General features: G+C 65.5%; 57 protein-coding genes (2 of these 57 running past the window's edge). 23 read left to right on the top strand and 34 right to left on the bottom strand.

What is annotated here, in order from left to right:
• The 7 genes from glmM to ILT43_RS07960 form a co-directional block, all read left to right on the top strand.
• On the top strand, positions 1-39 hold the end of the coding sequence (gene glmM / locus ILT43_RS07930; protein WP_204197821.1) for a phosphoglucosamine mutase. It extends 1,299 nt beyond the left edge of the window; only the last 39 of its 1,338 coding nucleotides appear in the window; its start codon lies beyond the left edge, outside the window; it ends in the stop codon at positions 37-39.
• 13 nt (positions 40-52) lie between these two features.
• On the top strand, positions 53-277 hold the full coding sequence (locus tag ILT43_RS07935) for a DUF1272 domain-containing protein (RefSeq protein WP_204197836.1): 225 nt from the start codon (positions 53-55) through the stop codon (positions 275-277).
• 355 nt (positions 278-632) lie between these two features.
• Positions 633-1,466, top strand: coding sequence for a bifunctional hydroxymethylpyrimidine kinase/phosphomethylpyrimidine kinase (gene thiD, locus ILT43_RS07940; RefSeq protein ID WP_204197840.1), 834 nt, complete (start codon positions 633-635; stop codon positions 1,464-1,466).
• Positions 1,454-2,080, top strand: coding sequence for a ribonuclease HII (locus tag ILT43_RS07945; RefSeq protein ID WP_204197856.1), 627 nt, complete (start codon positions 1,454-1,456; stop codon positions 2,078-2,080). Before thiD ends, ILT43_RS07945 begins: the two co-directional genes overlap by 13 nt.
• Before the next feature lie 209 nt (positions 2,081-2,289).
• Positions 2,290-3,429 (top strand): site-specific DNA-methyltransferase, encoded by a 1,140-nt coding sequence (locus tag ILT43_RS07950; protein ID WP_204197858.1) that lies wholly within the window; start codon positions 2,290-2,292, stop codon positions 3,427-3,429.
• Positions 3,430-3,475: 46 nt separating this feature from the next.
• Positions 3,476-4,528 (top strand): dihydropteroate synthase, encoded by a 1,053-nt coding sequence (gene folP, locus ILT43_RS07955; RefSeq protein WP_204197867.1) that lies wholly within the window; start codon positions 3,476-3,478, stop codon positions 4,526-4,528.
• A 59-nt stretch (positions 4,529-4,587) separates the two neighbouring features.
• Entirely contained in the window at positions 4,588-5,472 is an 885-nt protein-coding gene (locus ILT43_RS07960; RefSeq protein WP_204197872.1) for a bestrophin family protein, read from the top strand.
• A gap of 284 nt (positions 5,473-5,756) precedes the next feature.
• Here ILT43_RS07960 and ILT43_RS07965 read toward each other — a convergent pair whose 3' ends face one another.
• The 3 genes from ILT43_RS07965 to ILT43_RS07975 form a co-directional block, all read right to left on the bottom strand.
• Positions 5,757-7,856, bottom strand: a complete 2,100-nt coding sequence (locus ILT43_RS07965) for a RelA/SpoT family protein (protein ID WP_204197874.1) — start codon at positions 7,854-7,856, stop codon at positions 5,757-5,759.
• Between the two features lie 52 nt (positions 7,857-7,908).
• Positions 7,909-8,250 carry a DUF2061 domain-containing protein gene (locus tag ILT43_RS07970; protein WP_204197887.1) on the bottom strand — a complete coding sequence of 114 codons (342 nt, stop codon included), beginning with the start codon at positions 8,248-8,250 and terminating at the stop codon, positions 7,909-7,911.
• 78 nt (positions 8,251-8,328) lie between these two features.
• Positions 8,329-10,416, bottom strand: coding sequence for an AsmA family protein (locus ILT43_RS07975; RefSeq protein ID WP_239474384.1), 2,088 nt, complete (start codon positions 10,414-10,416; stop codon positions 8,329-8,331).
• Between the two features lie 241 nt (positions 10,417-10,657).
• Between ILT43_RS07975 and rpmI the strand changes: the two genes are divergently transcribed.
• The 7 genes from rpmI to ILT43_RS08010 all read left to right on the top strand — a co-directional run bounded on the left by rpmI (position 10,658) and on the right by ILT43_RS08010 (position 18,383).
• Complete coding sequence (gene rpmI, locus ILT43_RS07980; RefSeq protein ID WP_055841668.1) at positions 10,658-10,861, top strand: 50S ribosomal protein L35; 204 nt, start codon at positions 10,658-10,660, stop codon at positions 10,859-10,861.
• 17 nt (positions 10,862-10,878) lie between these two features.
• Positions 10,879-11,250: a 50S ribosomal protein L20 gene (rplT, locus tag ILT43_RS07985; RefSeq protein ID WP_204197937.1), complete on the top strand. Its 372-nt coding sequence runs from the start codon at positions 10,879-10,881 to the stop codon at positions 11,248-11,250.
• Positions 11,251-11,499: 249 nt separating this feature from the next.
• Positions 11,500-12,129: a choice-of-anchor C family PEP-CTERM protein gene (locus tag ILT43_RS07990; protein ID WP_204198778.1), complete on the top strand. Its 630-nt coding sequence runs from the start codon at positions 11,500-11,502 to the stop codon at positions 12,127-12,129.
• Positions 12,130-12,312: 183 nt separating this feature from the next.
• The gene (gene pheS / locus ILT43_RS07995) at positions 12,313-13,416 is read left to right on the top strand and encodes a phenylalanine--tRNA ligase subunit alpha (protein ID WP_425530292.1); all 1,104 of its coding nucleotides are present in this window, start codon (positions 12,313-12,315) and stop codon (positions 13,414-13,416) included.
• Complete coding sequence (gene pheT / locus ILT43_RS08000) at positions 13,413-15,761, top strand: phenylalanine--tRNA ligase subunit beta (protein ID WP_204197943.1); 2,349 nt, start codon at positions 13,413-13,415, stop codon at positions 15,759-15,761. The genes pheS and pheT overlap by 4 nt, the downstream gene beginning before the upstream one ends.
• Positions 15,762-15,843: 82 nt before the next feature.
• Positions 15,844-16,710 carry an aldose 1-epimerase family protein gene (locus ILT43_RS08005; RefSeq protein ID WP_204197952.1) on the top strand — a complete coding sequence of 289 codons (867 nt, stop codon included), beginning with the start codon at positions 15,844-15,846 and terminating at the stop codon, positions 16,708-16,710.
• A 146-nt stretch (positions 16,711-16,856) separates the two neighbouring features.
• Positions 16,857-18,383, top strand: a complete 1,527-nt coding sequence (locus ILT43_RS08010; RefSeq protein ID WP_204197956.1) for a peptide chain release factor 3 — start codon at positions 16,857-16,859, stop codon at positions 18,381-18,383.
• 80 nt (positions 18,384-18,463) lie between these two features.
• On the opposite strand, the gene ILT43_RS08015 is transcribed toward ILT43_RS08010, so the two are convergent.
• The 5 genes from ILT43_RS08015 to ILT43_RS08035 all read right to left on the bottom strand — a co-directional run bounded on the left by ILT43_RS08015 (position 18,464) and on the right by ILT43_RS08035 (position 25,152).
• The gene (locus ILT43_RS08015; RefSeq protein ID WP_204197960.1) at positions 18,464-19,978 is read right to left on the bottom strand and encodes a lipopolysaccharide biosynthesis protein; all 1,515 of its coding nucleotides are present in this window, start codon (positions 19,976-19,978) and stop codon (positions 18,464-18,466) included.
• A gap of 25 nt (positions 19,979-20,003) precedes the next feature.
• The gene (polA, locus tag ILT43_RS08020; protein ID WP_204197972.1) at positions 20,004-22,778 is read right to left on the bottom strand and encodes a DNA polymerase I; all 2,775 of its coding nucleotides are present in this window, start codon (positions 22,776-22,778) and stop codon (positions 20,004-20,006) included.
• 50 nt (positions 22,779-22,828) lie between these two features.
• A complete protein-coding gene (locus tag ILT43_RS08025) occupies positions 22,829-23,962 on the bottom strand; it encodes a serine hydrolase (RefSeq protein ID WP_239474226.1) in 1,134 nt (377 codons plus the stop codon).
• 177 nt (positions 23,963-24,139) lie between these two features.
• A complete protein-coding gene (locus tag ILT43_RS08030; protein WP_204197987.1) occupies positions 24,140-24,664 on the bottom strand; it encodes a YceD family protein in 525 nt (174 codons plus the stop codon).
• Positions 24,661-25,152 (bottom strand): ubiquinol-cytochrome C chaperone family protein, encoded by a 492-nt coding sequence (locus tag ILT43_RS08035; RefSeq protein WP_239474386.1) that lies wholly within the window; start codon positions 25,150-25,152, stop codon positions 24,661-24,663. Before ILT43_RS08035 ends, ILT43_RS08030 begins: the two co-directional genes overlap by 4 nt.
• Positions 25,153-25,330: 178 nt before the next feature.
• Here ILT43_RS08035 and ILT43_RS08040 point away from each other — a divergent pair, with 178 nt between their 5' ends.
• Both ILT43_RS08040 and ILT43_RS08045 read left to right on the top strand, forming a co-directional pair.
• The gene (locus ILT43_RS08040) at positions 25,331-25,819 is read left to right on the top strand and encodes an outer membrane protein assembly factor BamE (protein ID WP_204197995.1); all 489 of its coding nucleotides are present in this window, start codon (positions 25,331-25,333) and stop codon (positions 25,817-25,819) included.
• Between the two features lie 192 nt (positions 25,820-26,011).
• The gene (locus ILT43_RS08045) at positions 26,012-26,653 is read left to right on the top strand and encodes a glycosyltransferase (RefSeq protein ID WP_204198006.1); all 642 of its coding nucleotides are present in this window, start codon (positions 26,012-26,014) and stop codon (positions 26,651-26,653) included.
• Between the two features lie 9 nt (positions 26,654-26,662).
• On the opposite strand, the gene ILT43_RS08050 is transcribed toward ILT43_RS08045, so the two are convergent.
• Positions 26,663-27,496 carry a DNA adenine methylase gene (locus ILT43_RS08050; RefSeq protein WP_204198015.1) on the bottom strand — a complete coding sequence of 278 codons (834 nt, stop codon included), beginning with the start codon at positions 27,494-27,496 and terminating at the stop codon, positions 26,663-26,665.
• Positions 27,497-27,729: 233 nt separating this feature from the next.
• Between ILT43_RS08050 and ILT43_RS08055 the strand changes: the two genes are divergently transcribed.
• From ILT43_RS08055 to ILT43_RS08085, 7 genes are all read left to right on the top strand, one after another.
• The gene (locus ILT43_RS08055) at positions 27,730-28,458 is read left to right on the top strand and encodes a hypothetical protein (protein ID WP_204198016.1); all 729 of its coding nucleotides are present in this window, start codon (positions 27,730-27,732) and stop codon (positions 28,456-28,458) included.
• 173 nt (positions 28,459-28,631) lie between these two features.
• Complete coding sequence (locus ILT43_RS08060; protein ID WP_204198017.1) at positions 28,632-29,438, top strand: hypothetical protein; 807 nt, start codon at positions 28,632-28,634, stop codon at positions 29,436-29,438.
• Positions 29,439-29,686: 248 nt separating this feature from the next.
• Entirely contained in the window at positions 29,687-30,805 is a 1,119-nt protein-coding gene (locus tag ILT43_RS08065) for a hypothetical protein (RefSeq protein WP_204198019.1), read from the top strand.
• A gap of 405 nt (positions 30,806-31,210) precedes the next feature.
• On the top strand, positions 31,211-31,360 hold the full coding sequence (locus ILT43_RS08070) for a hypothetical protein (protein WP_204198026.1): 150 nt from the start codon (positions 31,211-31,213) through the stop codon (positions 31,358-31,360).
• Between the two features lie 59 nt (positions 31,361-31,419).
• A complete protein-coding gene (locus ILT43_RS08075) occupies positions 31,420-31,674 on the top strand; it encodes a hypothetical protein (protein WP_204198028.1) in 255 nt (84 codons plus the stop codon).
• The gene (locus tag ILT43_RS08080; protein WP_204198041.1) at positions 31,674-32,303 is read left to right on the top strand and encodes an SOS response-associated peptidase family protein; all 630 of its coding nucleotides are present in this window, start codon (positions 31,674-31,676) and stop codon (positions 32,301-32,303) included. The genes ILT43_RS08075 and ILT43_RS08080 overlap by 1 nt, the downstream gene beginning before the upstream one ends.
• 596 nt (positions 32,304-32,899) lie before the next feature.
• Positions 32,900-33,466: a PEPxxWA-CTERM sorting domain-containing protein gene (locus tag ILT43_RS08085; RefSeq protein WP_204198057.1), complete on the top strand. Its 567-nt coding sequence runs from the start codon at positions 32,900-32,902 to the stop codon at positions 33,464-33,466.
• A 1-nt stretch (position 33,467) separates the two neighbouring features.
• Here the strand turns inward: ILT43_RS08085 and ILT43_RS08090 are convergent, their stop codons facing one another.
• From ILT43_RS08090 to ILT43_RS08210, 25 genes are all read right to left on the bottom strand, one after another.
• Complete coding sequence (locus ILT43_RS08090; protein ID WP_204198058.1) at positions 33,468-35,831, bottom strand: hypothetical protein; 2,364 nt, start codon at positions 35,829-35,831, stop codon at positions 33,468-33,470.
• 64 nt (positions 35,832-35,895) lie between these two features.
• A complete protein-coding gene (locus ILT43_RS08095; RefSeq protein ID WP_204198060.1) occupies positions 35,896-36,225 on the bottom strand; it encodes a hypothetical protein in 330 nt (109 codons plus the stop codon).
• Positions 36,226-36,249: 24 nt separating this feature from the next.
• Positions 36,250-36,762 (bottom strand): TIGR02594 family protein, encoded by a 513-nt coding sequence (locus ILT43_RS08100; protein WP_204198062.1) that lies wholly within the window; start codon positions 36,760-36,762, stop codon positions 36,250-36,252.
• A 212-nt stretch (positions 36,763-36,974) separates the two neighbouring features.
• Positions 36,975-37,388 carry a hypothetical protein gene (locus ILT43_RS08105; RefSeq protein ID WP_204198064.1) on the bottom strand — a complete coding sequence of 138 codons (414 nt, stop codon included), beginning with the start codon at positions 37,386-37,388 and terminating at the stop codon, positions 36,975-36,977.
• Positions 37,385-37,918 carry a hypothetical protein gene (locus ILT43_RS08110; protein WP_204198071.1) on the bottom strand — a complete coding sequence of 178 codons (534 nt, stop codon included), beginning with the start codon at positions 37,916-37,918 and terminating at the stop codon, positions 37,385-37,387. The genes ILT43_RS08105 and ILT43_RS08110 overlap by 4 nt, the downstream gene beginning before the upstream one ends.
• Before the next feature lie 21 nt (positions 37,919-37,939).
• Complete coding sequence (locus ILT43_RS08115) at positions 37,940-38,560, bottom strand: hypothetical protein (RefSeq protein ID WP_204198074.1); 621 nt, start codon at positions 38,558-38,560, stop codon at positions 37,940-37,942.
• A complete protein-coding gene (locus tag ILT43_RS08120; protein ID WP_204198076.1) occupies positions 38,560-42,378 on the bottom strand; it encodes a phage tail protein in 3,819 nt (1,272 codons plus the stop codon). Before ILT43_RS08120 ends, ILT43_RS08115 begins: the two co-directional genes overlap by 1 nt.
• A gap of 3 nt (positions 42,379-42,381) precedes the next feature.
• Positions 42,382-42,804, bottom strand: coding sequence for a DUF6950 family protein (locus ILT43_RS08125; protein WP_204198079.1), 423 nt, complete (start codon positions 42,802-42,804; stop codon positions 42,382-42,384).
• A gap of 10 nt (positions 42,805-42,814) precedes the next feature.
• Positions 42,815-43,402: a hypothetical protein gene (locus ILT43_RS08130; RefSeq protein ID WP_204198093.1), complete on the bottom strand. Its 588-nt coding sequence runs from the start codon at positions 43,400-43,402 to the stop codon at positions 42,815-42,817.
• Positions 43,402-43,992, bottom strand: coding sequence for a hypothetical protein (locus tag ILT43_RS08135; protein ID WP_204198095.1), 591 nt, complete (start codon positions 43,990-43,992; stop codon positions 43,402-43,404). Before ILT43_RS08135 ends, ILT43_RS08130 begins: the two co-directional genes overlap by 1 nt.
• Positions 43,992-47,129 (bottom strand): phage tail length tape measure family protein, encoded by a 3,138-nt coding sequence (locus tag ILT43_RS08140; protein ID WP_204198104.1) that lies wholly within the window; start codon positions 47,127-47,129, stop codon positions 43,992-43,994. The genes ILT43_RS08135 and ILT43_RS08140 overlap by 1 nt, the downstream gene beginning before the upstream one ends.
• Before the next feature lie 2 nt (positions 47,130-47,131).
• Positions 47,132-47,257 (bottom strand): phage tail assembly chaperone, encoded by a 126-nt coding sequence (locus ILT43_RS19860; RefSeq protein WP_204198113.1) that lies wholly within the window; start codon positions 47,255-47,257, stop codon positions 47,132-47,134.
• Positions 47,257-47,679: a GTA-gp10 family protein gene (locus ILT43_RS08150; protein ID WP_204198117.1), complete on the bottom strand. Its 423-nt coding sequence runs from the start codon at positions 47,677-47,679 to the stop codon at positions 47,257-47,259. Before ILT43_RS08150 ends, ILT43_RS19860 begins: the two co-directional genes overlap by 1 nt.
• On the bottom strand, positions 47,679-47,966 hold the full coding sequence (locus ILT43_RS08155; protein ID WP_204198122.1) for a hypothetical protein: 288 nt from the start codon (positions 47,964-47,966) through the stop codon (positions 47,679-47,681). Before ILT43_RS08155 ends, ILT43_RS08150 begins: the two co-directional genes overlap by 1 nt.
• Before the next feature lie 48 nt (positions 47,967-48,014).
• Entirely contained in the window at positions 48,015-48,440 is a 426-nt protein-coding gene (locus tag ILT43_RS08160; protein ID WP_204198126.1) for a hypothetical protein, read from the bottom strand.
• Positions 48,441-48,507: 67 nt separating this feature from the next.
• On the bottom strand, positions 48,508-48,897 hold the full coding sequence (gene gp17 / locus ILT43_RS08165) for a tail completion protein gp17 (protein WP_204198128.1): 390 nt from the start codon (positions 48,895-48,897) through the stop codon (positions 48,508-48,510).
• Positions 48,890-49,372, bottom strand: a complete 483-nt coding sequence (locus ILT43_RS08170; protein WP_204198134.1) for a hypothetical protein — start codon at positions 49,370-49,372, stop codon at positions 48,890-48,892. Before ILT43_RS08170 ends, gp17 begins: the two co-directional genes overlap by 8 nt.
• Entirely contained in the window at positions 49,372-49,725 is a 354-nt protein-coding gene (locus ILT43_RS08175) for a head-tail adaptor protein (RefSeq protein ID WP_204198140.1), read from the bottom strand. The genes ILT43_RS08170 and ILT43_RS08175 overlap by 1 nt, the downstream gene beginning before the upstream one ends.
• On the bottom strand, positions 49,725-50,255 hold the full coding sequence (locus tag ILT43_RS08180) for a hypothetical protein (protein WP_204198149.1): 531 nt from the start codon (positions 50,253-50,255) through the stop codon (positions 49,725-49,727). Before ILT43_RS08180 ends, ILT43_RS08175 begins: the two co-directional genes overlap by 1 nt.
• Positions 50,256-50,283: 28 nt before the next feature.
• Entirely contained in the window at positions 50,284-50,952 is a 669-nt protein-coding gene (locus ILT43_RS08185) for a hypothetical protein (RefSeq protein WP_204198153.1), read from the bottom strand.
• Positions 50,953-50,962: 10 nt separating this feature from the next.
• Positions 50,963-51,412 (bottom strand): hypothetical protein, encoded by a 450-nt coding sequence (locus ILT43_RS08190; protein ID WP_204198164.1) that lies wholly within the window; start codon positions 51,410-51,412, stop codon positions 50,963-50,965.
• A gap of 71 nt (positions 51,413-51,483) precedes the next feature.
• On the bottom strand, positions 51,484-52,800 hold the full coding sequence (locus ILT43_RS08195) for a phage major capsid protein (RefSeq protein ID WP_204198173.1): 1,317 nt from the start codon (positions 52,798-52,800) through the stop codon (positions 51,484-51,486).
• 91 nt (positions 52,801-52,891) lie between these two features.
• Entirely contained in the window at positions 52,892-53,767 is an 876-nt protein-coding gene (locus ILT43_RS08200; RefSeq protein ID WP_204198183.1) for a S49 family peptidase, read from the bottom strand.
• Positions 53,768-53,770: 3 nt separating this feature from the next.
• Positions 53,771-55,036, bottom strand: coding sequence for a phage portal protein (locus ILT43_RS08205; protein WP_204198189.1), 1,266 nt, complete (start codon positions 55,034-55,036; stop codon positions 53,771-53,773).
• On the bottom strand, positions 55,036-56,377 hold the 3' portion of the coding sequence (locus ILT43_RS08210) for a terminase TerL endonuclease subunit (RefSeq protein WP_204198197.1). The gene runs 419 nt beyond the window's last position; 1,342 of the gene's 1,761 nt are visible here — the last part of the coding sequence; its start codon lies off the right edge, out of view; it ends in the stop codon at positions 55,036-55,038. The genes ILT43_RS08205 and ILT43_RS08210 overlap by 1 nt, the downstream gene beginning before the upstream one ends.

A 56,377-nucleotide genomic window follows, 5' to 3' on the forward strand; every position in this document is an offset into this window, starting at 1 on the left:
GTCGACCGCATCTGCGACGCCGTGAAGGCTGCGGCGTGAAGAGGATCGGCTGATGCTCCAGATGCGCCCCGACTGCGAACGCTGCGGCGCGGACCTGCCGGCCGCGGCGCCCGGTGCCTTCATCTGCTCGATGGAGTGCACCTTCTGCGCCGAATGCGCGGAAGAATTAGACGACCGCTGCCCCAATTGCGGCGGCGAATTGCTCGACCGCCCCACGCGGACCGGCAAGGCGTTGAAAGCCAACCCGCCTTCCGCGGAGCGGCGCTTCCAGAGCTGAAGACGGCCGGTCGCGCGACGTTGCGAAGAGGATGGGCTTCCCCCTACGCCCCTCCCCGGCGAAGGCCGGGGCCCAGTTGCCGCCAACCCAGTGAGTCTCACGTCCTTCACCGAAACTGGGCCCGGCCTCTGTAGGGGAAGTGAAGAGGCGGGATTGAACCACCCCGTGCTCCCGTGAAAACGGGAACCCAGTACACCCAGCAGCACTCCCACCAGCCGCCCGGAAGACAACGTACTCCCGCCTTCGCGAGAGAACAGCAGCCGGAAGCCACACCCCGTTCTTCTCCACCTCTCCGCGCGAACAAAACCCTCGAACAAAAATGTCCTACGCGCCCCGAATCCGCTACACCGCCCCCATGCCCGAAGCCCCGCAACCCGAAGCACAATACACCCCGTCCGGCGCCTCCACTTCCTCCACTTCGGTCGCCCGCATCCTCGTCATCGCCGGCTCCGATTCGGGTGGCGGAGCGGGAATCCAGGCCGATATCAAGACGGTGACGATGCTCGGCGGCCACCCCATGACCGCGATCACCGCGATCACCGCCCAGAACACGCTCGGCGTGCAGGCCGTCCACGCCGTCCCCGTCGACACTGTCGTCGCCCAGATGCGCAGCGTCATCGACGACATCGGCGTCGATGCGGTCAAGATCGGCATGATCGGCTCGGCCAGCACCGCCCACGCCGTCGCCGACATGCTGGAATCCCTGGGCGTCCCCATCGTCTTCGACCCCGTCATGATCGCCACCAGCGGCGCGATGCTCGCCGACGCCGACACGATCGCCGCCTTCGACCGGCTGATGCGCCTCGCCGTGGTCGTCACCCCCAACCTCCCCGAACTCGCTGCGCTCGGCGGAGAGTCGGCGGTCCTCGCGACGGGCGCGGCCCTGCTCGCCAAGGGTGGCCACGGGGAGGGCGACACGATCACCGACCGCCTCGTCACCGGCGCGAGCGAGCGAAGCTGGACCCACCCTCGCATCCACACTGCTCATACCCACGGCACCGGCTGCACGCTCGCCAGCGGCATCGCCATCGGCCTCGCACAGGGCATGACGCTGCCCGACGCCTGCGCCCGCGCGATCGCCTTTGTCCAGGCCGCGCTCGCCGCCGCGCCCGGCCTCGGCGGCGGTCACGGCCCGATGGGCCACGCGCTCGGCCGTATTCCGTTCGAGGACGCCACATGCCGGGCCTGAAGCACGAGAAAGCCTGCCTCGCCCCCGTCGCCGGCGTCGACGAAGCGGGCCGCGGTCCGCTCGCCGGCCCAGTCGTCGCCGCCGCCGTCATCCTGCCGGCCAGGGGCACGCCGCGCGGTATCGACGATTCGAAGAAACTCTCCGCCGCCGAACGCGCGCGCCTGTGCGGCCTGATCCAGACCCGCGCCGTCTACGGCATCGGCATCGTTGAACCGGAGGAGATCGATCGCCTCAACATCTACTGGGCGACGATGAAGGCGATGACGCTCGCGGTGGATGCGCTGGTCGCGAAGCTCGGCTGCGCGCCCGGCCACGTGCTGGTCGATGGCAACCGCCTGCCCCGCTGGAGCTACCCCGCCACCGCGATCGTCAGCGGCGACGCGCACAGCCTGTCGATCGCCGCCGCCTCGGTCGTCGCCAAACATACGCGCGACGGAATCATGCTCGAACATGCCGCTACGCATCCGCAGTACAACTGGCATTCCAACAAGGGTTACGGTTGCGCCCGCCACCTCGCGGCGCTGCGCGAACACGGTGCCACCCCGATTCACCGGCGCAGCTTCGCCCCCGTCGCGGCGGTCGTCGGCGGGCCGCAATCGATGCTCGTCCTGTGACCCTCCCGCACCTCGTCGCAAATCCGGACTACGAGTCTTTCGAGTCACACACCCAAGGGGTTGCGCCCGCCGACTCGCGGGGTCGCAACATCTGGGGCGGGACTCATGATGTTCCGCCGACCTCGCCGCCGCGCCGCCGACACGGTTAACCAATGTTCGCTTGACGAGAGTCCGCTGTTTCGCGCGAATGGGGCGGCAAGGGGGACGTGATGGGGGTTATCGAGAAGATCAGGCAGCCGCGGGTCGCGGCGCGCGGAACGGTCGCGACTCCGGAGCCACTGCCGCTCGACAGCATCATCCGCGGCGACTGCATCGCCGCGATGCGCGCGTTGCCCGCGAAGTCGGTCGACATGATCTTCGCCGACCCGCCCTACAATCTCCAGCTCGGCGGCGAGCTGTTCCGGCCGGACGGCACGCATGTCGATGCGGTCACGGACGATTGGGACAAGTTCGACAGCCTGAAGCATTACGACGCCTTCACCCGCGCGTGGCTGGCGGAGGCGCACCGCATCCTGAAGGATGACGGCACGATCTGGGTGATCGGCAGCTATCACAACATCTACCGCGTCGGCGCGGCGGTTCAGGATCTCGGCTACTGGATCCTGAACGACATCGTCTGGCGCAAGGCGAACCCGATGCCGAACTTCCGCGGCACCCGCTTCACCAATGCGCACGAAACGCTGATCTGGGCATCGAAGGGCGAGAAGGCAAAATACACCTTCAACTACCGCTCGATGAAGACGCTGAACGACGAGCTTCAGATGCGCAGCGACTGGGAATTCCCGATCTGCGGCGGGCAGGAGCGGTTGAAGCGCGACGGCGTCAAGGTCCATCCGACCCAGAAGCCGGAGGCGTTGCTGTATCGCATCCTCCTCGCCTGCACGAAGCCCGGCGACGTCGTGCTCGACCCGTTCTTCGGCACCGGTACGACCGGCGCGGTCGCCCGGCGGCTCGGCCGCAGCTGGATCGGGATCGAACGCGAGGAAGACTATATCGCCGCCGCCGAACAGCGCATCGCCGCCGCGCTGCCGCTCGACGAGTCGGCGCTCGCGACGATGCAGAGCCCGCGCGCCGCGCCGAAGGTCGCGTTCGGCGTGCTCGTCGAGAATGCGTATCTGACGCCGGGTGCGGTCCTGACCGACGCGAAGCGCCGCTTTCGCGCAACCATCCGCGCCGACGGCAGCCTGCTCAGCGATTGCGGCGCGATCGGCTCGATCCACAAGCTGGGCGCGACGGTGCAGAATGCCCCGGCCTGCAATGGCTGGAGCTTCTGGCACTACGAATCGGACGGCAAGCTCGCCCCGATCGACGCGCTGCGCCAGACCTACCTGCTGGCGACGCAGCCGTAAGGTCTCTGAATCCTCGCCTTGGCGGGGAGGAACAAGGCTCAACCCCATGACCTACCTCCGCCCCGTCCAGTTCGTCGACACCCCCATTGGCCTCCCCGACGGCAGCGTCGCGCGGCTGGCCGGTGGAATGCAGTGGTTCGCCGCCTACGAACTGGTCGACGGAAGCACCCGCCGCATCGTCCCGGTCGCGGAGGTCGCTTCCGAGAGCGAGCGTATCGTCACGCTCCACGCCCGTGCCACTGCGCTTCGCCGGCCGCTGACGCTGGGAGAGCGCACCCTCCGCCTCGACCAGCCGCTCGTCGCCGGCATCCTCAACGTCACGCCCGACAGCTTCTCGGACGGCGGCGCGCATGTCGACGATCCGGCGGGCGCAGCGGCGGCGGGGATCGACATGGCCGCGGCGGGGGCGGCGCTGATCGACGTCGGCGGGGAGTCCACCCGCCCCGGCGCGACCGCCGTCTGGGAAGGGGACGAGATTGCCCGCGTCGTGCCGGTCATCGAACGTCTCGCCCGCAGCGGCGCGGCGGTGTCGATCGACACGCGCAAGGCGCCGGTGATGGAGGCCGCACTCGCCGCCGGAGCGGGGATCGTCAACGACGTGTCCGCCCTGCTGTGGGACGACCGCGCGCTGGAGGTCGTCGCCCGCACCGCCGCCCCCGTCGTGCTGATGCATTCACCCGACCCGCGCGACGGCGGTCACGGCCGCGTCGCCTACCGAGACGTGGTCGGCGAAGTGTTCGCGTGGCTGGAGGCGCGGATCGATGCCGCGGTCGCCGCCGGTATCGACCGCGGCCGGATACTGGTCGACCCCGGCATCGGCTTCGGCAAGTCGCTGTCCGACAATCTCGCGCTCATCAACGGGCTGGCCGCGTTCCACGGCCTCGGTTGCGCGGTCATGCTGGGCGTCAGTCGCAAACGGATGATCGGCGCGCTCTCCGGAGAAGCCCCCGCGACCGAGCGCCTCCCCGGCAGCCTCGCGCTCGCGCTGCGCGGGGCCGATCTCGGCGTCCAGCTGCTCCGCGTCCACGACGTGGCGGAAACGTTGCAGGCGATCAGGGTCTGGCGCGGGCTGCGCGACCGTGCTTTGGCAGGTGGCTGAAACTCAGTTTCTGAACTGATGTTGCATTGCAGCGTTACACAGGCTGAAAGGAAAACCGCTTGATCGTCGACGCCACCCCCCGCCTGAAACGTATCGTTGCCGAGGTCTGGAAGCCGCTGCTCGGCCTGTTCGTGTGGGACTGCATCGTCACCGTCACGTACTTCCTGTTGCCGTTCAAGGCGCCGTCCCTGCCGCTGACGCTGTTCGGCTCCGCGCTCGCGCTGTTCCTCGGTTTCCGCGACAATTCCGCGTACCAGCGCTGGTGGGAGGGTCGCATCCTGTGGGGAGCGATGATCAACGCATCACGCAATCTCGCCCGTGGTGCGCGCAACTTCCTGCCCGATCCGGAGGCGCACGATCTGAAGCGCACGATCGTGCTCCGCCAGATCGCCTATGTGAACGCGTTGCGCTGCCAGTTGCGCAAGCACCCGCGCGACGAAGTGGTGCTGAAGTTCCTGTCGCAGGGGGAGGCGTCGCCCTCGCTGGCGCGTGTCAACACCGCCAACGGCATCCTCGACGGCACTGGCCGCCGCATCGACGAGGCGCGCCGGCAAGGCTGGATCGACACCATCCAGCAGACCAGCCTCGAAAGCGTGCTGATCGATATCGCCAACGCGCAGGGCGGGATGGAGCGGATCAAGAACACGCCACTGCCGAACCAGTACCGCTTCTTCCCGAACTTCTTCACCAAGCTGTTCTGCGTGCTGCTGCCGATCGGGCTGGTCGAGACGCTGGGCTTCGCGACGCCGATCGGCTCGACGATCGCCGGCCTGATGTTCCTCGCCGTGCTCCAGATCGGCGACGATCTCGTCGACCCGTTCGCCGACACGATCCACGACGTGCCGCTGAACGCGATGTGTCGCACGATCGAGATCGACCTGCTCGAGTCGATCGGCGATACTCCGCCCGAGCCATTGACCCCCGAAAAGGGCGTGCTCTGGTAAGCCGATCCGTCATCCCAGCGAAAGCTGGGATCTCTATCGGAGGCGCACACCGCTAGCCGGAACGGCCCCCTGTTCGGGTTGTTGAAAAACTCTCTTCTGCCACCCCGGCGAAGGCCGGGGTCCAGTCGCTATGTCGGCGGTAATCGACGGAGAGCGCTACTCGACTGGACCGAGGCCTTTGCCGGGGGATCACTGGGTGAAAGGCCGCCCAGCCACTTCGCAATGATCCTCGCTGCGACGCGACGGAGTAGGGCGCTCTCCGAAAGCGCCCCGCGGAAAAATCCCTAGACCCGCTCCACCGCATTCACCGCATCGATCGCGCGTAGCGCCGCCAGCAAGCGCATCAACTGATGCACGTCATGCACCTCCACATCGATGACGTTGGTGTGGAACCGCGTATCGCGCGTGTCGAGGCGCAGGTTGATGATGTTGGCCTTGTGCTGCCCGATCACCGTCGCCAGCACGCCCAGCGCACCCGGCTCGTTGCGCACCGTCACCTGGATGCGCGCGACCGCACCCTCGGTCGCGTCGCCCCACGCCACATCGACCCAGTCCGTCTCCTCGTCGGAGCGGTCGGCCAGCTCCGTCAGCACCGCGCAGTCGATCGCGTGGACCTCGATCCCCGCATCCGGCCGCCGCAACCCCACGATGCGGTCGCCCGGGATCGGGTGGCAGCAATGCGCCAGTTCGTAGGCGACGCCCGGCCGCAACCCCTTGATCGAGATCGCCGTCGCTTGCGGTGCCAGCGCCGCCACGTCCGCGCCCGCCGATCCGGGCATCAGCGCTTCCATGACCGCCGCATCCGACAGCGTCCGCCGCGCGATCGCCACCATCAACGCCGGCTCGTCGGACAGCTTCAGGCGCTTCAACGCATGTTTCAGCGCATCCGCCGCCAGTTGCGCCGGCAGCCGTTCGACGATGTCGTTGTACAACTGTCGGCCGAGGTCGATCTGCTCGCTGCGTTCGGTCTGGCGCAGGTGTCGCCGGATCGCCGCCAGCGCCTTGCCCGTGGTCGCCACGTTCAACCACGCCGCCTGCGGCTGCTGGCCGGCAGAGCGCAGGATCTGCACCTGATCGCCATTCTCGATTACCGTCGACAGCGGCACGACGCGACCGTTGATCTTCGCGCCGACCGCCTGATCGCCCAGATCGGTATGCACCGCATAGGCGAAGTCGATCGGCGTCGATCCCTTGGGCAACTGGATCAGCTCGCCCTTTGGTGTGAAGGCGAAGATGCGATCCTGGTACATCGCCATCTTGGTATGTTCGAGCAGCTCTTCCGGACTGTCCGCCGTGTCGAGGATCTCGACCAGATCGCGGATCCAGCTCACCTGCTTGTCCGGCTTCGACGCCTGTTTGTAGCTCCAGTGCGCGGCAAGCCCGAAGTCCGCCTCGGCATGCATGTCCGGCGTCCGGATCTGGATTTCGACGCGCGTCTGCTCGGCGGTGATGATCGTCGTGTGCAACGACCGATAGCCGTTGCGCTTGGGCGTGGAGATATAATCCTTGAACCGCCCTGGCACCGCCGGCCAGCGCTGGTGGATCACGCCCAGCGCGCGGTAGCAATCCTCCACCGTCGGCACGAGCGCGCGGAACGCCATCACGTCCGACAGCTGCTCGAAACTGATGTGTCGTTCGTTCATCTTGCGGAAGATCGAATAGGGGTGCTTCTCGCGCCCCGACACGTCCGCTTCGATCCCGGCGCGGCTCAGCAGCAGTTTCAGCCCGGATGCGATCCGCGCGATACGGTCGCCGCCGCCGATCTTCAGCTGCTCCAGCCGCCGCGTGATGCTCTCATACGCTTCCGGTTCGAGCTGTTGGAAGGCGAGCGTCTGCATCTCCTTCATGAACTCGTACATGCCCACCCGCTCGGCGAGGGGGGCATAGATATCCATCGTTTCCTTGGCGATCCGCCGCCGCTTCTCCGGTTTGGAGATGTGGTGCAGCGTCCGCATGTTGTGCAGCCGGTCGGCCAGCTTCACCAGCAGCACCCGGATATCGTCCGACATCGCCAGCAAAAACTTGCGCAGGTTTTCGGCGGCACGCTCGTTGTCGGTCTGCGCCTCGATCTTCGACAGCTTCGTCACACCGTCGACCAGCCGCGCGACGTTGGGACCGAACAGCCGCTCGATTTCTTCCGGCGTAGCGACCGTATCCTCGACCGTATCATGCAGGATCGCCGTGGCGATCGTCTCGTCGTCCAGCCGCAGGTCGGTCAGGATACCAGCAACTTCGATCGGGTGGCTGAAATACGGGTCCCCGGACGCCCGCTTCTGCGATCCATGCGCGTGCATGGAGAAGACATAGGCGCGGTTCAGCAACGCCTCGTCGGCGTCGGGATCGTAGTCGAGAACTCGATCGACCAGTTCATATTGGCGCAGCACTGTCCCTAGATGGGCGGTAGCCACGCTGCTTTGCAACAGAAACCGTCATAGGTCAGGTTACAGGTACGGCAGGAGCGCCCTCGCCGGACTCGTCAGGCGCGCGGCGATGGCCCCACCGCACCAGCGACCATGCGCGCTCGTGGAAATAGAACAGCGCGATCTTGGTCACCACTTCCGTTCCGGCGATCGACCCTGCCAGCTTCGCATCGCCGCCGGAGAAGAACAGCCCCAGCAGGAACGTGTCGATCGACCCCACCGTCCGCCAAGACACCGCCTTGACGAACGACCGCGGGTGGCTTTCCAGACCGTTGAACAGGAACATCGGGCGCATCCTTCGGGCGGTGATCGCTTTACGGTATAGCAGGCCGGACCAGTCCGCGAACAAGTCGCGCATCGCCGGTGCGAAGCAGAGCTAGCGCACCGTCCTACCCCCGTTATGCCGCGCTCGTCCGGGCATCCACGGTGCTCCATCTCAGAAAATCCCCAGAAACTTCTTCCGCTGGTCCTTCTTCTGCCCGGCGCCGGTCTTCCCGTCCTCGGCCGTCGCGGTCGTGCCGTTGCCGACATCGTCGCGTTTCTCGCCCTTGGTCGTGCGCTGCTGGCTCGCGCGCGCGCCCGAGAGGATCGGGCCACACGCTGCGGACTTCGCGTCGCCGACATCGACGAACGCCAGCACCCCAGCCAGCGGCGTCGCCACCAGCGACAGGCCCAGGCCGATGCCTGCGCGGCCCATCAACTGATCGCTGATGATGTCCAGCGACGGCTTGGAGAAATACCCCTTCAACCCGACCGGCGACTGACCTGAGAACAACGAGAACTTCTTCCCGTCGGCGCGGAACGCCAGATCCATCGCCTCGGTCCGGAAACTGAAGCCGCCGCGCCCCAGGATCACGTTCTTCGACGTATCGATCAGGATCGGGTCGGCGGCCGCGATACCGTTGCGCACGGTGAACGCCAGCAGCCCGCAATTGACCTCCACCGGCTTCTCCAGCTTCCCCTCGAACATCTTCTGCACGAAAGTACCGAGATCCAGCTCGGCGAGCTGCACGTTGCGCGTCCACAACGTCCCTTGCGGCATCACGAAGGCGATGCGCCCCTGCGACGTCGCCAGCGAATCATGCACCGAGTCGCCGCGTCCGGCCAACTGGATACGCCCCTTGATCGTGCCGGTCGTTCCCGATTCCGCAAGACCATATCCCTTCAGCAGCCTCCCCATCGGGGTCGGCGCGAGCCGGATGTCGTAGGTGACCGCGCTCGGCCGCTGGCGCGTGTCGAACACCGTGTCCGACGCCACGTTGCCGCGCGCCATCGCGAACGTCAGCGGCGACAGCGCCAGCCGACCGCGTTCCAGGTCCAGCGTCAGATCGATGTTGGAGATCGGCAGGTTGCGCGACCGCACGACGCCGATCGTCCATTTCAGGTCCGCGTCGAACGCCCGCATCGTCTCCACCGGCAGCGCGGCCTCGGGCAGGATACGCTGCGGCGCTGCGCCCGTTGCGGCGGCGGCGGCGACCGCACCCTTCGCCTCGACGATATCGGGATTGTAGCCGATGAAGGGCGCGGCATCGACGATGTCAAGGCTCTTCGTGGTCAGCACCGAATCGAGATGCACGCGTTCGCCGTTGGTGATCGTCAGCTTGCCGGCCAGATCGGTCTTGCCGGCAACGCCGCGGATGCGCGTGAAGGTGTAGACATCGCCGTCCTTCACCATCTGCCCGCGCAGGCGATAGGTGCGCGTGTTCGGGATCGCGACGCCGATGATGCCTAGCAGTTCCGACATGTTACGTCCGCGCGCCGCGACTTGCAGCGGCACGTTCTCGATATCGGCGATCGAGGGCAGGGTGCCTGCCACATCGACGACATTGCCCGCCGCGCGGATGCGACCGGTGAGCTTGTTCTGCCCGCGATTGGCGGTGGCGTCCGGTGACAGGAGTTGCGCGACGAGCGTGAACGGGGTGTCGCGGATGCGGCCCTTGCCGGTCACCCCCACCGCCTTGCCGATGCGCGCATCGGTGGAGGTGATGTCCTCCAGCTTCAGGTCCGCGAGCACGCGCATCCGCGGATCGACATAGCGCACCGTCGTTCCGCGCACCGTCGCGACATCGATCCGTGGGAACTCCAGCGGCTTGCCGCCCTTCTTGCCGTCGAAGGTCCAGGTGTTGGCGGTATGCGCCGCATTCCACTCCAGATCGGCAGAGCCGTCGGCCAGATCCAGCCAATACATCCGCCGCTTGCCGAACAGCAGCGACAGCGGCGCGATGCGGGTGTCGATCCGCTTCGCCACGAACAGGTCGGGCCTGCTCGCCCATTCCGGGTTCGCGATGCGGAAATCTTCGGCGTAGAACTTGATGCGAAACGGCGCGAAATACAGCTGGAAGTCGCCACCGACCGTGACCTTGCGGTGCGTCTGTCCTCCGACAAAACTCTCGAACGTGCTTTTCAGAAACCGGCCCTTGGTGACGAACAGCACGAGCCACACCGCGAACAGCGCAACGACGATGCCGCCCAACACCCGCCACAGGATGCGTCGCTTGCGCCGACCAGCCTCCGGATCATGCATGCCGGGCTCGGCCGGCGGGGGCGGCGCTGGGGTCTGGTCGGCCGTCATCTCCATCGCCGCCCGACGCTCCACATACCGTTGCGGTTCCGCATCGGTCGCTCGGGTTTGCACCGACGCGTCGGTTGCAATTCGGCGTCGGCTCGTCTAACGGCCCCGCTTCACCGAGCGATGCGCGTGAAGACGGCCCGGCCACAAGGGCTGCCGCGGCTGTCCGATGCATCGCCCATTTGAAAGGAAGAAAATGCCCAAGCTCAAGACCAAGAGCGGCGTGAAGAAGCGCTTCAAGCTCACCGCCACCGGCCTGTTGAAGCACGGCGTCGCCGGCAAGCGCCACCGCCTGTTGCACCACAACGGCAAGTACATCCGCCAGAACCGCGGCACCAAGGTGCTGGCGAAGGCCGACACCGCTGCGGTGAAGGCCTGGGCTCCCTACGGTCTCGGCTGAGCGGAAGGATTTAGAGAATGGCACGCGTCAAACGGGGTGTAACCACCCGCGCCAAGCACAAGAATATCCTGGAACAGGCGAAGGGCTATTATGGCCGTCGCAAGAACACGATCCGCATCGCGCGTCAGGCCGTCGAAAAGGCTGGCCAGTATGCGTATCGCGACCGCAAGGTTAAGAAGCGGACGTTCCGTGGTCTGTGGATCCAGCGCATCAACGCCGGCGTCCGCGCCGAGGGTCTGACCTATTCGCAGTTCATGCACGGCCTGAAGCTGGCGGGCATCGAACTCGACCGGAAGGTCCTGGCCGACATCGCTATGCACGAAGAGGCTGCGTTCAGCGCCATCATCGCGCAGGCGAAGGCAGCCCTGCCGGAGCAGGCCGCGGCCTGATCCGGATCGCGGACGGTGCCCTGCGGTACCGCTCGCGACTCGCACGACATCGACGGGGGCGGAGCGTGAACGACGCTCCGCCCCCGTCTCGTTTCAGGACTCGTGTCAGCAGTTATCTTGTAAGGTCAGTGACTTGGGCTGGCCGCACCTGCAATTGTGAAATACCCCGCGATCCGGTAAATACGCCGTTAAGATCACGGCATGAACTCGCCCGTTTCGGCCGACGTCATGTGAAGAGGGGATGATGTCATGAAGGCTTTTCTGTTGGCTCTGGCCACGACCGTCGCTTTGCCCGCCGTTGCCGATGCGCAGGCTTTCACGAACGGCAGCTTCGAAACCGCGAACTTCGATCCGGGCGCGTTCACGCAGCTTGAGGCGGGCTCCACGGCGATCGCCGGCTGGTTCATCGACAGCGGCTCGATCGATTATGTCGGCAACTACTGGAATGCCTCGAACGGCGTCCGTAGCATCGACATGTCGGGTGGCGTCGCCGGCAGCATCTCGCAGACCTTCGACACGGTCGCGGGCCGTGCCTACACGGTGTCGTTCGATCTCGGCGGCAACGGCGACAGCGGCCCGGCGACGAAGACGCTCGATGTGCTCGCGACGGGTGGTGTGCTCGGCAGCTTCTCCGCACCCGCCAGCACGCGCCCGAACATCGATTACACCAGCTTCACCTACTCGTTCGTGGCGTCCGGCACGTCGACCACGCTGTCCTTCCTCTCGACCACGAACACCGCGTTCGGTCCGATTCTCGACAACGTCGCCGTATCCGGCGCGGTGCCGGAGCCAGCGACCTGGGGCCTGATGATCCTGGGCTTCGGCTTTATCGGTGGCTCGCTGCGCCAGCGCCGCCGGGATGTCGCCGCGATCGCCTGATCGCCCGCGATCGATCCCGAAGGGGCGCTGGTGGCGACACCGGCGCCCTTTTCGTTTGCGGCCGACGCCGGTAGAGGCGCCGTCAGGACCGATTGCTTTGTACGTTTGATGCCGATCCTGTTGCCGACCCGTCGTCGCGCGCGCAGGGTGGCCGGGATGAACCAGATGACCGAACTCGACCCCATGCGCGACAACATGCTCGCCGCCGTCGCCGCCTCCGCGGGGCTGGAGGCGCTCGACGCCGTACGCGTCGACGCGCTTGGTAAGCAGGGCCGGATCACGCAGCTGCTCAAGACGCTGGGCGGCATGAGCCCGGAACAGCGACAGGTCGAAGGACCGCGCATCCAGTCTCTGCGCGAAGCCGTGACCACGGCGATTGCCGACCGCAAGGCCGCGCTGGAGGCCGCCGCGCTCGACGCCCGCCTCGCCAGCGAGACGCTGGACATGACGCTGCCCGCGGATGCGCCGCTGTCGGGCACGATCCACCCCGTCAGTCAGGTGATGGACGAACTCGCGGAAATCTTCGCCGACCTCGGCTTCGCCGTAGCCACCGGGCCGGAAATGGAGACGGACTGGCACAACTTCTCCGCCCTCAATATTCCCGAGACGCATCCCGCCCGCGCCATGCACGATACCTTCTATTTGGAAGGTGCCCAGGCGTTGAAGCATCTCGGCCTGGCAGACGAGCGCGAGACGATCTCGGTTCTGCGCACCCACACCTCCCCGGTGCAAATCCGCACGATGCTGTCACAGAAGCCGCCGATCCGCATCATCGCGCCCGGCCGCACCTATCGCTCCGACAGCGACGCCACCCACACGCCGATGTTCCATCAGGTCGAGGGGCTGGTGATCGACAAGGGCATCACGCTCGGCCATCTGAAATGGACGTTGGAGACGTTCCTGAAGGCGTTCTTCGAGCGTGACGACATCGTCCTGCGCCTGCGACCCAGCTACTTCCCCTTCACCGAACCCTCGGCGGAGATCGATGTCGGCTACTCGCTCGTGAAGGGCAAGCGCGTCATCGGCGGCTCCGGCGACGACAAGGACGGCGGCTGGCTCGAGGTGCTCGGCAGCGGCATGGTCCACCCAAAGGTGATCGAAGCCTGCGGCCTCGATCCCGCCGAGTGGCAGGGTTTCGCGTTCGGTTGCGGCATCGATCGGCTGGCGATGCTCAAATACGGCATGGACGATCTCCGCGCCTTTTTCGACGGCGATATCCGCTGGCTGAAGCATTACGGCTTCTCCGCGCTCGACGTTCCCACGCTGTCCGGAGGAGTCGGCGCATGAAGTTCACGCTCGGCTGGCTCCGCGAGCATCTCGACACCGACGCCACGCTCGATCAGGTGGTCGATGCGCTGACCCGCATTGGACTGGAGGTGGAGGGCGTTCACAATCCCGGCGACACGCTGGCCCCGTTCCGCGTCGCCCGCATCCTCAGCGCCGAACGCCATCCGCAGGCGGACAAGCTGCAGGTGCTGTCGGTCGATGCCGGCGACGGTCCGCTTCAGGTCGTTTGCGGCGCGCCCAACGCCCGCGCCGGCCTGATCGGCGTGTTCGGCGCTCCCGGCACGCATGTTCCCGGTGCCGGCATCACGCTCAAGGTCGCCGCCATCCGCGGCGTCGAGTCGAACGGCATGATGTGCTCCGCGCGCGAACTGGAGATCGGGGAGGGGCATGACGGTATCATCGAACTGCCCGCCGACGCTCCGGTGGGCGAGAGCTATGCCGATTATGCCGGCCTGACCGATCCCGTCATCGACGTGTCGATCACCCCCAATCGTCAGGATTGCATGGGCGTCCGCGGCATCGCCCGCGATCTCGCCGCGGTCGGGCTCGGCACGCTCAGGCCGCTGACCGTGCCCAGCATCCCCGGCGACGGCCCCGGCCCGGATGTCCGCACCGACGCGCCGGGCTGCCCCGCCTTCTTTGCGCAGGGCGTGGCCGGCGTCGTCAATGGCGAGTCCCCCGACTGGATGCGCCGCCGCCTGACTGCGATCGGCCAGAAGCCGATCAGCGCGCTGGTCGACATCACCAATTATGTGATGATCGACCTCGGCCGGCCCCTGCACGTCTACGACCGCGCTAAACTGTCCGGTGGCCTCGTTGCACGCCCGGCGCGCGCGGGCGAGCAGGTCGTCGCGCTCAACGGCAAGACGTACACGCTGTCGGAGGGCATGACCGTCATCGCCGACGACGTCGCGGTGCACGACATCGGCGGCATCATGGGCGGAGAGCATTCGGGCGTGTCGCACGACACCACGGACGTCGTCATCGAATGCGCCTTCTTCGACCCCGACGCGATCGCCCGCACGGGTCAGGCGCTGATGCTGACCTCCGACGCGCGCCAGCGATTCGAGCGTGGCGTCGATCCCGCCTTCCTCGACGACGGTCTCGCCATCGCGACACGGCTGGTGCTCGACCTGTGCGGCGGCACCGCCAGCACCGTCACGCGCGCCGGCGAAGCGCCGCTTGGCACCCGCACGTACACGTATGATCCGGCCCTGGCGCAGACGCTCGGCGGCCTCGCGATCGATCCCGCCCGCCAGCGTAGCATCCTCGAATTGCTCGGCTTCACCGTCGGCGACGACTGGCAGGTGACGCCACCCACATGGCGTCGCGACGTGGACGGCCCCGCCGACATCGTCGAGGAAGTCATCCGGATCGAGGGGATCGACAAGGTCGCGCCGGTGCCGTTGCCGCGCACGCCCGGCGTCGCCACGCCCACCGCCACGCCGGAACAGAAGCTGGAACGCCGTGTCCGCCGCGCCGCCGCGGCGCGCGGGCTCGACGAGGCGGTAACGTGGAGCTTCATCTCCACCGCGCAGGCCGCGCCGTTCGGCGGCGGCGACTGGACGCTCGCCAACCCGATCAGCGAGGAGCTGAAGGTGATGCGTCCCTCGCTGTTGCCCGGCATCCTGTCGGCCACGGAACGCAACCTCCGCCGCGGCGCCGGCACGGTGCGCCTGTTCGAGATCGGTCGCCGCTATCTGGCCGCGGGCGAGCATCCGACGCTCGGTGTCGTGCTGGCCGGCGATCGTTTGACCCGCGGCTGGCGGACGGGCAAGGCCGGAGCGTTCGACGCCTATGATGCCAAGGCGGAGGCGCTGGCGCTGCTCGCCGCCGCCGGCGCACCGGTCGACAATCTTCAGGTGATGGGGGAGGCGGGGGCCGCATGGCATCCCGGCCAGTCGGGCACGCTGCGCCTCGGGCCGAAGACAATCCTCGCGCGGTTCGGGATGCTGCATCCCGCCCTGCTCAAGGCGTTCGACCTCGACGGCGCGGTCGCCGGCGTTGAACTCTATCTCGACGCACTCCCCGTCAAGCGCGGCTCCGGCTTCATGCGCCCGGCCTATGCGCCGCCCGCGCTCCAGCCGGTGCGTCGCGACTTTGCGTTCCTCGTACCGCCGACGCTGACCGCCGACAGCCTGATCCGCGCCGTCCGTGGTGCGGACAAGGCCGCGATCGTCGCCGCCCGCGTCTTCGACGTGTTCGAACGCGACGGCGAGAAGTCGGTCGCGGTGGAGGTCGTACTGCAACCGGGCGACAAGAGCTTCACCGATGCCGACCTGAAGGCGATCGCCGATAAGGTCGTGGCCGCGGCCGCGAAACAGGGCGCAAGCCTGCGCGTGTGAGGAAGCGTCCTGTCCATCTCCCTGTGGGAGAGGGAGGAGAAGCGCAGCGACGGAAGGGTGAGGACGCTTGGAGCATACTGACATGATCGAGATCGCCAACGACCACCTGTCCGCCGCGATCAACCCGCACGGCGCGGAGCTCACCCACTTGCGCGACGCGGACGACCGCGAGCTGATGACCGCCGCCGATCCGGCGTTCTGGCCACGCCACGCACCGCTGCTGTTCCCAGCGATCGGCAAGACCGCGAACGGCACGATCCGCGTCGACGGCACCGACTATCCGATGTCCAAGCACGGCTTCGCCCGCGACCTGACCTTCGCCGTCACCGATCGGGGTCCGTCGCATGTCGTCTTCACCCTGACCGACACGCCGGAAACCCGCGCCGCTTACCCCTTCGTCTTCCGGCTCGATGTCGAATTCCGCCTCGACGGTGCGACACTCACCACGGAAGCGCGCGTCACCAATCCCGCCGACACGCCGCTTCTGGCCCAGTTCGGCTTCCACCCAGCCTTCGCATGGCCGCTTCCCTTCGATCAGCCCCGCGCCGACCACCGCATCGCCTTCGACCGCGACGAGGCGCCCGATCTCGCCGCGATCACCCCGGACGGCCTGATCGCCGCCGAACCGCGCCCTAGTCCGCTCGACGGTCGCACGCTCCACCTCGCCGATGCGCTGTTCGCCGACGACGCGCTGGTCTGGAACCCGGTCGCGTCCGGGTCGGTCGCTTATGGAGCCGCTACCGGCCCGCATCTGCGCATCGCCTTTCCGGAGACGCCGCGGCTCGGTATCTGGACAATGCCCGGCGCATCGTTCGTCTGCGTCGAACCGTGGCACGGCATCGCCGATCCCGCTGGTTTCGCCGGCGACTACAAGGACAAGCCCGGCGTGTTCGAGGTCGCTCCCGGCGATACCAAGGTCATGACGATGAGCGTCACGCTGGTGCCATAGCCCGCGGCCCTGTCCTACAGCCGCCTGATCTGCGATAGGGCGCTCGCGAACCCATCGCGACGTCGCACCACGCCTGCCCGCGCCGGCAGTCGAAACGTCGCGTTGGACTAACCTTAGCCTAACCTTCCGCGCCTCGGATTCTGAAAATGTCCTCCCCCCGCCGTACCTTCGCGATCATTTCTCACCCCGACGCGGGCAAGACGACGCTGACCGAAAAGCTGCTTTATTTCGGCGGCGCCATCCACTTGGCCGGCGAGGTAAAGGCGCGCGGCCAGAACCGGCGCGCCCGGTCGGACTGGATGAAGATCGAACAGCAGCGCGGCATCTCCGTCACCTCGTCGGTGATGACGTTCGAGCGCGAGGGCATCACCTTCAACCTGCTCGACACGCCGGGCCACGAAGACTTTTCGGAGGATACCTACCGCACGCTGACCGCCGTCGATTCGGCCGTGATGGTCATCGACGCGGCGAAGGGCATAGAGCCGCAGACGCGCAAGCTGTTCGAGGTGTGCCGCCTGCGCAGCGTGCCGATCATCACCTTCGTCAACAAGGTCGATCGCGAAGGCCGCCCGATCTTCGAGCTGCTCGACGAGATCGCCGACATGCTCGCGCTCGATGTTTGCCCGATGAGCTGGCCGGTCGGCATGGGGGGGGAGTTCGAGGGCGTACTCGACCTGACGACCAACCGCATCAGCCGCCCCGAAGGCGACAGCCGCGCCTTTCTCGGCAAGACCGAGGACGCGCCTGTCCTGTCCGAACGCTGGACCGAAGAGATCGAGCTGGCGCAGGCGGGCTATGCCGAGTTCGACGCAGAGGCGTATCGCAACGGCGACCTGACGCCGGTCTATTTCGGCTCCGCGCTCAAGGACTTCGGCGTCGCCGAGCTGATCGGTGCGCTGGCCGAGCACGCGCCGCCACCGCGCACCCAGCCGGCCGAGCCGGCTCCGGTCGCGCCCGACAATCCGGAAGTCACCGGCTTCGTGTTCAAGGTGCAGGCGAACATGGACCCCAACCACCGCGACCGCATTGCGTTCATGCGGCTGTGTTCGGGCACCTTCAAGCGCGGCATGAAGCTGACCCCGTCGGGCAGCGGCAAGCCGCTCGCGATCCATTCGCCGATCCTGTTCTTCGCGCAGAACCGCGAACTCGCGGACGAGGCCTTTCCCGGCGACATCATCGGCATCCCCAACCACGGCACGCTGCGCGTCGGCGACACGCTGTCCGAACGCGCCGACGTGCGCTTCACCGGCCTTCCGAACTTCGCCCCCGAAATCCTGCGCCGCGTCGTCCTGAAGGACCCGACCAAGACCAAGCAGCTACGCAAGGCGCTGGACGACATGGCCGAAGAGGGCGTGACGCAGGTTTTCTACCCGGAGATCGGTTCGAACTGGATCATCGGCGTCGTCGGCCAGCTTCAGCTCGAAGTGCTGCTGTCGCGGCTAGATGCGGAGTATAAGGTCGCAGCCGGACTGGAACCCGCTCCGTTCGAAACGGCCCGCTGGGTATCCGCGGTGGAAGCATCCGATCTCAAGGACTTCACCGACCTCAACCGCAGCGCGATGGCCAAGGACCGCGACGGCAACCCCGTCTTCCTCGCCAAGAGCGCGTGGGAGGTCGGCTACATCGCCGACCGCTATTCCAAGGTGAAGTTCGCCGCCACGCGCGAACGATAATCTTCTTCTCCCTCCCCTTCAGGGGAGGGTTGGGGTGGGGTGGAACCTTGGCGACGTCGCTAACGGCGAAGCGTACCCCATCACCGGACCGGCGCCCCCACATTCGGCAGCGTCGCCTCCTCCGCCTTCGGCACGCTGCCGAACAACGCCCGGTCCGCCGGCCCGAACGCATAGCGCCACAACACGAACAGGTAGGTCGCGGCGATGGCGGGCTCGCCGATCAGCAGTTCCGCCCACTCCATTTCCTTCGGCAGGGCGGTAAACGCCGCCCCGACCGCTCCGGCCGCCGCGACCGCCCAGACCAGCGGCCACCGCAGCGGCGACACCGCCGCGCCCAGAATGTGCCGCAACAGCCCTGCCTTGATGACCGACGTCAGGCCCAGACTGGTCATCAGCGCCATCGCCGGCCCCGCCGCCTGCCACGTCGTCGGCCACCCCAGCGAGCGCATGCCCGCCACCAGCGCGAACGACAGCGCGACCTGAAAGCCCAGCATCACGCCGGAGATCAGCAGGTTCCGGTGCCGCGCGGTATAGACCAATGCCGACTCGCAGACCGCGCCCGTCGACGCGAACACCTCTCCAACGAGCAGGAACGCCAGCGCCGCGGTGCCCGTCACGAACTGCGGCCCGACGATGCCCATCACCGCCTCGCCCGGAATCGACCCCATCAGCGCCAGCAGCCCCTGCGCCGCCATGATCCAGAACGCCACCTGCCGCACCTGCCGTGCGATCGCAGCCCGGTCGTTCTCCGCCAGTGCCCGCGTGATGACCGGACCGAGCACGGGATCGAAGCTGGTCTTGAGCTTCTGCGGCAAGCTGCTCACCTGCTGCGCCATGTAGTAGATGCCGACGACCGACGGCGCGAACAGCAGGCCGAGGATGAAGCGGTCGACGTTGCGCGATCCCCATTCCAGCGCATCCGCCCCCGCCAACGGCGCGTTGGCCCGCACCAGCCCGCCCAGGCGCCGCAACTGCGGTCGCCAGCCATGCGGCAGGCCATAGCTGCGCAGGAACGGCACGATGCTGGCGACCAGCGCGGCCGTCATCGACGCGACGTAGGACAAGACCAGCCCGTCGCGGATCGTGAAGAACGAAAAAACGTACGCCGCGACCGAGATCGTCCACGGCTCCACCACCGCCCGCGCCGTCACTGCCGCCTTGACGTTCAGGCGATAGGCGAGCGCGGCAAGGCTGACATCCGACCACGCGATCGCCACGACGATCAGCGACAGCCAGCGGTCCAGCCCGGTGATCGGCGTGTTCGGATAGAGCAGCTGCGGGAAGGTCCACAGCACGAGGCTGGCGGTGATGGACAGGAAGAACGCCAGCGCCATGCCGTCCCACACGACATGCGCATGCGGCCGGTCCGCCTCGCTCAACGCCTGCGCCAGCCCACGCTTCAACCCCAGCGTTGCAAGCAGCGCCGCCAGTTCCACCACGACGACCGCGATCGCGAACCGTCCGACAAGCTCGGGCCCGTAGAAGCGCCCGGCGATGAACAGGAACGGGATGCGCGCCAGCAGTCGCAGGATGAAGCCGGCGATGTTCGTCCGGCCTCCCTTGGCGAGCGCATCGATGTCCTTGGAATCGCTCATCGGGCGGGGAGGAGTGAGGACGCGATCAATGCGCCGCCCCCCAACTCGCACCCGTGCCGATCTCCACGCCCAACGGGACCGTCAGGGTCACCGCTGGAGTCGCGGCGTTTTCCATCACGCTTCGGATCACCGCACTCGCCGCCCCCACGTCGGTGGGCGGCAACTCAAACACCAGTTCGTCGTGCACCTGCAACAGCATCCGAACATGGCCCAGCCCGGCGGCAGCCAGTGCCGGCTCCATCCGCACCATCGCGCGCTTGATGATGTCTGCGGACGTGCCCTGGATGGGAGCGTTGATCGCGGCCCGCTCCGCCCCCTGGCGCTCGTGCTGTACCTTGGACTTGATCCGCGGGAAGTGGGTCTTGCGACCGAACAGCGTCTCGGTGAAGCCGCGCTCGCGCACTTGCGTCAGTGTTTCCGCGATGTAGCGGTTGATGCCCGGAAACCGCTCGAAATAGCGGTCGATCATCGCCTGCGCTTCGTCCGCGGTCACCTGCAACCGCCCCGCCAAACCCCAGCGGCTGATACCGTACAGGATCGCAAAGTTGATCGTCTTCGCACGGGACCGCGTGTCGCGATTGACCTCCCCGAACAGCTCGGTCGCGGTCAGCGAATGGATGTCGTCGCCGTTAGCGAACGCATCGCGCAGCGCCGGCACATCCGCCATATGCGCCGCCAGCCGCAACTCGATCTGCGAATAGTCCGCCGCGAGGATGACGTTGCCCGGCTCCGCCACGAACGCGTCGCGGATCTGGCGACCGACCTCGGTGCGGATCGGGATATTCTGCAGGTTCGGTTCGGTCGAGGACAGCCGTCCGGTCTGCGCACCCGTCAGGCTGTACGAGGTGTGGACGCGTCCCGTCTTCGGGTTGATCTGCTGCTGAAGCGCGTCGGTGTAGGTGTTCTTCAGCTTCGTCAGCTGTCGCCAGTCGAGTACCTTGCCGACGATCTCGGCGCCTTCTCCGCCCTCACGCTGGAGGCGTTCGAGTTCGGTGACATCGGTTGAGTACACGCCGGACTTGCCCTTGCGTCCGCCCTTCAGGCCCAGCCGCTCGAACAGCACGTCGCCCAGTTGCTTGGGGCTGCCGATCGTGAACGGCCCGCCGGCCATCGCGTGGACCTCGGTTTCCAGCGCCGCGATCTGGCCCGTGAACTCCGACGACAGCGCCGCCAGCTTCTCGCGATCGACGCGGATGCCGTGGGTTTCCATCCGCGCGATCACCGGTACCAGTGGCCGGTCGACCATCTCGTAGACCCGCGTCGCGCCCTCCGCCGGCAGCCGCGCCTTGAAGCGCTTCCACAGCCGGTACGTCACGTCCGCATCCTCGGCGGCGTAGCGGGTGGCGGCCTTCAGATCGACCTCGTGGAAGCCGCGCTGCGTTTTGCCGGTGCCGACCACGTCCTTGAACGCGATGCAGCTGTGCGACAGATGCGTGGCGGCGAGTTCGTCCATCCCGTGCCCGTGCAGGCCGGCGTCGAGGTCGAAGCTCATCACGATCGTGTCGTCATGAGGGGCGACGGCGATGCCGCCGACCTCGGCACATAGCCCGAGCACGATCATGTCGAACTTCAGGTTATGCCCGATCTTCAGGACCGACGGGTCCTCGAACAGCTCCTTCAGCTTCGCGAGCGCGATGCTTCGGTCCAGCTGCACCGGCACCTCCGACAGCAAATCGCTGCCGCCATGTCCCAGCGGAATGTAACAGGCGAGGTTCGGATGCAGCGCCAGCGACACGCCGACCAGATCGGCCTGCGTGGCGTCGGTCCCCGTCGTTTCCGTGTCGATCGCGATCCAGCCCTGATGCCGCGCGACCGCGATCCAGCGATCCAGCGCCGCCTCGTCCACCACCGTCTCGTACGCGTCGTGGTCGCAGGCAGGATCATCTTCCATCGGCACGCTGGCCGGGGCGGGCACCGGGGCGTCCGCCACGCCGGCGCTGCCGCCGAGCTTGGTCAGCAGCGACTTGAAGCCGTGATGCTCCAGGAACGCGCGCAGCGGCGCATCCGGAATACCCTTCAGCGCCAGCTCCTCCAGCGGCTCGGGCAGCGCCACGTCGCAGCGTAGCTCGACCAGCTGCCGGCTCAGGCGCGCCATATCGGCATGCTCGATCAGATTGTCGCGCAGCTTCCCCTTCTTCATCCCCTCCGCGGCCGCAAGCACGGACTCGAGGTCGCCATGCTCCAGGATCAGCTTCGCCGCCGTTTTCGGCCCGACCCCCGGCACGCCCGGAACGTTGTCGACGCTGTCGCCCATCAGGGCAAGGACGTCGCCGAGCTGCGACGGCACGATGCCGTGGAATTTCTCCGCGACATGCTCCGGTCCCAGCCGCCGGTTGTTCATCGTGTCGTACATGTCGAGCCCCGGCTCGATCAGCTGCATCAGATCCTTGTCGGAGCTGACGATCGTCACCGCCCATCCCTGCGCCAGCGCCGCCTTGGCGTAGCAGGCGATGATGTCGTCCGCCTCAAGCCCTTCGGTTTCGATGCACGGCAGCGAGAAGGCGCGCGTTGCGTCGCGGATCATCGGAAACTGCGGCACGAGGTCTTCGGGCGGCGGCGGCCGATGCGCCTTATAGTTGTCGTAGAGTTCGTTGCGGAACGTCTTGGACGATTTGTCGAGGATGACCGCCATGTGGGTCGGACCGTCCGCGGCATGGACCTCGTCGGCCAGTCGCCACAACATCGTCGTATAGCCATAGACCGCGCCCACGGGTTCGCCGTGGACGTTGGTCAGCGGCGGCAGCCGGTGATAGGCGCGAAAGATATAGCCGGAGCCGTCGACGAGATAGAGATGGGGCATCGCCGCCGATGTAGCGGCTTAGCCGGACGGGACCAAGCGTTCCCGCACCCTCAGTGTGCCAGCGGCGTCACTCCCGACGCGCCCGTGACCGGCGACGTATTCGCGAACGTCGTCACCGCCGCCGCGACGGCCTGGATCAGCTGTTGCCGCTCCCGGATGGGCCGCACCGTATCGCCGATCATCACCGCCAGCGCATAGCGGCGTCCGTCCGGCGCGGTCAGCAGACCGACATCGTTGAACCCGGCGTTGCGCCGTCCGTAATCCTGCCCGGTGCCGGTCTTGTGGCTGATCTTCCACCCCGGCGGGATCGCGGCGCGCAGGCGCGCGCGACCGGTGATCGACGCACCCATCGTGTCGAGCATGATCCGCGTCGACGTCTCCGACAGGATCTCGCCGCGCGCCAGTCGCGCCAGCGCATCGGCGATCGCCAGCGGCGCGGCACCATCGGGCGGATCGCCGATATAGCGATCGAGCGCCGCCGTGCGTGCCTCCGGCGACAGGCGCGACCGGGCGATCTGGAACGCGTTGCCGATCGCATAGCCGGGCTGCCAGACGAGACCGGCGGTGCCCGCCTGCAACATCCGCTCGCCCGGACCGAACCGAATATCCCCCAGCCGCTTGCGCTGGATCATCGCCCGCACTGCCGAAGGCCCGCCGACGAAGGTCAGCAGCCGGTCGTTGGCCGTGTTGTCGCTCTGCGTCAGCGCCCGCGTCAGCAGCCCCCCGACCGTGGTGTCGAACCGGCCGGTCTTCGCAACCAGATACGCGATAGGCTGGTGGAACAGCGTCAGGTCGGTCGGCAGCACGGTGATCGGCTCGTCCAGCCGTGCCCGGCCCTGATCGCGCAGATCGAGCAGCGTCATCGCCACCCAAAGCTTCGAGACGGATTGCTGCGGCAGGCGCTGACGTCCGCCCGCTTCCACCGTCCAGCCGTCATCGACCGCGCGCACGGCCGCGCCCGCGCGACCGTCGAATCCACGGATCAACGAGTCGACCGCGGCCTGGAGCGCACGGGGTGCGGTGCTCACGGGGCGGGGCGCGGGCGGCGGCACCGGGATCGATACTACCGGTTGCTCGGGCCGCGCCGGGGTCAGCCCGCTATTGCCCGGCCGCGAGCCTGAGCCGCATGCCGTCAGCGTCGTGCCGACTAAAAGAACCAGGGCCGCAGCCCGAAAAAAGCTCATCGTATTCAAAAGGTCCCGCACCGCCGGACATGATCCTTATCCGGCACGCGCGCCCGTGGAATGGTCTTTCGCGGGCGCTGCGGCGAACGGACATTCTGGCGCGCCGAGGCGAGTCGCGGGATGCAACCAGGCCGGTGCTACCACGCCGCCGTCGCTATGCCGCTCGACAGACGACCCTCAGCCACGCTCCTTCAGCTTCGCCATCAATCCGGCCGCTAATGGGCTGAGCGGCTTCGCTTCGTCCTCGCCGATCACGCCGGCCGCTTTCAACGCTGCCGCCGCGTTCGGCCCGCGGGGGAAGGGGTCGAGCGCCAGCGCCATCGTCTCGGCTGCGGCCTCCCCCAGATCGATCGCATTGCCCTCGATCTCGACCGTGTCGAGTGCGTCGCCGCTCAATTCGACCTCGTCCTCCGACGTGTCGCCCTCCACGAACAGCAGCGCCACCGGCTCGTCGATCGCGACCGACAGAGGCTCGTCGGTAATCGCGCAGGCCTGCACCACCGCGCCCGTGACGCGGCCTTTCGCCTCGATCCCTGCGGCTGTCCGCTTGACCACGAACTTGGCCTGCAGGCGATCGACCGACACCAGCCCGAACCGGCCGGCCAGCTTCCTCCGTTCGGGTTCGTTCGCCTCGATCGCGATCGTGCGATCACCTTCGCCGATCGTGTCGAGCCGCTCCGGCCGGCTCCATTCGGGGTTCACGCTAACTCTCCCGCCAGCATCCGCGCGATCGGCACGTCGCCCAGCCCGTCGAGCAGCGCGCGCAGTTCGAACGTGACATGCGCCAGCGCGGCGGGGGCAGGGGCCTCGCCGCGATACAGGTTGCGGACCAGCGCCTCCTCGAACGGCGGCCCTGCCACCGTGTCGCGGTACGCGCCCAGCCGGCCGCCGAGCGCGGCCATCATCTTGCCGATATGCTTGCCGACGGTGATGTCGCCGATCCCGATCTGGCGAAGCTGCGCATCCATGTCGTCGACGAACCGCTCCGTCAGGCGGGCGGACGGCTCGGCGCCCGCGGGTTCGCGCTCCAGCCGGATCAACACCATCGACAGCACCGCCGCGATCGTGTCGAACCGTCCGTCGACGGTGTCAGGCACCGCGCCCTCGACATACCAGTGCGGCTGCCGCGCACGGGCGACCACCGCGTTGTAGAGGGGTAATGCCTCGTCTCGCGTGCCGCCGCCCAGCATTGCGCCGACCTTTGCCAACCAACCCACTCGTCTCGTCCCCAACTCTGCCCTGCGGCTTGTGCGCCGCCCACTCCTCGCATATCGGGGCGATTGGCGGCCGAAGCAATCGCGGGCGGGCCGTTCGGCGCGCGACCTGCGCCGCGTGTAACCTGCGTGCCCCGCGAGGAGTTGTCCGTCCATGTCCCGCCCGATCATTCTGGCCGCCGCGATCCTGGCCTCCGGCCTCGCCGCCGGCGCCTGCGCGCCGCTTCGCTCGCATCAGGGCTATGTCGTGGACGTCGATCTGGTGAACTCGGTGCAGCCGGGCGTCGACACCCGCGCCTCGGTGCAGCAGGTGCTGGGCAAGCCCACGGTCTCGGGCCAGTTCGGCACCGGCGACTGGTACTACATCGCGCGCGACAGCCGCAATTACGGCTTCCAGTCGCCCAAGGCCAAGTCGCAGATCGCGCTCCAGATCAGCTTCGACCAGGCGGGCACGGTGACCGCGATCCGGCGTACCGGTATCGATCAGGTCGCCTCGATCGATCCCTACGGGAAGACCACGCCGACGCTGGGTCGCCAGCGCGGATTCTTCGAGGATCTGTTCGGCAACATCGGCACGGTCGGCGCTGCAGGTGGCGGACCCGGCGGAGCGGGCGGTGCCGGCGGCGGTCGCACCGGCCCGTAAATTTCAAATCGCTGAAAACCGGTTTGGCCGCGCCGCGTGTTACGCGACGGCGCGGCCGGGCCGTGCTTGGACCGGCACCGATCCCGAAAGGGAGGGGGATCGACGATTGAACGCGCCGTCGCAGATTTGGTTCTGTGAGCGTGTTTGCTAATGTAAGTTTCACAGGTCAAAGCTACCACTTCGTCTGAAAGGATGAAGCAGGCTTTGGACGGTATTGATCTGATCGCCAGGGAAGTGGCGCTGTTCGCCGCCGTCGGGCTGCTGATCGGCGGCATCGACGACCTGCTGGTCGATGCCATATTCCTCGTCCGCCGTGCGTGGCGGGGCGGTCCTGCGCGGTTGAGGTTGGCGACACTACCTCCCACCACACAACCGGGCCGCATCGTCGTGTTCGTGCCCGCCTGGGACGAAGCAGCGGTGATCGGCCATATGCTGACGGCGGCGCTTCGTCGTTACCGCCATGCCGATTTCGCCATCCATGTCGGGCTCTATCCCAATGACGCCGCCACGATCTCGGTTGCGCGTACGATCGCGACGCACGACCCTCGGGTACGACTGGTAATAGGCACGCGCCCCGGCCCGACCAGCAAGGCCGACTGCCTGAACACGCTGTGGCGCGATCTCGCTGCTGGCCCGCACATGCCGAAGGCCATCGTTTTCCACGATGCGGAGGACCTCGTCCACGCCGCCGAACTCACCGTCTTCGACGCGCTCATCGAGCGCTACGCCGTCGTACAGATTCCCGTGCTCCCGCTGGTTCGCAGCGGATCGCGCCTCGTCTCGGGTCACTATGTGGATGAGTTCGCCGAGAGGCACTGGATGTTGCCACCATAACCCGCGCCGTCAGATCAGCGGGCCGGTCCAGTCGATTCCCTCACTCTTCACGATCAGCTCCGCGTCAGCGCGGCTGCCCTCCGCCTTCTGCCCGATCGTGTAAGTCGTGCTCACCTCGTCACATCTGAAGCGGGAGAACACCCGCCGCGATCCCTCCGTCGCATTGATTGAAAGGATGAAGCGGCCGCGGATGTTCTCTAGCTGGTCCGCCAGTCGATCGAAATCGTCGCGAGCGAACACGCCCCGTCCATAGTCCGTCTCGCAAGCCCAGTATGGCGGGTCGAGATAGAACAGCGTTTCGGGACTGTCATAGCGTTCGATGACCTCGGCATAAGGCAGCCGTTCGATGATGACGCCGGCAAGCCGCTCATGGATGTCGGGAAGCTGTGCTGCCAACTTGGAAACATCGAACCGACCCGGATTATGAACGCTGACACCGAAGGCGCGGCCCGACACCTTGCCGCCAAAGGCGCAGCGCTGAACGTAGAGGAAGCGCGCGGCACGCTCCAGATCCGTGAGCGTAGATGGGTCCTGTCCCATCAGCCGCTCGAACTCCGCTCGGCTTGTAATCTGCCACCGGAGCATGTCCATGAACGCCTGATAGTGGCGCTGGAGGATGCGGAAGAAGCCAGCCACGTCGCCGGATATGTCGTTGATCACCTCGGATTGCGGTCGGCGATCGCGGCGAAGAAACACACCGCCCATGCCGACGAATGGCTCGACGTATGTGCGGTGGGGTGTTGACCGGATTAGCGAGCAGACTCGCTGCGCCAGATTGCGCTTTCCACCGATGTAGGGAGCAGCCGGGCTGACCGGCCGCACTTCAGAAAGATTCGACTCCATGTTCTTCAGGTCTCACAGGAGCCCCGCCTGGTGCACAGGCGCGGGGCGTTAGCGGCTGGCCAGCCGCGCGTGACGAGTCCTACGCTCGTCGGTTGCCGTGTTGACGCACGGCACCCCCGCTCGGCCAATCGGCCGGCGGACGTGTTCGTATCCATTTGAAGCGTTTCAGCAGGACCTGTTTGCGCCGTTCCATAATCCCACTACCAAGGCCGCTCGGCTGAAGGGGGACGCGGGTGTCGCACTACGATCTGTTGCCTGACGAGGCGTTCGATAACGCGCCAGAAGAAGATTCCGATAAGTTCGTCTTTCTAGCGCGTGCTGCGCAAAAGAACCTTCAGCGAATGCTAGATGACTCTCAGGCGGGGTATTTCGCTGACGATGTAAAAGCCCATTTTATCGCCACAGTTCTATCGTTGGCCGATACCTTAGACATTCGTGGCATGCCCGGCGTTTCCGCGCCGTACAATGAAAGCGACTATAGCAAAGTGCAGGTTGCTTTATCAGGTATGTTGGTCAAGGCGCGGCTTCGCAATAATCTGCTCGCTAAGCCCCATTCGGTCCAGCTTGGTACCGTCACACGGGAGAAGATAAGGTTAGAGGTCGAACAGCTGCGCGTTTATATCGAAGAAGCCAGTCTCTCTGATGCGAAAAAGCAGGCCCTAAACGATAAGTTAGATGAGCTTCTAGCAGAACTAGAGCATCGGCGTTTAAGCTTTGCGAGAACAATGGCGATTGCCGCATCGATAATGGGAGTGGTCGGTGGATCAGCAGGGGCGATCGCGGCTGCGCCAAAAATTCCCGCAGGTGTGAGCTTCATCGTCTCCCTGATCGGCTTGGACAAAGCTCAGGAAGATGAGGAACAGCTTCGATTGGCTCCGCCGCCCAAGGCGCTGTTCGGTCCCTCAACGAAGGTGCCGTCGAACCGGTTCGCAGACGATTTAGACGACGATGTGCCATTTTAGCTGAGGCATTTCATCTGAAGCTGTCGTTTCGGTTCTGTAGGGCGAAGGCAGCCAACGTTTCGCTCCGCCGGGTCCCTCTACGTCAAACGATTGGTTGAGCCGGATTACCGCGCCGTCAGAGCGGCATCTCGTCAGCAAGGTTGGAACAGGTGTCGGTTCACCGGAGGGGTTGCATGGGTACCAAGCCGAAGATTTTCGTTTCAGCAATAGTGGATGAAACTCCTAAGTGCCTGTTCTCCGTTTCAGACAGCAGTAAGGGCCGGGTCAATATATCCATACGCCACGGTGACGAGATAGAGCTCGGTGACGGCAGTAAGAGGCTGATTGGGCAAGGAAGTCACATCACTATCCACCCTAATCTTAAATCTGCAACCGGATCGACGACGATACACGGCACGCTAAACATGGAAGGTCAGCAAACCCTCGAAAGTCACATGTTAGTTGAAGGTCCAAGAAGTCGCCTCGGCGTCTTTGTGGCCGGGGCAGCGGCTGGCGAGCTTTCGCATAAAATGTTTGATTTCGAGGCTCGCCCCCGCGACCAGATAGTCTCACTTTGTACCTATGATCCACGCTTTTCTGCATTGAATTTCTTTATAATGGTTCTAGCCAGCGACGGTGAATCGCCTGACATACCCGGCTTTGTTAAACACACTGTTAAATTATCTTGTTTTAAGATTGCGATCTATCACGTATTTCGATTGCTTCCGTCTATAATAGGCCTGGTTGCTCTACCAATTACGAGGAAGTGGCACACCTCTGGTTACTTCGGTCCCGCGGTACGACAAAAGGGCATCGACCCGATGAATTACGACCACATTGAAAAGCTTTTTCAGCTGCTAGGAAAACTCAGTGACGGATATCGCGCCAAGTTAATGGCTATTTCAAACGGTGACGATTATCTTAAGTATGTAAGTCTTGTAGACAGTCTTTTAGAAGCGCCGATTAAGGCGTCCGATCTTCCTTTATCAGCTTTCCAGTAACGTAAGTTAGCCTGAGCCCGTTGCGTCGGCGTACTTTAGGAGTTGGGCATCGCAAGACGGAACCTCGTCGCCCGGATCACTTATATATCGTTCTGCCATCAGTTGCCGAAGCTATTTACATGCGATTTACAACGAGATCGATCTGTCCAGGAGGACACCGGGACATTTCGACATTGCATCGTTTGAATTCCGTCACGATAGCGAATCCGGACGGATCCTTTAAGATCGAGCGAGGACACTGGCCCCGTATGACATTCAGAGCAGTGCTCCTTTTACGCACGCCGCATCTTCTTGTCTGGACGCTTCTGCTGATTTCATCGAACAGCATGGCTGTCGAGATGAAGCGCAGATCTGAGGTAGCGCTCGCCAAACCGGCTAAAGCTATCTCTGTTCCGGAAAAGCCAACCTCCGCAGTGGTTGGGCCATTATGGAGGGATACTGCCACCACCAGCTCCGGCGCAGATCACGTCGATCTGAAACCCTGCAAAGCGGGGCAAGACAATCGGGCGTCTGATTTGTGCGCGCAGTGGAAGGCAGCTGATGCTGCCGAGCTATCGGCAGTTTGGACGCGAAACACATTTTGGGTGGGGCTCTTGGGGAGCGTCATAGCGTTTGTAACTCTGATGGCTGCGGTTGCAGCTGCACTTTACGCTAAGGCTGCATCGGCGGAGGCTGCTCGCTCGAACAGGCTGACGATGCTGGAGAACAGACGCATCCGCCGCGAGGCATACGAGGCGGCTGACCGGAATGAGCGGTCATTGCGCGCTGCCGAGGGGTCGGCCGAAGCAAGCCGCTTGCAGAACAAGCTAAGTAAAGACGCGCTAGTGCTTACCGAGCGAGCATACATCACTCAGTCCAAGCACATGGTCACAAGCCGCGTGAGTCCGGAAGGGGAGATCGTGGCTATTGATCTTTCTGTCCATTGGACGAATGAGGGTAACACGCCGGCAATCGATACCGCATCAAACTTAAATTGGCGCTTGTGGCCCGAGCCTTTGCATAAGGATTTCGACTTTCCAGAAGTTGTAAAGGATCGGTACGGGATCCGTAGCGTCGTTGGTCCGACGATGTTCCGACCATCGTATTCAGTTGAACTGTTCCGAGATACGTTGATTGCAATCGCTAACGGATCGCTGTTTTTTTACGTCTGGGGATGGATGGAGTACCATGATGTGTTCGAGGGTACGCCACGGCATCGAACAGAATTCGCCTTCCAAGTTTTGGTCAACACCGAGAAGATGCCGCGAGAAGTCACGATAACCATAGTCAATCTTCCAGCCTATAATGGTATGGATGACTTCTGCTACAAAGATATCATCACAGCATCTGGACGCGACATCGCCGATAACGCGCAAGGGCCGAACTGATTCATTGCTACACGGATCGAGCCTTAGCCGGATTCGTGCTTTCGCCGTGGAGCCGTAAAATCCAGCGATATCAAGGCTGGTTGCCCGTTCGGGCCCCCAATCCGCTGTCATGTAAATCAATGGCTTACACGCGGGGAGGCAACCGGATGATCGTTTCCGATGCAGTAGACGAGCATCCACAGGCTGGCTAAACGCGCGCGGCAATGGGACCGTCGAGTAATGAACTCCGCGCGTTGGCCGCTGCCGATCGAGCCGCAGCCGAGGTACAGACCCTGCCGAATGCCAAACGTTTGTTGCTGCAATCTGCTGAGCGGTGGGATCGGTTGGCGGAGCGCGCTGAGCTCATCGAGAGCCACCCGCGTACCAAATATTGAGCCTTCGATCGCCTTGGCGTAGGCTGAGGGGATGGACGACGATGACGCCGGGCCGCCACGCTGGAGCGACCCAGTCGAGCCCGGATACAAAGCAGCAGGCTGGACCTGCCTCTTCATTCTGCTGGTGCCATTCGTCGCCGTCATCTGGTTTGTCGCTGGATGGATGATCCGCGCCGGCTGAGATCGGGCTGAGTAGCCGGATCTCAAATCACGATCTTAGAAAGGTGATAGGCTGAGGGAATGACGATCGATCAGAGCAAGATGCTTCCGGTCTACGGAGGCCCTGAAGGCATGGAAGCGATGGGGTTCAGTCCCCTAGCATTATCAGGGTATGGGACTTTCGTTGTAGCAGGAACACCGAACGCCGGCTTTGCCTATGTGCCTGAAGATGATACCGATCTGCTAACCGCGTATCGGTACTCGAACCAGGTGCCCGGCGATGCGGAAGCGGACGCGCTGCTCGGTGAAATCGAACGTCGTTGCCTTCATATCTGATGTGCAATCGGGCGCGGTTCGCGGGAGAGCCTGAAACGCTGTTCACGAAGTTCGGCGGTGACTGGCTGACGCCGAAGCCAATGGACAACCGCTTCAACCCGAAGGAGCTGTTCCCAAGGAGCCGCGCCTACGTGGTGCGCGAGGAGAGCGGCAGCCGCGGCGTCGACACCATGATCTGGGACGTGACGGCCGGGGAGGCTCCGTGGCCGATGACGAACGTCCGCAACCTGAAGCTGGCGCAGTGGAAGGCACTGGCGGAGCGGCCGGAGAACCGCTGTCTGATACCGCTGACCGAGTTCGCCGAGTGGACGCCTGACAAGCACCAAGTGGGCGAGGGCAAGCCGATCAAAGGCGAGATGTGGTTCAGTGTCACCGACCAGCCGGTGTTCGCGATCGCCGGCTTCTGGCGCGCGATTGGCGAGGCCCGCTACTTCGCGATGGTTACCTGCGATCCGAACGAGCTGGTCGCGCCGATCCATCCCAAGGCGATGATCACGATCCTCGCGCCTGACGATCACGGGCGCTGGCTGTCCGGATCGTATGACGACGTGCTGGCGCTGCAACAGCCATATCCTGCCGGGCGGATGAAGGTTCGTGGACCCGTATTCCCGACGCGGAAAGCGACATGACGGGCCTCGACTTGTTGGAAACGAAATAGGAACAAAGCCGCCCGGCGATTCGGCAGGACGACATGGCACGGCGATCCCTACCTCAGGCAGACACGGACTTCCCCAGCTGGGTTCGCACCCTCGGCGCGATGAAAGCTCAGGGTGTTGTCCCGATCGCATGGTGCACCGTCTGTCATGTCCAGCAGCCCGTCGACCTCGACAAGCTGATTGCGATCAAGAGCGTTGGGTTCTCACTGATCAATCGCCGTCCAGCCTGCTCGCTGACAACAGGATGTCTGGGCCGCGTGCGCTTCATGTACCCCGCACACGGCTGTCTGCGGGCGTTGGAGACCGAACCATGCACCGACTGGAGGATCGAGCGAGACTGGCGGGCGCGGCAAGCGATGGCTGCCGCGATCAGGCAAGTGGAAGAGGAGCGAGAGGAGAAGCGAAAACGTGACCGGCGATAGCACCGGCCGATCGCCATGCTTTATCAAAATCCGGAGATCGGAGGCGCCGCAGCGAACCTGGCGTCATGACGGCGGCTATGGACATAAAGCCGCAAGTGCATCAATTTGCAAGAAAACAGGGGAATTATGACTATGCGAATCGGGATAATGGCGGCTGCGGCCGTGATCGTGGCTGCCGTTCCAGCTGGAGCGGCTACTTTGACGTTCGACGCCGGCACGTTTGCGCTTGATGGCGCGGCTGGTACCGAGGTTTACCGCTCAGGTGATTTCCTATTCACAACGTTCAACATCTTGAGCCAGTCCGCTTCTCTGCCGACGGTAGCAAATGGCATTGTAGAACTAGGAGCGTTCCAAGCTCTCTACGTGACCCGCGCTGATGGCCGTACGCTGGCTCCCACGTCTGTAACGGCGCAGGCGGATGCTCGCTTCTATGTTGTAGGCCTCAATTCGCTAAATGGGGCTAACGACAACATCGGCCAGATTGATACCGGCCCCGATTTTGCGACACTGACTGATTTCGACATCAACCCAGACTTGAGGATCGTTCGAGTAAGCTTCGGCACGTTCAACAGCGTTCCGGCGAGGATTGATGCTGTATCATTCGGTGCTGGTGGCGTTCCTGAACCGGCCTCTTGGGCGATGATGATCGCTGGCGTAGCTTTAGCCGGCGCGAGCTTGCGACGTAGTCGCCGCACGCTCGCGCCGGCTCTGTAGATCAGCCAGCGTACGGCGCGTCCGTCGCCCACGACCCATCCGGGTTGAGGGCCGTCATGTACGACCCGTCAGCGAGCTTGTAAGCGCCGTTGAGCTTCGGCTTCAGGATGTTGCGGTGAACCGCAACAACCTGATCATGCGTCAGGGTCGACCAGTCCACCGCCGCTATAGCCGCGACTGGGTCGGCGTTGTAGTATCCGCCGCTGACGTATTCGCTGGTTTTCACCTTGCCAAAGTTCGCTGACCCTGCCGGTGCTTCCGCGAGCGAGAACAGACGGTTGCCGTGCGCCTTGATGTTGGTCGACACCAATTTGCCGGCGGTCAGGTTGGTCGTGTAGTCGCCAAACATGACAAGGCGATCGGCTGTGCTGACGCCTGACCAGAACTCACCACCAGCAGTTGTCTTCGCAAGGGTCGCAGACATGGCGTTGGCGTAGGGGATGTCCCGCCATGCAGCGGGCGCATCAACCACCCGACCAACAGCTGGCACACCCATGACGCGCTTGAACTTGCTGTCCTTACCGCCGGTCATACTGATGAGGGCGACTGCGGCAGTCGTGGCGATGAACCCATCGACATCGAACGTACCGGCGTCGCTGCCGTCCGTCGCTGCGCCGGTGGCATCGCCGCGCATGAACAGACCTTGGAAGAACCCCGTGCCGTCTGCCTGATAGATTTCGCAGCGCTTCATGCTGATAAACGGACGCAGGCTGGCAAGGGCAACTTGGATGGCGTCGATGTGGATGAACTTACTGACGCGATCCGGCGAAACCCAACTGCAATCTTCCAGATAGATGCCCTGCGGTGGGTTCGTGCCGGTGATGACAATATTATTCCAGTAGTGGCGTATCTTCCAGTTCTTGACCTTGAAGGCAGTGTTCGTGTTCGTGCCTCCAGTGATCCCGCCCTGAACATACGCAAACGTACCGTTGAGCATGGTCACGTCATCGCAATACTCAGGCGCGTAGCAATTCGGGGCCGCGATGGCGCGGATGATTGCCGAACCACTGATTGCCACCGCGAGGTCCTGGTCGATGGTGAACGAGCCGCCACTGACATAGGGATCGTCGAACGTGCCGCTGTAGGTGATATTGTCGGCAACCACCCGGTAGACCGTAGGATCGCCGTCGAACAGTATGGGATCGCCGACCACGACACCACGAACACGGAATGGTGCGGTCGTGCCGCCGAGGACCGGAATAACCCTGGAGCCAGCCGGAATGGCCGCACCGCTCGTCTTAAGGTTGACCGTACCGGTGCCGCTAGCCGGTCCAGCGTCGGAACTGCCGTACCACTTCTTATCGTAGACAACGCCGTGTCCGTCGAAAATTACGTTGCTGTTGTTGTTCGTGTCGCCGCCAAAGCGCGTGAAAGCATAACACGCTGAAATGCCAACCGGGTTCAGGTCGCCAGAGACGTACATATTCTTGAACGTAATGTTCTGAACGGACTGACACACCCATGACGGCGGAAGGCCCATCCGGTTCGGGTCGTGCGGCTGAACAGTCGTCATCAGTGCCGGACGCCACTGCTGGAAGAACTTGCGCCCACCGGACACGGCGATGTTGTGGAAGTCGCAGCCGGCAGCAAACTCGACGGTCTTGCCGCTGATGATTGCCGTGTCGGTCACGCCGACCGTTGCAAGATTGTCCGCCGTGCCCACTGTGTAGACGTTGGCGAGCCGGTTAATCGTGAGCGTGATTTCCTCGGTGGTCGTGTCTGCAAAGGTGGCGATGACCTTGAACACGTAGGTTGCGTCGGTAAGCGCCGCCTTCCTCGTCGGCGTGTTGGTCGTGACGGTGCTGGTGTTCCAGTGTGCCGCTGTGCCGCTGATCAGTGTCGCGGTGGAGTAGGATACCGGCTTCTCCATTCCCGGCCGAGTGATCCCAAGGAAGTCGCTGTTAAGCGACACCGCTCCAACGCCAGCGCGCGTCAAATCACCATAGCCGTATGCGACTGCTTCGTTCGTCCGGCGCCCAGACGCAGCAGAGATCGAGACGGATGCGGAGGTGACGGCAAACGTCACCAGCAACAGCGTTACAGTCACACGGTAGAAGACAGTCCGATTCACGTCACCGGCTTGTGGCGTGTATGCCAGCACGGCCGGAGCTGTTGCCGATGCGATCACCACACCGGTGGTCGCATCTACCAATTCGCGCTTCGTTGCGAGGAAGCCGATCGGCGGTATGCCGTCGCTGAAAATCATGGCGACGCCGACAGCTGGTTGCCCGACAATGCTTGGAAGCACGGAGAATGCAGGCGTCGAGCTGGCGTTGGGCACAGCGCCGCGACCACGAACCGCGTTTTTCGGGCTGGTCGGGCGTCCAGGAAGCCCAGGGACCGGCGGCATCGGGATGAAGGCCATGTGCAAAGCTCCGCGTTCGGGATGAGGTCAGGTTGGCAATATTGTTAGGCAGTCGAAGAGGCGGTCAGACGCCCCCGACGAAGGCGAATTGCGCAGCAGCATCGCGGGCACGCTGGATCTCCGCGGCCTGCTCAGCGACCGATTTGGCGCTGCGAGCTGCAGCAAGGGCCTGCTCGACCACGGCGCCGATCGCGCGCAGCTGCGCGGCACGGGCTGGCGGCAGATAGGGCAGGAACAGCGCAGCGAAGGCGCGGGCACGGTCGTAGCGCTGCTGCACGGCGTCGATCAGGGGCGCAGCGGCCGCGAGGCCATCGCCGAGGCCGGCGTTGCCCATCGAGGTCGTGGCGCATGCGGACAGGCTCGCCGTGAGGGCGAGCGCAAGGATGCTCTTCATGGTGTGGATCTCCGGGAGGATGGATCAGGCTTCGTTCGTCGACACGGGACGGCCGGCGACGGACGTCATCCGGACAGGCCCGCCGAGCACGGGCACGCCCGTTGGCCAGCGCGAGGCGGTCAGGCGGGACTTGGCGATGCGCGTAATCGACACGGCGTTGCCCTGGTTGCCGCCCAGCACATGATAGGTTGTGGCATCCTCGCCGACGTAGAAGCCGACGTGGCCGCCGCCCTCGCGGTTGAAGACGAGGATCGCACCGGGTGCGAGCCGCTCAGGGCGAAGGTTGCTGCCCCACGTAGACCAGCTCTTCGCCCGCGCCGCGATCTTCACCGGCTCGATGCCGGCGGAGACAAGGACGGCCGCGACGAAGCCGCCGCACCACGGCATCTCATCGTCGCGCCAGAGCACGCCGTTGAACCGGCTGGCCGTGTTTAGGAACGCGATAAGTTTGTTGTTGTGCGTCGGGCCGGGGTTCTCGCGCACGCCGATGTGCGCCCGCGCAGCGACAAGCCACGCAGGCTCGGAAGCCTTCGTCATGGTTCTGACTTTCCTGTTAAGATGTTGCCGCTACAGAGGCCGGCGAACAGCCTGCCAGTGAACGCGGTGCGGTTCGGCGCTCCGCGCCGCGTTTCCTTCGGGGGGAGCGGAGCGCCACTTCTTCCCATCGCCACCTTCGCAGTTATGGAGGCACCGGGGACGCTCGACGGAGCCGATCCGACGCTCCGTCCGCTTGACCGGGCGGAGCGTCTTCAGTCCGCCTTGTCGGGCTCCGCACCGATCAGGCCGACCTTGCGAAGCTGGCTCTCGGCGATCTTGAAAATGCCTTCGCCTAGGATACCGAGGCCCGCACCGTACATGAGGCCGCCAAGCGGCTCCGTGCGGTGCGAAATCACCAGCGCGGCCGACACGGCGAGCGCCATGCCGCTGACCGGGATGTCTAAGCTCCAGCGGTGTTCCTGCCGGACCGATTGCGCTGCGCCGATCCAGAAGCGGGCCGACAGGCATCCGAACAGCGCCGCGATCATACCGGCCGCTTCGAACGGGTAGCCCAGGAAGTGCCAGATCGCTGGCGTCGAGGTTGCGACGGTCGCGCCGCCTTTTGCCGCCGCTGCCGCGACGACCGGTAGTATTGCCCCCATTGCGGCCCCCGCTTTCCAGATCATCGCGTCGACACCACACCAGCAGCTGCGGCGACGGTGAGCACCGCCAACCACAACATGCGCTTCACCATCGGCCACGCGAGCCACATGTCGACCGGCCATGGCTCTTTGCGCTGCTGCTCGATCATGCCAGGTTCCGACAGGATGAACGTCATGAGCGCAGTGACTCCAAAAGCGACGGCGATCGGATCGATTAGTCGTTTGGCCGTCAGGTACATGCCGGTCGCGATCGGATCGTGCGGGTTCCAGCCCCAGAGGTTAACGGCCTCCGCGCCGCATCGCAGCGTTATCCCGCAGGCGAACAGGATGCCGAGCGTTCGGTATATCCAAGCCGGTGACAACCATGTGTCTCGCCGTCGATGCTGGATGGCGTCCCCGGCCAGCTTCACGATCACCATAATCCCAATCAGGGTTGCGATCGTCATCACGGCGAGGTTGGTCACGACCAGCCACCCCATGCCGTTGAAGCTGGGCGGCGCGATCGTCTGGGGTCCGTCCGCAACCGCCTGGGCTGCGAAGCTACTGTTCTGCATAATGCCTCCTCAGGCGGATTTTCAGAAAACGGGCTGCCACGCCCAGTTGATCGCGGCGTAGGCGGCGCGCTTGCCGGCTGCGGTGGTTGCGGCCTTGATCGCGAGGATGGCCTCCAGCTCTGTCGCTTCCCACGCGGCCACCTGATCCTCGACGGTGTCGAGTCTCGCCTCCATCTCGCCAATGATGACGTCGATGCTGACGTTCCGCTTCTTCGCCTGCGCCATCGCGAACCGGAACTTCTTCTTCTGCTGCGTGGCGTTCATCGTCGTGAAGCCGGGGACAAACGATGCCAGCGTCGCGGTCAAAGCGTTGGCGACCGGCAGGCCCAGCGCGCCGTTCAGCGATCGGAAGTCGATCACCTCCTGCTGCTTGCGGCTGTACTTCTTCTGCTTGCCGTAGTTCTGGCTGTAGAGGCTCTTCACCAGTGCTTCGTTCGCCGCCTTCACCTGCGGGATCAGGATGGCCTCCACTTGCGCCGCATCCTCGACTGGCGTCCGGCCGGACCAGGTCCACCGATAGTTCGGCGAGTAGTACGTCGAGGGCAACGGCACGAGGCGTTCGCTGCTGTAGAAGTTGAACCCGTTGGGCGTCACCTCGCCGAGGAACTCATTGCCGAGGAACAGCGCGTGCGTGTGCGGCATCAGACACGCTCCAGGATGAAGTTGAAGTCGAAGTCCGCTGAGTTGCCGATCGGGCCGCCCCGCGAGTGCGTAATGACCAGCTGCGCCGACCCGCTCACGTTGTTGGCGATGAGCTTCGTGCTCGCGTCCTCAAGGTTGCTACTGTAGATGCTGCCGTCCGCATCCACGGAGATGGTGCCGCTAAACAGCACCTGGTTGCCAAGGACCACCCGGATGGTGGCGACCGCGACATTGCTACCCGTGTTCCGGAAGCCGTTGACGGCTACCATGGTTAGCTTGAACTGGCGGCCGGCCACCACGTTGATCGTCTGGCTGTAGTCGGTGAAGGTAGTGCTACCCGACGAGGGAATGGACATCCCCAAGCTGCCGTTTGCCAGCACGCCAAGGCCGAGCTGATCGGCGTTGGCACCGTTCGTGCCGTTGATGCCGTCTTTGCCGTCTGCGCCCTTGACCAGCTGCCATGCATAGGTCGCAGGGTTGCCGCTGTCGGGCTCCGTCTGGTCGGTATAGGTGCCGATGTAAGTCCGGCCGGTCGGGTCAGAGAGGTGGAAGTCGACCGTCCCGTTCGCGCTGTTGGCATAGGCGATGTGGACGTACCCGCCGGGGCCATTGATGCCGTTCGTACCATCGAGGCCGCGCAGTCGGGTCCAGCCATAGGCAGCCGGGTTCGTGCTGTCGGCGCCGGGGTTGGTATCCGTGTAGACGCCGATGAACGTCCGGCCGCCTGCTTCACCGGTCGTGAAGTTGACCGAGCCGTCCGCTGCATCCGAATAGGCGATGTGGATGCTCTGGCCGTTCGTACCGTTGAGCCCGTTTGTGCCGTTCGTGCCGTCGCGGCCGTCAGTGCCTTTGGTGCCCGCAGCCGTCAGACTGATGTTGTCGATCCTGCTGACGGCGGCCAGCGAACACGCAAACCGTAGCGCATTGGCTGGGTCATGAGGATCGTAGGTGGTCCCCATCCAGTCGAACTGCGCGAACATCTGCTCGTTGACGAACCACCGCACATACCTTCCGTCGAAGTGGACGCGCCCCCTCAGGACACCCGGTACGACCGGACCCGCGGCGCCGAACTGGACGCCATTGATGAAGGCTCCGGTACCGCCGGTGTTGCCGTTGCGGTGAAGGGCGAAGCTGATCCCGTCGTAGCTCTTGCCCCGATCGCCGCCGATGCCCTGCGTCAGGCCAGCCATGAAGAGGTCGCCGTTCGCAGCAGGAACCGTGAAATTGGCCACGGCCCCGCCGGTGTAGCTTTCCCGCGAGTAGGCGGCATCGATGCCCCAAAATCCCCCGCTGGTACCGCGCACGCTGTTGCCCGCGACGATAGTGGTCGGCGACATCGACACGAGGTTGGTGCTTCCTGCACCCTGCACCCCGTCGCGGGAGAACGTGACGCCGTTCACGGCGATGCCCTGAGAGAAGATCGCGATCGAGCCGTAAAGGTCCGCCCCAGGCAAGACGACGATTTCGGTCTGCCCGCTGAGGTCTACGCCTTCCAGTTCGTAGAACACCTGCTTGCCGTCGCTCTTGACCGTAGCGCGGACTGGACCCGCCCCAGGGGCGCGGGCAGCCAGCGGTGCTGTTCCGACGCCATTACGGTAGATGTAGATGTTCGTGTTGCCCGACCAGTGGACCGCATAGTCAATGCTGGAGAAGCTGGTGTCGGCCGTGGGATCGGTGGTCAGGCCGACGAAGGTGCCGGGCACGAGCAGGGCGCTGACCGTCGCGGCCGGGGCGTGCTCTGCCGTGCGCGCCTTACCATTCCAGTCGGCGCCTCCTGTAGACTTGACGACGGAGTTAGGGCCTGCCGTGCAGTTGCCGACGTCGACCAACGTGAAGCTGCTCCCGCCGTCCGCACCGGCAGGGCCTTCCCGGCCGGTGATCGCTGCACCGAAGGCTTCGATCTTCGTCCGAGCAGCTGCCCAACGTTGATCGGCCAGAGCAGGGTCGGGGATTGGAGTGTCGAGGTCGATCGCATCCCATGCCGGGTTCAGACCCGCGAGGTACGCAGCCAGCTGCTGATACGCTTGATAGGCCAAGCCCCGCGCCGAAGCGATGTCGGCTGGGCTTCCGAGGCCCGCGTAACGAGCATCGAGCGCGAGGAACTGCGCCTCAATCGCCTGCCATTGGCGCACCAGCTCGCGCTTCTCGCGGCCGTGCGTAACGACCCCGTCAGAGAAGATCGCAGTGACCGCCGCATCAATATCTGCGATCGCGAGTACCAGCGGGTTGTTGCGACTGTCGTAGGTGATTGCCTCAGCCGGCTGCACAGCTGCGCGATCGTCGGCATCCCACGCGTAGATGGCAGCCGCCTCGATGGTCAGCGTCATGTTGCAGACGCCGTTCTGCCCCAGCTCCTGATCCTTCACCCGGAACAGCCGGCGGTTGAAGCTGAGCGGCGCAAAGGTGAATGGCACGACATCACCGATGCCGTACTTCCACGCGCGGATGTCGAATGGTGCGGAGAACTCGCGCGGGTACTGCTTGCGCTGAAGCACCTGCTTGGCGATCCGCTGCGCCTGACTGGGGCTTTCGACGACGCCAAGATCGAGCGGGAAGATGCGGTCCTGCCCGTCAGGGCTCGCGATGCGCACTTCGGGATATTCGATCAGCTGGTAGAGCGAGTTCGGCGTCGCATCGACATACTTGCCGCGGACGATGTTCGGCGTGGATTCAAGCGCCGCATCAGGGTCCCAGGTGAACGGGCCGACCACGTCGTCATCGTTCAGGCCGTCGTCGGTCGCAGCGCCCGCCAGATCGTTGTGCGCGACCACCAGCGACAGCTTGCCACCCGTATCCCGGAAACGGGCGCAGGAGGCGGTACAGAGCATGTCCAGCACCGTCTTGGGATCATCACCCTCCGAGATGACGCCAGCGCCGTGGTAGCGCGGTTCCTGCCCGCCTACGGAACGGTTGACCAGCTCGTCGGCGAGGTTGGCTGCGACGGCAATCGACGTGAGGTTCAGGCGACGCGCCGGCACGCCCGAACCGGTCGCCAGCTTCATCTCCCCCGTCGTCGGATTGCGGATGCGCCAGCCGAGCACAACGCGCAGGATCTGGAGCGGCAGGTTCTCCCCGATGGTGGCACCGTCGTCGGTCATATAGCGCCACGTCGACTGATCGCTCGCGCGCATCGGACCGTTGCCGCCCGGCACCGTGCTGTCCCGACGCGGATCGTAGAGCTTGGCACCACGACCGACGACGGTGATCCGGCTCGGCAGCCCACCCGTGAACGGGCTTTCCGCCTTCTTGCTGTTGCCGGTAATCTTGAAGCGCCAGTGCGAGTAGGCGCAGCCGGTCAGGCGGGCGCTCTGGTTCCAGCGGCCCGATGCGATCGAGAAGGCATTGGCAGGCGAGCCCTCCAGCACGACGTGCGGTACGAAGAAGTACCCGGCATACTTGCCGCTGACGCCGTTGGTTCGCGACCACGCGAGCATCGTCTCGAACCAGATTTCGTCGATCGCTTCGCAGGCGTGGCTCGCGTGCAGAACGATCCAGTCGCAATACTCCTGATCCTTGCCCGACCATTCCTCGTAGCGGACCTCGACTGGCATCGCGGTCGAACCGAGCACGGTATGCCGAAACGCGCCTGGATTGACCGATGCTCTCAACCGGTCGGTCTGCGAGGCCGGAACCTTGGGCGTCTTTTGCAGCAGGCTGGCCGCGACCGTGAGGCCACCGGACACTAGAAACAGCGTGGCGGTCGAGACGCCCGCGATCGACACCGCGGCGATGCCTCCCAGGGCGACCGCGCCGACGCCGGTTGCGACAAGTGCGACGGCACCGACGACCAGCGCCGCGGTTTTGAGAGCCTTGGCCACCCGTCAGCTGCCGTACTGGACGCGCCATGCGCGCGGCTCGACCCAGACGGGGCGGTCAATGCGGATCAGGCCCTCTCGCTCACCCTCGCGGCCGACAGCGATCAGGAACGCGCCGAAGCAGATGCCGAGCAGCCCGGACGACATGATGATGTCGCCGCGCTGAGCAAGGCTCGGCTCGACGCTCTCGAATTTCGCATCGAGCGTCGCGGCAAGCGTGCCGCGGCCGATCCGCCGCAGGGCGCGGACCGAGCCGCGAGCGGTCGTGTAGTGACCGCGGAACTCAGGCATGGGATCGACACCCGTCATCGCCTCGACGGCACCGGCCGCGAAGGTGCAGCAGTCGTGCCGCCCCCAGGCGAAGGCACGCAGCCGCAAGGGATCGAGATACGCGGCAAGCCGCGCCTCCCAGTCGGGTTTCCGATGCATGATGTCTCCGTCAGGTGCGCTTGGACGCGCCGTTGGCAATGGCGATCGCGAGCGCGGCCGACGTGTCGCCGGGGTCGTAGCCCTGCTGATCGAGATAGGTGCGGTTCGACGCCTGTCCGAAGAAGGCGAGGTAGGACTCCACTGACAGGTTGATCACCTGTCCGGTGCGATCGCCGGTGATCTTGGGCACCGACATGTAGCCGGTGTAGTAGCTCCAGATCGCGCCGATCCGGGTCAGGTTCTGCGGATCAAGCATCGCGCGCCACAGACGGCAGTCGCGGCCGGCCCAGTTGGACCGGTCCCCGATCTGCGTCATCAGCTCGTCGTCGACGCCGGCAAGGCCGGACAGCTGAAGCGTCAGCGTGTCGGTGCCGCCTTCCTTGGCCTTGACCGGCCCGACCGACACCACGCGGGGATCGACGGCGTCGAAGGTGAAGCCGTCGAGGTCCTCGTCGCCGGTGCCGGAGAAGGTGAAGCTGTAGGGCGCGTCCGTGACCCGGATCGGCTCGCCCTTGAGATCGAGATAAGCGAACGTCACCGGCCGGCGGACATCGGCAGCAAGCGCAGCCTGAGCCGCACTGTCAGGGCGGCTGTCCATCAGAACGCCTCCTCGCACTTGAACGTGACCGCGTAATTCTGACCTATTCCGACTTTCCAACCATTTCGCGGATCAGACATCGCCATGACAGCGAACGGTCTACGGACATGCACCTGCATTCCATTGACGGTGGGGAAGCGCAGATAGGGTTTCACATAGAGGTAGGCCTCGCCGTCGTTACCAACGACCACAGGAGCAGTCAGCATAAGAAGCTGATCATTGATGGTTACCATCTGGCCGCGCCGTAGAACTATGCCCCGTGAGGACCAGCCCTGCGTGGGAACAACGAAACCGGTATGCCCACCACCCTTCACCGTGACCCCGTCGTCAAAGCATTGGTTTCGCTCGGACGCGATGAGCCGGAAGCTGTTGGCGACGCCGTCGCAATCGACGACGAAGGCGCGCCAATCGAGCACGCGAGCCTCACCGATGATCGGGGGCAGGGTGACGCTGGCATACCAGCGTGGAGCCTGCGCGAACTGCGTGACCCTGCGCCGGCCGGTGAACTCGGAGCGGTTGGCTTGCCCCGGCTGCTCAATATCCCAGTCGATGTTTGCGGCGACGGGCGACGCCGGCATGGTGATCAGCATCAGGCCGGGCTTCCGGGCAAAGTGGGACGGTTCAGGCGGCGGATGGTGCGGCTCTCGCCGCCCGCCATGATCGGCTCGGCCGCTGCGCTGATCGTCCGGAAGGAGACGTTCTCCATCCGGGCATCAAACTCGGCCGTGGGGCTGATCCTGATGTCGCCCTCGACCAGCAGACGATCCTGACGACGTGCGCTGCCGTTGACCGCATCAGGCAGGCGAGGGGCGCGCAGGCTGGGCAGGGAAGGGCCACTGAGTGCCCCGCCCCCCGCATAGCCGGGCAGTCGACCGGAGTTGATCGCGTGCAAGAGCGGCAGGTTCTTCCGAGTGGCAGCGGCATTGACGATGAACTCGTCGGCCGACACCCGGATCGGGCCGCGGCCGTCGCCGAGAATGGCGAGGATGCTGTCGGACGTGCTGGTGCCCGGCCCCTGGATCAGACCACCAGGTGAACCGCCCTCGGCGAAGCCCGGAACGTCGCCGATCCTGCCGCCGCCTGCAAAGCCGAAGCCACCACCGATCGCGGCGACGATCGCCTTCTGAACGGCGAGGCGCGCCAGATCGGCGACGATGCTGCCAACGACTTCACCAGCCACGCCCTTCAGGTGCAGCAGGTTGGTGACGGCGCTTGCGGTCGCCCGCGAGCCGGCATCCTCCAGCGCCCCGAAGCCGCGCACCGCCGCATCCTCGACGCCGCGGCCCATGTCGTCGGTCGCAGCGCGCAGGCGCTCACGGTACTGATCAAGCGGCCCCGCATTGGCGCGGTCCGCCTGCCGCTGCTCGGCCTTCTCGATCGCCGGCAGTCGCTTCAGCTCGTCGAACGCCGACTGTACCTGCACCGGGTCCTGCGAGGTGTCGCGCAGTCGCTCCAGCGCCTTGCGACGCAGAGCCTGCTCGATTTCGAGGATCTCCTGGGCGACGGCCCGGCGCTCGCTGTCGGTCGTCGCCAGCCCTTCACCGATGCGCAGCAGGGTGAGCTTGCCCTGAAGGTCCGCCTGCTCGGCATCGTAGCGCTGCTCGATCGTGCGGGTGGCGCGCTCGGTGATAAGGTTCGCCAGTCGCTGCGTCTCGGTCGCGTTGTTCAGCTGGAGCAGGTGATCGGCCTGAGCCTGCGTGATCTTGCCGGCGCTCAGATCATTGGCGACCGTGCGCCGCGTCGCCGCAGCTTCGGCCGCGATATCCTCTGCGAGCAGGTTTTCGCGCTGCTGTTCGGTCGATGCGGTCTTCCGGGTCGCCTCGATCAGCCGACGCCGGGCCTGCCGCTCGTCATTGGTATAGGCGGTGTCGTCGGCCAGCACCTTCTGCCGGGCGCTTTCCTCCTGCTTCGCTACCGTGCTCCGCGACGGTCCCGCCTTGCCGAAGGCGACGTGGATGACCTTCTGCGCCGGCTCGTCGATGATCTGGCGAAGCGCCACGCCCTGCTTGCGAAAGGCTTCCTTGATGCTGGCGATGCTGATGCCGGGGCCATAGGCGACATCGACAGCCTGACCGCGCTCGTGATCGCTGGTGCCGGGCTTGGCCACCGGCCCCTTGTGCCGGCCAGCGACGAAGTCGGCGTACAGCTCGGCCTGCCGTTCTGTGCTGCGCGTGCCGCTGGTGACGCGCCCGCCGATCGACGCCACGATCGAGCGCGCTTCATCGACGCCGATCGTGCGGCCCAGCTGGTCGTTGTTCGGCGACCGCTTGGCCGCACTCTGGGCAGCCTGCGCCGCGTCGACCTTCGCCTTCTTCTCGGCCTCCAGCTCTTGCAGCCGCTGCTTGGAGGCCGCACCGATCTGACGGCCGAGACGCGCCTCTTCGCGCTGCTGATCCTTCAGCGCCTTGATGCGGTCGTCGTAGAGCTTGGTCACCCGGCGCACGGGATCGATGGAGATCGCAGCCTGTTCGGACGCGAGATCGACGCGCGTGACGTTCAGCTGCCGCTCGGCTTCCACAACCGCCTTGTCGGCCGCGACGCTCTGGCGGCGCAGCTCCACGACCTTGGCCGCTTCTGCGGCCTGCTCGATCGAGACGCCGGAGGTGCCGCCTCCGGTCAGGCTGAAGCCGTCGCGCGCGGCGATGGCGTCGGCGAGCCGGGCAGCCGTCGCCTGCCGGATCGCCAGCGCCTCGTCGCGTTTGGCGCGAGCGGCAATGTTCGCGCGCTCGGCAGAGGATCGCTCGCCAGCGGCTACGTCGCGCAGAGCCTTGTCCTGCTCCTTCAGGGCGACCGTCAGGCCGTCGACCGATTCGGCGAAGCGCTTCTTGGCGCGCGCCGTGATCTCACTCTCGGCCGCATCCTCCTTCAGCTTGTCCACGGCCTTGTCGGTCGCGTCGCCGAACTCGAACATGCCCTTGGTCAGCGGACCCAGCACGAGCAGCGCGGCGGTCAGGGCGAGGCCCCACGGCCCGATCATGAAGCGGGCAAAGCTGCCGGCCTTGCCTTCGATGTTGGCGAACTGGCCCGCGAGCTGACCGCCCTGAATGGCGACAACCGACAGGACGTTCGCACCCATGCTCAGCTGCGTGAAGGTGTCCTGCACCTGATAGGACGCACCCTGCATCGCCGAACGGAGAGCGCCTGCGCTGTTCGTCGCACCGCGCTGGCGGACCGCCAGCAGCTGCGCGCCGGCACCCGCCTGGTTCAACTCGATCTCGACGCGCTCCAGCGCGCCGGCCTCGCGCGCCAGCTCGGTCGCGTGGTGGTCAGCTTCCAGCGCCGCAGCACGTGCCGCCTGGACGTAAAGCCGCGTGCGCTCAGTCAATTCGCCCTGACCGGCCGATGCGCGCTCGGCCGCTTCCGCGACCAGCCGGGTGGCGAGCGCTTGCCGCTGGGCGTTGTCGGCCGCGGCACGCGCGTCGGCCGCGCCGATGTTCACGTTGCCGCGAACGGTCGGGGCTTCGATCGCCTTTGCGGCCAGCTTCTGAATGTCGCTGAAGCTATCGGCGAATGCGCGCTCGGCGCGCTTGGCCGAGTCCTCCGCCAGCTGGGCGAACGGACCGAACCGCTTGCCCATGTCGCTGACCGAGCGGTCGACGTTCTCCGCCATCTTGGCGGCACGCTGTTCGAACTTGGCGAGCGGCTGCTCGCCCTCGGCGAGGTGACGCCGCAACAGCTCGGTCGCGGCATCCACCTGAAGGAGGAGCCGTTCGGTATTGTCCGCCATGGCTACCCCTCTTCAGCGGGTAGGCGGTGCATCCGCTCGTACCCGTTCATCGCATCCCAGAACTCTGGCGGTGTCGCCGCCCAGAACTCCCGCGGTCGCCACCCGAGGGCAGCAGCCGCGGCGCCCATCAGCCGCCGGCGGGGGCTTCGTCGGTCGTCGTCGTCACCGGCGGCTTCATGTTTCCCTCGGTGTCGTATCCACCGTTGACCGCGATCGCGAGCACGCCCCCGATCGTCTTCATGGCTTCCAGCAGCCCGCCATCGCTGGCCATGATCAGCTTGGTCACACGCGGTGCGTTGGAACGGGCGGCACCTTCATCGTCGCTTTCGCGGCCGAACGCCCGGATCAGCTCGCATGCGATCTGGCCGGTTTCCGACATGCTGAGTTCCTTGCGGATCGCGGAGCCGGCAAGGTCCACCAGCCCACGCCCCAGCGTCTTCTCGATCGCGTCGAGCGCCTCGAATGACGGGCGCAGGCCCATCGTCGCGCCGGCCAGCACCAGCGACGCTTCGCCCCGGTCGCTGACCGGGGCACGGTTGCCGTCGCCCATCAGGCCTCCGGAGCGTCCGCGGTCGCCGGCCCGGCCGGCGCAGCGTAGAGGGCGCGGATGCTGTCGATCGCGGTCGGATCGGAAGCGATGGCGCGGGCGAGTTCCGGACCGGGCAGCTCGCCCTCTTCCAGCCACGGGCGCAGCGCCTTGGCGGCGCGATCGGGGCCGGCGCTCAGCAACAGCTCCAGCTCCTTCTCGCCGCAGCCCGTCGAGGCGATGAGCTGCTTGTTCAGGTCGCGCGGGCGAGCGACGGTGGTGCGGGACTTGCCCGCCAGTTTGATCGGCATCGATGTTTCCTCAGATGGAGGCGGCAGGGGAGGGTGGCTGATCGCGGCTCAGGTGAGCGCGTCGACCGTGGGCGCTTCGGCGAGCGTCAGGGTCACGCCGACCGTCACGCTGGTGCCCTGGTTGAAGCTCGTGTCGTCCAGGCCGGTATACATGATGGCCTCGAACACCACGTCGCCGGTCGCGAACGGCTTCTTGCGGATCTGGTACATTTCCGTCCCGTTCGCCTTGTCGAGCGTCTCCATCCGCGTGTAGCCGGTCGGATCGGGCAGCGACGGGATCATGTCCTGCTTCAGCGTCAGCGTCCGCAGGCCCGGCTGCTGAGTGTCGTAGCCCTCGGTGTCCTTCGTGGCGTTCGACGTGAAGTTCTTGCCGCCGTTGCGGGTCAGGTTGCCCTGTCCGGCCGGCTGGCTGAACGTGGTGCCGTCCGCAGCGCGGACGAACAGTCGGTAATCGTTGCCCAGCTTCTTCGCCATGCGTCTTCTCCCATACGAAAAGCCGCGCTGGCGAGAGCGCGGCGGGGTGTTGAAAAGGTCGGAGCGCTCAGTCGGCGAGCGCGAGGAACGTGAAGGTCGACAGCCCCGAATAGGTGCTGCCGTCCTCCGCCAGGACGGCTTCGTCATCGTCGAACGTGCCGGAAAGCGTCCAGGGATCGGCGACGAAGGTGCCGCCATCGAGCGCCGTCTCGATCTGATCCATCAGCGCGAGCAACGGCGCGCGCTCCTGCGCCTCGATCAGCGTGACGATCGAGACGGTGACGGAGCGATCCGGCGACGATGCCTTGCCGGGCAGCCGGGCACTGCGCATGTCGCCGATCACGACGATCGGCAGCGGCGCGTTGTCTGGTGCATCCTGATAGACGGTCGCACCGCTGATCGTCTGCGCCAGGGCGTCGTAGACCGCCGCCTCGACCGCCGCCTTCGCGCTACTCATCGCCGCCACCTGCTATGGTCGAAAGCGCCCGGCCGAAGATGCCGCGCAGGTTCTGGTTGAGCGTGCGGCGCAGCTCCGGGAAACGCCCGGTCACGAACCGCTTGCCCTCTTTCCCGCGCACCTTCATCCGGTAGCGCTTGGTCAGCTTCGTGCCTTCCTTGCGGTAACGGCGCTGCACCAGCACCACCTGCGCCTTGCGGCCGAGGTCCTGAATGCGGCCGTAGAACAGCGGATCGGCACCGCGGCGTGTCCGGAGCAGGCCGACCTGAAGGCGCAGCGTGCGCGGGAACACCTTGAACGATTCACCAGCGACCAGTCGCCCGGACTGGCGGGGCGTCCGCGCCGCCATCACCGCCGCGATCTGGCGACCGGCGACGTTCAGCTCGACGACGATCTCGCCGCGAACGGCATCGGGCAGGCGCTTCATCAGACTGCGCGTGCGGATCAGGCCGCGGATGTTCGGCTTGCGCGCCATCAGGTGGTGCCGCTTTCGACCGTCATCACCAGCCCATCGCGATCTTCGTTCGGTGCGACAGACCGGATGTTGCCGACGACATCGCCGATCATGGCATCGTGCCATGTGAGGCGCATGCTGGTCGTCAGATCGGCGCGCGGCCGGATGGTGACACGCCACAGCTGCTTGGAGCGCTCCACGAGGTTCTGGAGTGCCTCGCCGCCACGGAGCGCGAGGCACTCGGCCCACACCGTGTCGACCTTCTTCCAGGCATCCTGTCCACTCGGCCGAGTGCGACCACCGCGACCGTTGTCGATCAGGTTCTCCGCCTCGATCGTGACCCGATCGCGCAGCTTGCGGGCGTCGATGGCCATCAGGCGATCACCGGCGTGCGATACTGCTCATCGAGCAGCAGCCTGACGGTGTTCGGCACGTCGTCGACCGAGCCGCCATCGAGCAGGTGTTTCATCATCATCAGCGCGGCGATCTGGAGGCCGGGCGCCTCAACGCTGACGTCGTCATATCCGGCGTCGAACGTGACTGTCACGGCGGTCGCGCCGATCACGTCAGCGGCCCAACGAGCGCCGGAGATCGGCAGGAGCCGGTTGCCATCGAGCCGCCACAGCCCCGCACCCTCGACGGTTTCGCCGAGCGCGTTGCGATAGACGAGCAACGACACGCTGCGCACCGGCTCGCGGGGCAGGGCAATGGCATCGCTCAGGCTGTCGAACGTCGCCGTCCAGAGCCGGCGCGCCAGCGAATGCCGGGTGTGACCCTCGACCCAGCTGATGGCCGACAGGCGAAGCGCGCCGACCAGCGCCGCCTGCGCTTCGCTCGGTTTGACGTACTGGTCGATGAGAGCGGCGGGCAGCACGCTCTCGGGCGTGAGCGGGGCGGCAGCCAATCGGATCATGGACATGCCGCCCCCTCTCTTACTTGCCGCGCCGCTGGGCAGGCGCTGCCGTCAATGCGCTGTCATCGGGCGGCGGGGGTGCCGTCGCAGCCGCGAGGTCCGCCTCCAGCTGAGTGATGCGAGCACCCAGATCGTCGGCGTAGCTCTTGGCTTCGTTCCGCTCGCGGATCGCCTCGTCACGCTCGGAGGTCAGCCGCTCCTTATCCTCGACGTGCGAGTTGTTCATCTCGCGGAACGCGTCGTTGCCGGCGTCGATCAACCCTTTGAGACGATCCATCTCTTCGGTGCTGCCGGTGCGGTACTGCTCGAACTGGCTGTGAACTGCCGCAAAATCGCTGCGCAGCTGCTCGAACTCGGTCCCGCCAAGCGTCGTGCTGTCCGGCTGCCCGGAGAACACGACGGCGTTGCCGGGACCGCTGGTGGCCCGCTGCGGCGCATCGAGGCCGAGCATCTCGCCAGCCCGGCCGGTGTCGGCGAGGCGGCGATCGGACGTGACCACAACCACTGCCGGCTTGCGGACAAGCGGCTGATAGTCCTGATCGACCAGCCGACCGTCGTGGACGTAGCCGGCAACGCCGAGCTGCACGAGGTACAACTCGCTTTCGGGCGAGCGCTCGACCTTCTCGCCGTCCTTGAACGTCTCCGGTGGGAGCGACTTGGTCACATAGTCTTGGATGAACTCGATCATGGCAGCCTCCTCAGCTGACCGTCTGGGCGACGGTGTTGATCTGGTTGGCGCCGGCCGCGCCGTAGCGCGCGTCGAGGCCGGCCAGGATGGCGGACAGGAAGGTGGCGGCGACGCCGACCGTCACCGACAGCCGGACGAACTTGAAGTTGCCGTTCTTGTCCAAGTCTTCCGGGCGGACGTTGATCGCCGCCTGACGGTTGTCACCGCCGGCCTTGACCAGCTGCACCAAAGCGAGGCCGGCGACAGCCTTGGCGCTGGTGCCGCTGGCGTCGGTCGCCTGCTCGATCTTGGCATCAAGCGTGCCGCTCGCACCGATCACGCCGACGTTGAGGGTGGCGAGCACGGCCGAGAAGGCGCGCATGTCGACCCAGCCGGAAGTGACCGTTCCGACGGCGGCCTGCTGAGCCGGAATGACGCCCGCGATCGCGACGCGGGCGGAGGGGTCCAGGTTGCCCTGCATTGTCTTGTCTCCATTCTACCGACCGGCACACCCGGCCGGTCCCGCGCGCGGCGCGGGTCCGGGGGTTGGGATCAGGCGCGCTCGGCGAGCGCGACGAAGTGCGACTTGACGGCGCCGCCATTGGCGGGCGCCACAGGCTTCGACAGCACCGGCTGACCGCCGATGCGGAAGATCCAGCGGAAGGCGCGGATGTTGTAGTCGAAGTAGAGGTGGATCGAGTCCGCGAAGCTGACGCCGTTCTGCTTGCGGAACGCCTCGTATCCGTTCGGATTGACGAACTGGATGTCGCCCAACTGTCCGACCGAGCGGGAGTGCTCATTGAACACCACGGGCCGGCCCAGCAGCGTGCCTCCCGGCGCTTCCTGATAGTTGCCAAACCACAGCGGCATGTTGCTGCCCTCGGTCCGCATGGACATCAGTGTCGGCATGATGTCGCTGTTGACCAGCCAGCTGGCTTGGCTCGGCATGATCATGCGCGCCCACATGCGAGCGACGTTCGACGCCGTGATCGTGGCCGCAACCTGATTGTCGTCCTTGGCGACCGCAACCAGCGCCTTCGACTCCATCCAGCCCAGCGGCTTCTCGATGCCGTTGCCGTACATGAAGGCGTCCGCCGCCTTCCAGCGGATCGCGGCAGCGGCATGGCTGGTCAGCAGCGTGGCGACGCGAGGCGCGTCCTCCAGCAGCTCTTCGGTGGCGAGCACGAAAGCATACAGCTCGTTGAGCTTCGTTTCGCGCGGCGTTAGGCCCATGCGGCTGGGCTGCATCTGTTCGGCCTCGGAGCGCCAGGCGGCAGCGATGCCGCTGTTGCCCCACGGCGTCGTCTCGTCGCCCAAGCCGATGACGCGGTTCGACGCGGTCGGCGAGGGGTTGATCAGGTCCATGATCGGATCGTTGCCGTCGTTGAAGACGAGGTTGACGATCTGCTGGCGGAACTCGGCGGGCACGAGGTAGCTGCCGGCCGCGTCGCCCTGTTCCATATGGACGTTGCCCGGCGCGGCGAGGCGATCATCCATGCGAAAGTTCTGGCCGGCAGCGGGATTGGCGCAGCGGACCGCCTGGGCGAACTCGGCGAGGTTTCGGAAGCCCCCGGTATCGAGGGTGGCACGAGCCTGACCCGGCAGGATGATTGTGCCCTGCGGAGCGGGCTGCTGACCGGCCGGCGTCTGCTCGCCCTGCGCCGGGAGGCCGAGTGCAGAGACCGTGCTTATCAGTGTCTCGGCGCGCTGGATCTGCGCCGTCAGGCGCGCCAGCTTCGCCTTGTCGTCGGCGTCGGCGGTCTCTTCCTCTGCCGTCAGATCGCGATCCTCGTCGATCGCCTTCTGGAGCCGCTCCTGCTGCCGCTGAGCGGTCGCACGCGCCTCCGCCTTCAGAACCGCTAGGTTCATGGTGGTGTCCTTCTTCATGGTGGATGGGCGTGCGCCCGCAATCGCGCAGACCACCGCGGCCTGCGCGTCATCCCCTCGCGGGGAATGTCGATCAGATGGAGAGGGCCATCTCCCGCGCCGCGGCCTGCCGTCGCATCAGCGACAGGCGGGCGCGGCTGGTGTTCAGTTGGGCAACGACCTCGCGCAGCGTCTTCACCCCGTCAATCGCGCCGTTCGCCATCGCGCGCTGCGCTGAGAACGTCTTGCCGGTGCCATGCACCGCGGCCACTTCGCTGGCGCGCATGTTCCGGCCCCGCGCGATCGCCGCGGCGAAGGCGACGTTGCTCTCGTCGACACCCTGCTGGATCTCGGCACGATCCTCATCGGCGAGCGGTCCATGGGGGTTGCCTGCGATCTTGTCAGGATGTGAGGCGACCAGCGTCGTCTTCATCCCAATCTTGTCCTCGAAACCGGACATGTCGGTGTGGCCCGACCGCACACCGACCGAGCCGACCTCGCCGCTGGTCGTGGCGTAGAAGGCGCTGGCCTGCGTTGCGAGCCAGTACGCGGCCGAGAAGCAATAGGGGTCGGCGACGGCGACGATGGGCTTGGACTGGCGGGCTTCGAAGATCGCGTCGCCGCACTCGGCGCAGCCCCACACGTAACCGCCAGGGCTGCGGATGGGCATGACGATCGCGCCGATTTTCGTGTCGGCCGCAGCCTCCCGGACGCGGTCCGCCAAGACGTTGTAATAGGTCGAGCCGTAGAGGCCTTGCGGCGCCAGCGTGCCCGTGATCGGCAGGATAAGCGTCGAGCCCTCACGGATCGGATCGGCGGGCTTGGCCGCTTCCTTGCTGCCCGACATCATGGCAGCGAAGCCTTGAATAGACTCCGGCAGCATGTTCTCGATCGAGCCGCTCTTCAACATCGCGTTGAGGTAGCCGGGGTGCATCGCCCACAGGGCGGATGCGGCGAAGAACCGGTCCATCGTCTACTCCACCTTGTCCTGAGGGGCGGACTCGCCGCCCGTGAGTGTGTCGGCCGCACGGTTGCTGTTGAGCGGCGTGCGTGCGTCCTTCGACCAGTCGACGCTGAGCGGTGCCAAGCCGAACCAGCCGGTGCGCAGCTCGTCGACGCTCATCACCGACGCCGTCCGCGCCAGCACCGCGTTCTTCCACTGCGTGGCGGCATCGCCGCGCAGCATGCTGTCGAGGTTGAACTTGGCCCGCACCTTTTGCGCCCGGAGATCGGGCGGCAGCATTCGGACTGTGATCGCCTGCTCGATCCGGCGGGTGAGGGGACGAAGCGCCCAGTTCACGAATGACCGGGTGTCCTGCTCATTGTTGCCGGCGTTGCCGCCTTCGTCCGCGATCATCGACCGCGGGATGCGCCAGTACCGCGCCATTTCCAGCGTGCGCTGGCGGAAGAGCTCGACCAGCTGCGCATCGGTGTTGCTGCTGCCGACCGCATCGTACTTCAGGCCCTGCTCAAACACCGGCGTGCCGCCACGCTTCCACTTCTGGACGCCCTCGGAGATGCGCTTGGCGGACTCGTCGCTGAGCTTCTGTTCGGTCGTGACTATGCCGGACGGCCGGCGATCGTTGCGGAAGAAGGCACGGGAGCCGACCTCCAGCGCCAGCTGGAAGTCAATCGCGCCCTTGGCCTGCTTCCACGGGGTCAGCGGTCGCAGGCCGCCATCTGCGATGCCCGTGAACCAGAACAGCTCCTGCGGCAGCAGTCGGCGCGGACCGGTCTCGGATTGATACTGCACCGTCAGGCTGCGCTCACCCCATTCCGACGTGGTGCGGAGCGGATGGAGCGCCCAGACTTCCAGTCCGTCGAAAGAGACGGTCGGCTCCGCGAACGCCTCGCCGCGCAGCACGGCGCAGAACGCCATCGCTGCCCAAAACTCGGCACCCGTCTGAAGGTGGTTCGGCTCGTAGGCCAGCACGTTCGCGAGCGGGAAGTCGTTCCGCGGGCCGTTGTCGTCTTTGAACTCCAGCGCCAGGCTACCGACTGCCTCGGCGATGATCGACACGCAGAAGAACACCGCGGCGACGCGCGCTGCCGTCTCGGCGGTGTTGGCTTCGGCCGGCAGGGCACCGCCGAACGCAGCCCAGTCCTCATCGCCAAAGAAGCGGCCATCCGTCACGTTCGAGGGAGCAGGGCGGCCCGGAACCGGCACCGCCATCATGGGACCGTCCGCGGAGTCGAACCGATAGTTCGCTTGGCGGCGGTAGTCGTCTGGGCTGGCCATCAGATTACCAACATGGCCCTTTCCTCATAGACGAAGCCGCCTGCGGCCTCTGGGTTGAGTGTCATCAGCGTCGCGGCCGACATCATCGCCGCGAACGGGTCGATCTTGGCGCTCGCGGACTGTTTCGTGATCGCAACACCACTGGTACCGCGCGGCTCCTGCTTCACGTTGCCGATGCACCACGTCATCAGCTTCGTTCCGCCGTGGCGGACCGTCCGAGCGGCGCACTTGCGAGCCAGCCCCTTGATGACGCTGGTCAGACGCCAGCCCTGCTGGATCGCCTTCATCTGCTCGTCTTCGAACCCTTCGCTGGCGAGCTTGTCGACGATCGCAGCGACGCCGGCCGGATCGAGCCCGATCGCATCCTTGTCCGGGAACAGTCCAGCGTCGCGGACACGCACCAGCACGTCGACTACGCCCTGAACGTCGCCGCTCAGGTCTTCCTCGACCTCATCGTCGCCGTCGCCGATCGCGCCGAGGTCCGCCTCGTCGGGCATCTCCAGCCGGGTCAGCGTGCCCTCGGCGATCAGCTCGTCGAGGATTGTGACGATGTCGGGGCGGCGCTTCCAGACGATCGACCATGCCCAGGCATGGCACCAGATCAACCAGCGCTTGCTGCCCTTCTCCCGCCCGATCAGGCAGAGACCGAGCAGATCGTCCAGCCCGCCACCGTCCACGCCAGCCACGATCACCTCGCAGCGGGCGATCAGGTCATCCAGCGACAGCGCCGGGATGGCGCAGCGTGGCCAGAACTCCGACCCCTGCCACCGGTCGCGCGACAGTCGCTGACCGATCTCGACGTTGAGATACTTGGCCAGCACGATCTGGAGCGAGGTGTCGCCGTCTTCGCCCCGGCCTTCCTTCACCTGCTGGATCTTGCGCTTGATGAAGTTGACCGACTGCGACCGGCCGAGGTTGGGGTTGGTAACGTAGAAGTTGTCGGGATCGAGATAGGCCTCGTCGTCGCGCATCGCTTCCGGCCACTCGTAGAGCATCCCGAAGCTGCGCGGATCGTCGATCGTGCCATCGCGTACACCGCGGAAATAGTCGAGCTTGTCCTTGAACACCCCGCGGGGGCGCTCGTCGCTATGCGTCGTCAGGTAGATGACGAAGCCTTCCGGTCGCGACGCCAGCCCGCCGGTGCCTTCCTCCAGCATGGACTCGGCGTTGTTCTGCTTGCCGAATATCCACAGCTCGTCGACCAGCACGAAGCCGGCCTTGCTGCCGCCCACTGTGCCGGTGTCCGCCGCGATCACGCGCAGCTCCGCGCCGGTGACCCGGTGCTTGATCAGCCGCTGGTTGTCGACGACGTGCAGCACGCGCTTCAGGTCCGGGTCCGCG

This window comes from Sphingomonas longa, assembly GCF_016892685.1.
Lineage (GTDB): Bacteria > Pseudomonadota > Alphaproteobacteria > Sphingomonadales > Sphingomonadaceae > Sphingomonas > Sphingomonas longa.

Bases quoted from the DNA above. Each gene is read 5' to 3' on its own strand.
- ILT43_RS08025 (WP_239474226.1), bottom strand. From the start codon at position 23,962: ATGAGCTTTTTTCGGGCTGCGGCCCTGGTTCTTTTAGTCGGCACGACG.
- rpmI (WP_055841668.1), top strand. From the start codon at position 10,658: ATGCCCAAGCTCAAGACCAAGAGCGGCGTGAAGAAGCGCTTCAAGCTC.
- ILT43_RS07935 (WP_204197836.1), top strand. From the start codon at position 53: ATGCTCCAGATGCGCCCCGACTGCGAACGCTGCGGCGCGGACCTGCCG.
- ILT43_RS08155 (WP_204198122.1), bottom strand. From the start codon at position 47,966: ATGCCGATCAAACTGGCGGGCAAGTCCCGCACCACCGTCGCTCGCCCG.
- ILT43_RS08050 (WP_204198015.1), bottom strand. From the start codon at position 27,496: ATGGAGTCGAATCTTTCTGAAGTGCGGCCGGTCAGCCCGGCTGCTCCC.
- ILT43_RS07970 (WP_204197887.1), bottom strand. From the start codon at position 8,250: ATGCGCGACTTGTTCGCGGACTGGTCCGGCCTGCTATACCGTAAAGCG.
- ILT43_RS08005 (WP_204197952.1), top strand. From the start codon at position 15,844: ATGATCGAGATCGCCAACGACCACCTGTCCGCCGCGATCAACCCGCAC.
- ILT43_RS08195 (WP_204198173.1), bottom strand. From the start codon at position 52,800: ATGAACCTAGCGGTTCTGAAGGCGGAGGCGCGTGCGACCGCTCAGCGG.
- rplT (WP_204197937.1), top strand. From the start codon at position 10,879: ATGGCACGCGTCAAACGGGGTGTAACCACCCGCGCCAAGCACAAGAAT.
- ILT43_RS08200 (WP_204198183.1), bottom strand. From the start codon at position 53,767: ATGGACCGGTTCTTCGCCGCATCCGCCCTGTGGGCGATGCACCCCGGC.
- ILT43_RS07945 (WP_204197856.1), top strand. From the start codon at position 1,454: ATGCCGGGCCTGAAGCACGAGAAAGCCTGCCTCGCCCCCGTCGCCGGC.
- ILT43_RS08100 (WP_204198062.1), bottom strand. From the start codon at position 36,762: ATGACGAAGGCTTCCGAGCCTGCGTGGCTTGTCGCTGCGCGGGCGCAC.
- ILT43_RS07990 (WP_204198778.1), top strand. From the start codon at position 11,500: ATGAAGGCTTTTCTGTTGGCTCTGGCCACGACCGTCGCTTTGCCCGCC.
- ILT43_RS08140 (WP_204198104.1), bottom strand. From the start codon at position 47,129: ATGGCGGACAATACCGAACGGCTCCTCCTTCAGGTGGATGCCGCGACC.
- ILT43_RS08110 (WP_204198071.1), bottom strand. From the start codon at position 37,918: ATGCAGAACAGTAGCTTCGCAGCCCAGGCGGTTGCGGACGGACCCCAG.
- ILT43_RS07975 (WP_239474384.1), bottom strand. From the start codon at position 10,416: ATGCATGATCCGGAGGCTGGTCGGCGCAAGCGACGCATCCTGTGGCGG.
- ILT43_RS08190 (WP_204198164.1), bottom strand. From the start codon at position 51,412: ATGCAGGGCAACCTGGACCCCTCCGCCCGCGTCGCGATCGCGGGCGTC.
- ILT43_RS08075 (WP_204198028.1), top strand. From the start codon at position 31,420: ATGACGATCGATCAGAGCAAGATGCTTCCGGTCTACGGAGGCCCTGAA.
- ILT43_RS08130 (WP_204198093.1), bottom strand. From the start codon at position 43,402: ATGGACAGCCGCCCTGACAGTGCGGCTCAGGCTGCGCTTGCTGCCGAT.
- ILT43_RS08065 (WP_204198019.1), top strand. From the start codon at position 29,687: ATGACATTCAGAGCAGTGCTCCTTTTACGCACGCCGCATCTTCTTGTC.
- ILT43_RS08125 (WP_204198079.1), bottom strand. From the start codon at position 42,804: ATGCATCGGAAACCCGACTGGGAGGCGCGGCTTGCCGCGTATCTCGAT.
- ILT43_RS08010 (WP_204197956.1), top strand. From the start codon at position 16,857: ATGTCCTCCCCCCGCCGTACCTTCGCGATCATTTCTCACCCCGACGCG.
- pheT (WP_204197943.1), top strand. From the start codon at position 13,413: ATGAAGTTCACGCTCGGCTGGCTCCGCGAGCATCTCGACACCGACGCC.
- ILT43_RS08045 (WP_204198006.1), top strand. From the start codon at position 26,012: ATGAAGCAGGCTTTGGACGGTATTGATCTGATCGCCAGGGAAGTGGCG.
- ILT43_RS08060 (WP_204198017.1), top strand. From the start codon at position 28,632: ATGGGTACCAAGCCGAAGATTTTCGTTTCAGCAATAGTGGATGAAACT.
- ILT43_RS19860 (WP_204198113.1), bottom strand. From the start codon at position 47,257: ATGGGCGCCGCGGCTGCTGCCCTCGGGTGGCGACCGCGGGAGTTCTGG.
- gp17 (WP_204198128.1), bottom strand. From the start codon at position 48,897: ATGAGTAGCGCGAAGGCGGCGGTCGAGGCGGCGGTCTACGACGCCCTG.
- ILT43_RS08040 (WP_204197995.1), top strand. From the start codon at position 25,331: ATGTCCCGCCCGATCATTCTGGCCGCCGCGATCCTGGCCTCCGGCCTC.
- ILT43_RS08185 (WP_204198153.1), bottom strand. From the start codon at position 50,952: ATGATCGAGTTCATCCAAGACTATGTGACCAAGTCGCTCCCACCGGAG.
- ILT43_RS08115 (WP_204198074.1), bottom strand. From the start codon at position 38,560: ATGCCGCACACGCACGCGCTGTTCCTCGGCAATGAGTTCCTCGGCGAG.
- ILT43_RS08085 (WP_204198057.1), top strand. From the start codon at position 32,900: ATGGCGGCTGCGGCCGTGATCGTGGCTGCCGTTCCAGCTGGAGCGGCT.
- thiD (WP_204197840.1), top strand. From the start codon at position 633: ATGCCCGAAGCCCCGCAACCCGAAGCACAATACACCCCGTCCGGCGCC.
- ILT43_RS08135 (WP_204198095.1), bottom strand. From the start codon at position 43,992: ATGCTGATCACCATGCCGGCGTCGCCCGTCGCCGCAAACATCGACTGG.
- ILT43_RS08015 (WP_204197960.1), bottom strand. From the start codon at position 19,978: ATGAGCGATTCCAAGGACATCGATGCGCTCGCCAAGGGAGGCCGGACG.
- ILT43_RS08175 (WP_204198140.1), bottom strand. From the start codon at position 49,725: ATGGCCATCGACGCCCGCAAGCTGCGCGATCGGGTCACGATCGAGGCG.
- polA (WP_204197972.1), bottom strand. From the start codon at position 22,778: ATGCCCCATCTCTATCTCGTCGACGGCTCCGGCTATATCTTTCGCGCC.
- ILT43_RS08150 (WP_204198117.1), bottom strand. From the start codon at position 47,679: ATGGGCGACGGCAACCGTGCCCCGGTCAGCGACCGGGGCGAAGCGTCG.
- pheS (WP_425530292.1), top strand. From the start codon at position 12,313: ATGCGCGACAACATGCTCGCCGCCGTCGCCGCCTCCGCGGGGCTGGAG.
- ILT43_RS08070 (WP_204198026.1), top strand. From the start codon at position 31,211: ATGGACGACGATGACGCCGGGCCGCCACGCTGGAGCGACCCAGTCGAG.
- ILT43_RS08095 (WP_204198060.1), bottom strand. From the start codon at position 36,225: ATGAAGAGCATCCTTGCGCTCGCCCTCACGGCGAGCCTGTCCGCATGC.
- ILT43_RS08105 (WP_204198064.1), bottom strand. From the start codon at position 37,388: ATGATCTGGAAAGCGGGGGCCGCAATGGGGGCAATACTACCGGTCGTC.
- ILT43_RS08080 (WP_204198041.1), top strand. From the start codon at position 31,674: ATGTGCAATCGGGCGCGGTTCGCGGGAGAGCCTGAAACGCTGTTCACG.
- ILT43_RS08160 (WP_204198126.1), bottom strand. From the start codon at position 48,440: ATGGCGAAGAAGCTGGGCAACGATTACCGACTGTTCGTCCGCGCTGCG.
- ILT43_RS08170 (WP_204198134.1), bottom strand. From the start codon at position 49,372: ATGGCGCGCAAGCCGAACATCCGCGGCCTGATCCGCACGCGCAGTCTG.
- ILT43_RS07950 (WP_204197858.1), top strand. From the start codon at position 2,290: ATGGGGGTTATCGAGAAGATCAGGCAGCCGCGGGTCGCGGCGCGCGGA.
- ILT43_RS08035 (WP_239474386.1), bottom strand. From the start codon at position 25,152: ATGCTGGGCGGCGGCACGCGAGACGAGGCATTACCCCTCTACAACGCG.
- ILT43_RS08205 (WP_204198189.1), bottom strand. From the start codon at position 55,036: ATGGCCAGCCCAGACGACTACCGCCGCCAAGCGAACTATCGGTTCGAC.
- folP (WP_204197867.1), top strand. From the start codon at position 3,476: ATGACCTACCTCCGCCCCGTCCAGTTCGTCGACACCCCCATTGGCCTC.
- ILT43_RS08090 (WP_204198058.1), bottom strand. From the start codon at position 35,831: ATGGCCTTCATCCCGATGCCGCCGGTCCCTGGGCTTCCTGGACGCCCG.